Genomic DNA, 57,671 nt, shown 5'->3' with positions numbered 1-57,671 from the left:
TCATCCAGCAATGGTTAAATAATGGACAAAAAGAAACACCTGAGGAGATTGCTCGCTTTTTATCAACTATTGCAGTTCATGGACCTTTTTATGCAGCTGGCTTAAAAAAATAAGCCAGCTTGCTTAGTAATTTCTATTATTTTATTAATAACTTGAAATTTATATTTCTGTAAAAAAAGCTGTTGAAAGGACTCCCCTTCAACAGCTTTTACATTATTAACGATATAAACGAACTGCACCTGCAGAATTATCATCTGCTTGTCCAACTACTTCAAATTTCAATCCAAATTTCGGTAATTTACGTCCTGCATCTGGGATTAAATCATTTATATACAATTTAGAATCATCAAACTTCGTTACACCTGGTAATCCTTTGTAATCATATGTTCCACGTGTTGGAGATACGACTTTCCATGCTGGCGTTTGGTTAAGGGAGAACGCAGCATCTGCGATTTGGAATCGTGTACTATTTTTAACAGTTGGTTTTCCGTTTAGCGTTCCAACAATTGCCTCTGGGTGAGAGTCAACAACTCCTAAGAAACCTTCACCTGGATGTAAACCAACCCAATTATCTGTAAAGCTAGAGTCTGCATACCATACTAGAAGACCTGTATTATACGGTACACCACTGCTATATTTTAACGCTTGATCAGCACCAGCATAGTTTCTCCACTCTAAATAGTAGTTATGCTTCTTTTTATCAAAACCGTCTGATACAACGAAACCATTTAATTTAAATTTCGTTTCTCCTTCTGCATCATCAGAGAACACAACATTTCCATTTACAGTTAATGTAGCATTATCAAAAGTAAAACCAGTCGGTGCTAAACCACCATCTGTAATATATTCAAATACTAATTTTACTTTTTGGCCTTTGAATTTGCTTAAGTCATAAGACTTATCTACCCATTTACCATCTGTTGTGTCTAGACCATTTTTTACATTCTTTTCACCAATTCGATCCACTAACGTTTTTGTACCATCTTCTTTCACTGCATGTACTTCAAGGAAGTCATAATCCGTTTCGATTTCATACATTGATTTGTAATCAAACTTCGCATTTGTTGCATTTGTTAAATCAAACACTGGCGTTTCTAATGTTGTATGAAGGTTATCACCTTTTGTACTATAGTAGTACTTCTTACCGAATGCAGGCTGAATACCTTTCACCTCTTTATCTGGTAAGTTAACACGAATCAGACCAGGACGATTTGATTTCGTTACACTTTGATCTAAATACGTCGCATAGCCAATACCACGATTTAATTTATTATAGTCAACCTCTACAATATTGGCCCAGTTTCCACCTATGTTCTTTTGAAAGAACTCTTTGTTTTGCGGAGAGAAACTCGGTGGCGTTGTTCCTGCAATCTTACCAGCCCAGCTACCGCCACTCATAACAGACCAGGAGTTAATTGGCTCACCTGCTCCTGTGTACTTCGTATCATACTCATCTGGAAGACCTAAATCATGACCAAATTCATGTGCGAATACACCAACCGCTCCGTCTTCTGGCTCAATTGTGTAGTCGTATGCTGCCATCTTACCGCCCCAGTTATCAACTTTTGCTTTTGTTCCTTCAATTGGATATGGTGTTCCAAGGTGCCAACGATGTGACCAAATTGCATCATCACCTAGTCTACCACCACCTCCATCTTGCCCAACTCCAGCGTGAATGACCATTAAGTGATCGATTAGACCATCTGGTTCATTTTTATTGCCATTACCATTATTGTCATATTGATCGTATTCGTCAAATTCAGATAAATCAATACCGCTTTCTACAGCCGCATTTAATGCCTCTTTTACAAAATCACGAGGTCCTTTCGGTCCCATATTATCATGACCGCCATCTCCTGCATCTGCGCCATAATCTGCCGCATTACCAGGAACTGTCAACCACTTTGTTACTGTGCCATCTACTGTATAACTACCACCAGATTGCTCTTCATAATATTGTTTAAATGTTGGTACTTTTGAACCATCAAAAAGTGTAAATGGCTCATTACCAAATAACATTTTTTGATAATGTTCTGGATTAAAATCATTTGAATACATATAACCTGGTACTTGATCAATATTGTTATGCTTAAAGTCAGCAAACTCTACTAGCAATACGAGGACTTTATCTTTACGAACATCACCGTTATATTGTTTTTGCTTCGCTGAAGTAGTTGGTACTTTGCCGTTTAATCCCCCTTTAACCGGCTCTTGTCCCGCTACTGGACCACTAGCAGGTTGATCTGCTTTTTCTTTCTCATCTGCTTTTGCATCTTTAACTTTTTTCAAAAAGTCAGCAGCTTCTCTCGTAACACTATCCCCTGCTGCTGGTTCTTTTCCCGCATTTTCTCCTTTTTTCTTCTCTACGTATTTTTCAACAGCTTTTAATGTGTCTTCTTTCGACGTAGATTCACTAATTACACCGCGTTTCTTGAGCGCATCTGCTAAACGCTCCTCTTGAATTAAATTTTCATCAATCGGACTTAAAGTTCCTCCATTAGACGGCGTTGCCGCATAAACAGATTGACCCCCATACCCAAATGTGCAACTAAGCACAGCTGCCGCCGCAAGCGTAGACAGCACTTTAAAAGGCTTTTTCTTCATCCCTATTCCTCCCCAATATAAAATACGATACAACGTTTATATAATAATGAAAATTCAGACAATTCACAAGATGTTGTCTGAATTTGTAATATTTTTGAAAATATTCTTTAGTTCAAATTGATATACATTCTGATTCAACAATGTTCCGTGTTAGTAATATCTGGATGAAAAATAAAGAGATCATCCACTATAATTAGTGATTGATCCCTTTATTATCTAAGGTGCAACTATAACACTTCAATATACCCTTCTGTTCCATGCACCCGAATTCGTTGCCCATCTTTTATTAATTTCGTAGCATTCTCTACTCCAACGACTGCTGGTAATCCATACTCACGTGCAATCACTGCTCCGTGCGTCATAAGCCCGCCGACTTCAGTGACTAACCCTTTTATAGAAACAAACAAAGGTGTCCAGCCAGGATCGGTAAATGCCGTAACTAATATATCTCCATCTTCCAAATTCGCGTCTTCCATATTTAAAATAACGCGTGCTCTCCCCTCAACCACTCCAGAAGAAACAGGCAAACCTACTATTGCTTCAGCTGGGAGATTTTCTCGGTTGTACTTACCTGTAATGATTTCTCCATCAGACGTGATAACACGCGGGGGTGTTAGTTTTCCATATAATTTGTACTCATTTTTTTGTTTATGAATAATCTTGTAATCTAGTTTATTTGTGCGGACGACTTCGTAAAGTTCTTCAAAAGTTAGATAGTATATATCTTCTATTTCATCCAGAACATTATTTTGCTCAAGTTTCTCTGCTTCTTTCAGTAATGCCTGCTTATATATGAAATAACGATGAATCATGCCGTATTTCGGATATTCACGATAACCGATGAAATTGCGGATGTTACGAATCATTCTCTTCGTCTCTTCTACTTTTTGTTCCCCATCCGGCAAGTGCTGCAATCGCTCTAACAACTCTTCTTCTTTTTTCAAAGCTTCCTGCAGCCCTTCTGCAAACTTCCGTTTACTAGCACCATATTCAAAGTCTCTTATATGATTTAAAATCATCGGTATAATTGTAGCTGGCTGTTCACTCCAGCGCGTTTTCGTAATATCAATTTCCCCACTGCATCTCATTCCATATTTATTTAGAAAAGCATCGATTGCATCTCGAGCTTTCTCCCCGCCTTTAAACTGAACTAATTCATCTAAAAAGCTATCATCTTCTACATGCTGTAAATACGCAATGACTTCTGGATACGGCCGAATCACATCTGCCACATCCAATAACGCTAGCCCCATTTCTGACGTAATATTATTTTGTACGGATTGAGAAAGTGTGTCTGCTGCGTTTTTTTCACCTAACCATTGCTCCATTTTTTCATTCATCCATGTTAAAGCATTCATGCCTGCCATAATGACAGCCGTACTTTGCGGACTAAATAATATCTTTTGTAATTGCTGCTTCATATCTTCTAAAATAAAATCAAATACCGCTGATCCTGATTTCGTTTGAATGTTTCGTTTTAACTCTTCAATCGATGCTTGATTATTCTTTATTAGATCCATCACAAGTGCCGGGTCTTTTTCGATTTCTGGTTGCGGACTTACAGGTAGCACACTTTTACTACCACTCTTTCCTTTTTCATCATCTGGTAACAATGTAATAAAATTATCTCGCTCGATTACAGTCGTTAATGCATCTCTTACGAGTGGATCCGATTTTCCTAACGTGTTTATTAAGAAATTTCTGCTAGCAGGTGAAGCTAATTTTTGTGTAGCATCAACAAACAGCCTTCCTCCTGCTTTACGCATAGGCGCATGCGTCGTTAATAGGAAAAAGGACAATCCTAGCGGCTTCATCGCATCCGTCATCATTTGTTGATGACCAACCGATATATACACGTGATTTTCCTTATCATTTGCTTCTGGAATTGGATATAAAGTCGTAATTGGGCGACTTTGGACAATATAAAATGTATCATTAGCTAAACACCATTCGATATCTTGCGGACAACCAAAATAAGCTTCGATCTGTCTTCCGATACGTGCTAGTTGTAATATTTGTTGTTCTGTAAGTGTTTGAACGTTTTGCTGATTAGAAGCAATTTGCTTCGTCTCTATTCCGCCTTCTTTCCGTCCATACATAGCTATTTTTTTAGTTGCGATTATCTTTCCAGCGATTTCGCCCTCTTTTACTTTATAATTATCAGCAGAGACGAGTCCTGATACTAACGCTTCACCCAGTCCAAAACTGGCATCAATCGATAACAACTTTCGGTTAGAAGTAATCGGATCAGCAGTAAACAAAATGCCCGATGCCTCCGGGAATATCATCCTTTGAACGACAACACTTATAGAAACTTGCTTATGATCAAAGCCGTTTTGCATGCGGTATATAACCGCTCGATCTGTAAATAAAGAAGCCCAACATTTCTTAATATGCTGCAAAATAGCTTCTTTTCCAATCACATTTAAGTACGTATCTTGTTGACCTGCAAACGAGGCATGTGGTAAATCTTCAGCAGTCGCACTCGAACGTACTGCATAAGCATGCTCATCGCCAAAACGTGAGAGATCATGAGTAACTGCTTTCTCAACATCAAAAGGAATGTCTACTGCCATAATGACTTCTCTAATCTGCCTGCTAATTTCACCAACTTGAGCTCGGTCTTCACTTTTCAACTTTGTTAGCTGCTGCAACAAAGTTTGGACTGTTTCATTTTGTTCGATAACCTTTTCATACCCTACCGTTGTAACACAAAATCCTTCTGGCACTTGTATCCCTTGAATATTGGATAACTCCCCTAAATTCAATCCTTTTCCACCAACGAGAAAAAGCTGCGTTTTTTCTATTTCCTGAAAATCGAGAACGAAAGAACTCATTTGGCACCTCTCCTTACTATTCATGTGTTCTTGATTGTAACAGCAGTAAATGAGAAGAAACAGTCTATTTCGAACGTAAATTACATGATATAATTAAGTTAGGAAGATGTCATCACTTCTATTTCCCCCTCTAATTCACTTCAATTACATCACCAAACTTAAACAGTCTTTGATTATGAAAAGCATCTGTACAAGTAATCGTCTCATTTAATGGATTAATATCCACGACTGTTATGTAATTTTTATATAAATAGCCGTCTTTATAATATGTAAGTAAAACCTCTTCTTCACCTAAAAATGAAGTTAATAGCTTATTTTCAATCATTTCTTTTGCATCTTGCGTTACAATTGGACGCGAGGCTTTCGTTTGCTCCTTTATCATTTCTTTAATAACTGCAAATTGCTCTGGCATACTAGCAAACGGTTGCCACTTCACCATTTTATCAAGACTTTTTTTCGATTATTGTAGCGATATTAATGCCTCTATCGTTGTATACATATCTTCATACATAATTCTCTTTATAATAGATTTCTATATTTTAAAGTTTGTTAAGCAATTATTACATTTTGATAAACCTGGAAAATTAAAACACCTATGTGAGGTGTTTTTAATACACTGGGATTTTATATGCCAACTTAAGTACCTTTACAGTGGTGTTTAAATACAATGGTATGAGTAGTTACCATTGTATTTAAGTGTTCAATAAATATCAGAATAACGAAGGGGTTTGGCTGATGAAGAACAATATTAAAGGATTAATTGAATATGGCGAACGTATTCCACATTTTCATAAAGATTTCCCCATAATTTTATTTTGGAGTCACAGAAGTGGTTGCACTTCTCTGGCGAATTGGTTTTTCTTCCAAATTGGGTTATATGAGGAAGCAATGAAATATGCACCGTTCATTCATTACTATGAATCTGAAATATACAAAAATAAAGTTGATTACTACACAAATTTAGAAATGCAACTCTTGGAACTAAGTAAGGATACCATAAAACTTGTGCGCAACCCTTATAAAAGAGCTGTAAGCTCATTTTTAATACTTTATGACAACCCTTACGCCTCGAAACAATGGGAACAGATTAGAGAATATTTTTATAATGATAAAAATGAATCGAAAGGAATTTCATTTAAACAATTTTTATATTATGTAAAAGAAATAGGGGCTAAATCCATTCTGTTAGATCAACATTTTTCACAACAATATATTGAGGGAGAAGAAAAGGTCATCAAACAAAATATAAAACTAGAGAATTTTAATACAATAATTCCGCAGCTGGAGAAAGAATATGGATTACTTTCTTCTGATATATCACTCCTTACAAACTCCAATCACCATAGGGCACATCAAATGATTCATAAAGGAAATTATGCAGATGATGATATTACAAATCCACACTTCCCTTCATTACCAACCTATCGAAGTTTTTATGATGAAGAAGCTCTAAACCTTGTTTCAGAAATATTTACTGACGATTTTGAAGCATATGGATATAAGAAGAATGGAATTAATTTTTAACTAATATACCTATCACCCGACTATGTATAGAGTCTCTTTAAAAACTATAACCACTATGAAAAGCCAGCGGTATGGAAGGGGAATTATAATGAGCATTTCTATTATAATGATGGGTTTCATCATAGGGGGATTGGTTGGAGTAACAGGGATAGGTGGGGCCGCATTACTGACTCCATTTCTTCTAACATTAGGCATAAGTCCTTCTGTAGCTGTTGGAACGGATCTAGTATATAATTCTATCACTAAAATGTTTGGAATATCCCAACACTGGAAACAGAAAACCATCAATTTTAAACTAGTAAAATATCTAGCTATTGGGAGTTTACCTAGTGCAATTATCGCAGTAATAATAATTCATTTCTTGCCAATTTTTCATGATAATCGAGAGGGAATTATAAAATATATATTAGGATATGTTTTAATCCTTGCGGCAATTTCTATTTTTATAAAAACATTTTTCTATAATGAATCTACACAAAGTTTTTTTCAAAAACAGACTATGGTCCAAAAAAAGAACCTAACAATTCTTATCGGTGCAATACTCGGTTTTATCGTGGGACTTACTTCCGTTGGATCAGGCTCTTTATTTGCTATTGCAATGATATATTTATATCGACTGAAACCATCCGAATTAGTAGGCACAGATATTACACATGCGTTTTTATTAGTGACGGTTGCAAGCATACTAAATATGAATTTAGGAAACGTAGATTATCTTTTATTAATTCACTTACTCATTGGTTCTATCCCAGGTGTCATACTTGGTAGTAAATTCTCCACTAAGATTCCCGTTAAACCTCTTCAAATATTTTTAGCTATCATTATTGGTGTTAGTGGACTAAAGTTAGTTATCGCTTATTAAAAATATTTCATGTTTTGCTATATAAGAATGGAGGTTCAAAATGGATCATATAGAACTATATAATTTTATATACAAGCAAGGGCGTGTCCCTCATTTTCATAAAGATTTTCCCCTCATCTTGTTTTGGAGTCAAAAAAGCGGATGTACTTCGCTAGCCCACTGGTTTTTTTATCAAATTAATTTATTTAAAGAAGCGATAAAGTACAATCCGTTCATTCACAACTATGAGTATGAAGTATATAAGAACTCTACACATTATTTAGCACAATTAGCTAATGGATTACAAACTAAAGAGAAGAAGACGTATAAACTAGTAAGAAATCCTTATAGAAGGGCAGTAAGTTCTTTTGTTGCTCTGGTTCCACCACCAAATATTGAAAATCCCGTATGGAAACCCATTCGGCAATTTCTGTATGGTGATGAAACTTGCAATAAACCCATTTCCTTTAAACTATTTTTGTATTACTTAAAAGCACACATGACAAAATTAGATCAAGTAGATCCTCACTTTACACAACAATATATACAAGGAGAAGAAGAATTTGTTACAAACTATATCCATCTAGAAAATTTTAACACAGGTATTTCGAAGCTAGAAGAGGTATATAAATTAAAAAAATCACCATTAGATCTATTATCAAAATCTTGGCATTATCAAGGGAGTAAGATGATTTACAAAGGAGTTTATGCAGACGCTGATATTACAACCCCTGTTTTTCCACGATTACCTACTTATGATAGTTTTTATGACGCAGAAACAATTCAGTTGGTTCAAGAGGTATTTGCAAAAGATTTTAATATGTATCATTATGATTTAAATTCTATTTCTTAAAATAAAAATGTTCAAATCCTGCTTTATTAAGGGTGTTATTTTACAACTGATAGGACGATATCACATATTTATAAATTTTCATAAACCTTTCCTAAATCTTTTTTCAGTTGTGTTTTTAAGTGCTCATTTTCACTTTCTAATAGCTTGTTCTTATATTTTAAAAGATTGAGCTTATTCTTTAAAGTTTCTATGATTACATCCTTGGAGGCATCCGATGTCCTTCTTTTTATATTCTTAAAATCATGTATGCCTTCTTGCTGTTGACGTAAGTCTTCAATCGTTTTTCTGATTAAGGGTTCTCTATATAAATATGCTTTTGAAACCTGTGCTTTTTCTGAAACTGAATTAAAATTAATTTTTTGTCCTTCTTTAACCATTAACTGTATTACTTCATTCACTCTATATTGTGTTTCCCTCTTTTTTTTAGAGGCATGATTCAATAACCCCGTTGTATTCGGATGTTTGTTAACCATCAATTTTTCTTTCCTCTCCTATATATTCTCGTTTATGTTTCGGCATACCGAAAATTCCAATTTCATTTTTCAATGAATCCCTAATTTCCTTATACTTATTAAGTTTTGGTTGAATCAATTCAATAGAACGAATACGACCGCTAGTTTGATACTTTATAATATCTTCTTCCATCTTTGATATCTGCGCATTATAGTAATCTAAAAATGTTGTATCTACATGAAAACTCCTACAATTATTTTTAATACAAGGGGTTTCTAAAGAATAATCTAAGAATTCACAGCTAACCTTAGGACTCTTTATGCATAATCCATGATCCAAACGAATAGAGTCCATGTTATGGCGAATCCATTCTAGTTCCAAACCGTTTTCTTCTGCCTGCTCAGGGAGACTGGCTTGTATTAATTCTCCAGTTGTGTCAATACGCACTGAGTTTTGAACTTTTTCCCATTCCCTACGAAGAGTGTTATCTGAAATTTTTGCATAAGTTAATGTCATTTCAGGACTAGTATGTGCCATTAACTTTTGTACATGAAGAATATTCATACCATTATTAATTAGATTGACCCCATATCTATGTCGAAAAGCATGGTTCTTAAATAGAAATATTTCTCCATTTTTATCAAGGATTTTATATTTTTCGGCTAGTTGATTTAATGCATAGGTAACCGATTTTTGTGAAAAGGCCATCCCTCTATTTTTTCCAGTAAGAACAGGGAACAAAAATTGATTTAAGTTGTTATGATTCTTTTCATGATTGTTAATATATTCTTGTTGTATTTTAACGATTTCCACAATTTCTTCTGAAATAGGAACAATATGTTCTTTTACATTTACTTTTCGTTGATCTCCTACCAACCACCAACCATCTTGCTTATATGTTAGACAATTTAATTGTAACTGACATACATCTGAGACTCTAAATCCTGTTGCTTCCATAATGACTATTAATCGTGCAATTTCCGAATCTAAATCATGTAGATTTTCCAACACTTGCTCCCATATAAAATCTGGCACATGTTTAACATGTTCGTGATAGTTTTTCTTTTCTCTTCGAGGAAAGTCTTCGGGAAATATTAATCTGTTAACAGGGGTTTTAGGTGCTTCTTTCCATTCAAAACCTTGCATATATTCAATTATTCTTCTGACATTTGAAAGGCACTCTATTACATGACGATTACTAGGAACACGATTTTTCGTATAACTCTTTCCTCCCATTTCACGATTTCTAACATAAAATAAAAAATCTTCAATGTCCTGTCTTTGTAGATTCTGTAAATCTATCCACTTTGGATACGTTTCTACAATGTAATCAAAAAACAAATACATTTTCTTTAAAATATTTTGGGCGGTGGCAAAGGTAATTTGTTGGTGTATAAGTAATGTTTGATTTACATACTTTTTAACTAATTCCCGAAAGGGAAATTTTATACTGGTGAAATTAAGAAATCTGTCTCTTCGAGACATATTATATGGAATCCCTAGTCTTTTTATATTCCATTTATCTTTTTGATGTTCAGGTCGTTCGTCATAATAATTAGAGAAAAAATCATATAAACTTTTACATACTCCAAGATAAGGTGAAATAAATTCTCCTCCACGATGATGGGGGTATTTTAACGGCTTATTATTTTCAGTTAGATATAATTTGTATTCATCTAATAATGTAGTGTAAGGAATATCAATTATCGATGTGACTTGAGGAAATTTTTCGACTAAAAATTTTGAAAGAAAGTACATTTTATAAAAATGTTTCTCCATAAAGCTGGATAAAAGCCAAATTTCATTGGTTAAAGAATAAAAAGAATAGTACTTTATCTCCAGTTTAATATATTCATTACTAATTTTATTGAAATCAACAATTTTTTTTGTTTCTTTAATTTTTCCTCTTCTATCTGGCAGGGGAAACTCTTCGATTTTCCATTCATCTAAAGCCCAATAACCTTTAAGGTCGTTCATAACTTTACGTTGTATTTTATTGGAATTAATAGCTACGATATTCATTTTCTCATTCTCCTATGCTGCTGGGCTTCATCCCAGTGCTTTCTTATAGTTTCTTCTGAAGGATGAATATACATATTTAAAGTAGTTTGTACCTGGGCATGTCCTAATAATTTTTGAATGATACCAGCGTCCATGCCTAGATCATAAAGTTGTGTTGCACATGTATGTCTAAGTGTATGAGCGGTAAAGTTTATTTTCGTTTTTTTAGACAATATACGTATAACAGCTTGCAAAGCCCAATATTGCATTGGTTGCCCTTTATTTTTCCCTTTTAAATTAATAAACACATGGTTAGAATCTACATCATTAGTATGGTAATCGATAATATAATCTTGGAATAAATTCATTGTTTCATTTGATACATATACTTTTCTTTTTTCTCCAGCTTGTGTTTTAGATTCTCTAACAGTGATACTACCATCATTGATATTGAAGTCCTCTATCCATAAACTTAATAACTCAGAAGCTCTTAATCCTCCTTCATATAAAATACGAATTATTAACTCATCTCTTATGTTATTACATGCTATATGAATTAATTCGGCCTGCTTAGTAGTAATGGTTTTTATTTTTCTTTTAGGTTCCTTAAGTTTTAAGATATTAATTTTGGTTGTTGGGGTATGTGTTATATGATCTAAAAATTTACGATACTTCCGCCTTGTATTATGGACTTCTTTTGTAACTTTGGATTTTACATTAAATAAAATTTGACCACTACGCCATTGGTAGTCCAAAAATTCAATAACACAATTAGCGATTAAGTTAACGGAAGATTCAGTTCTTTTAGCGTGCGCTAACTTCTTTGTGTCATTTAAATAGATAGTATTCATATCATCTGTTGATTTTCTTAACCAATGAATAAATTCTGTTAATAAACTTATATCCACTTCTCTGTAATCTTTATTCTTTTCGTTTAGAAAACACCAGAATATTTTCAAATGATAACAGTATGTTTTAAGTGTATTAGGTGCTTTTCCTAAAGAATCCTTATGTTTTATAAATTTCATGATTGGGATAACTGGTTCACCCTTGTTATGTAAAACCATCCAACGTTCTTCCCCAAACGATGTAATAATACTTTGTACTTTAAACATTTTTCCACCTCCAACTGTTCAATCTATCTATACTATAAATACTATCTCTTTTTTACTATTATTATAGCTTCTACAAAGAGACAAAAAAAGAGAACTACCTATCGTTGTATACGTTATCTCTACTCATATATTATACTATTGTTAACACCATTCCTCTTCCTTTTGGCATGTTAGCATTCTTCACGATTTATGCCCTCCTAATAATGTGTTTCTATATCTTGCTGTTGCGACGCTTGTGTAGGAAATCCCTCGTAAAATACTGTTCTTACCAAACCGTGTTCGAATTTCGTCCATAACTTTCGTTAATCTCATTTCTTTTTCTCTTTGTACAATATTATCGAAAAGCGAAATTTGCTCTTCCCCTTCATTTATTAAATTGGTTAGCGAGATACTTATTGATCGAATTGGTTCTCCTGTATGTCTCTCGTATAAAAAATATGTACAAACATTATATATATCCATTGTTAAATTTGTTGCTCTATTTAACGTATGTGCCTTTTTTATTCCCCCGCCGTATTCCTTGCTATATCCAACCGAAAAATGAATTGTTTGCGCGCATTTCTTTTCTCGTCTCAACCTGTAACAAATTTCTTCTATGTGCTCTAGTAAAATAACGATGAACTCTTCTATCGAATAATCACGTAATAATATTTGGCTTTTCGCTATAGATGTTGTTGCAGGAACGTATTTTTCTGCTATTCTGCTAAAATCAATCCCGTTACTGTGTAAATGTAATTCTTCTCCTATTACACCGAACGACTGCTTTAAATATTTCAAAGGGTACTGCGCTAACTCCCCTATTGTATGTATACCTTTTCGGTTCAATTTCATTTCCGTTTTATACGATATACCCCAAAATTTACTAAGCGGTCTAATGCCCCATAACTTCTCGGGTATATCGTCATACGTCCACTGCGCTATTCCATCTTTATTCTTTTTTGCTTCCACATCCATCGCAAAGATTACTAAAAAATGTACATTATGTTGTGTACATAACTATTGTATAAGGTTAAAATTAGATTATCTGAAAATTCGAAATATATATTTCGATTAATAATCTAAAACAAGGGGAGAAAACTTTGAGCAGTATTCTGGTTAACAAATATAAGACGTTATCTAATCAAGAATATCAGTTTTGTGTGGATACAGCACTAGTAGAAATTAAAGGGACTGATAAGGAGTCATTCTATCGCAAACATGCTTTAATTATGCTTAAACACAAGACATTGAAAATCTCTATTGTTCATCCACTAAGTGCTTTTATTTTTCAAAATTGGAAGTATAAAAGTTATAATACACAAAGATTGCACGCGATACACTTATGTCAATTTTTAAATTATATACTTATTGATAAAAGAAATGACTTTTGTCTTACGTCACTAGCAGAATTAAAATTCGAACATGGTAGTACATTTTTAAATGAATTATTATGGAAAAGAAAGACTAATTCTAGTGTTAAAAATATAGAAAGATCACTCGTATATTTTTATGAGTTTTTAGCACAAAAAAAATGTTCTAAGTACTATACGATCAAAGATTTTACTGAAGCTGTTACACCCAATAACCCTAAGCAAAAATATAAATTATCTCCATTCCAAGTAAAGTATTCTAACGAAGCGGCTAATGTAAAATATACTGATTTAAAAGCGATAGAACACACTTTGCCACCTAAACATATTTTATCTTTTATTAGAATGGCTATACATGTTGCTCCACCTATAGCATTAGCTATCTACTTATCCATATTTGGGGGATTGAGAATTGGGGAAATTGCTAATATTACATTAAAAGATATTACACCTTATAGTGATTCATACGGAAAAGGTGGAATGAAAATAGCTTTAACTTCACAAACACTTCGACCAGATATTAAAGATACGAATGGAACTAGCTATGTTAAAAAGCCGCGCCTACAATTTGTTTATAATATAAAAAATATACTCCCTCATCTTTATAAAGATCATCTTAGATTACTGAAGGGAATCTATGATTCCTCTGATTTACCTTTAACAACTCCCCTTTTTGTAAACAGAGACGGTAAAGCAATGACAGGAAAATCTATTAGATATCACTTTGAAAAAGTGAAAAAATGTTTTATAGAGGAATTATCAAAGTCATTAAATATAGACGATGTTATTATGTCCATCAATTTAAAAAATACCAAATGGTCATTTCACATTGGAAGAGGAACTTTTACAAACCTAATCGCTAAGGTTGCAAATAACCCTTATGAAGTAGCTTTGTCTAGGGGCGATACAAGTATTTTCTCAGCTCTGACTTATATGGCTGATACTGTAGAGTTAAAGAATGAAATTGAAAAATTATTGGATGAATTGTTTAAAGATTATTAACTAGTTTAAGGGGAGGAAAAGATGAAGTTATTAACAATAAACGAAGCTGCCAATATACTTTCTATAAATGCAAAATCACTTAGGGGTTGGTTTTATCGAAAAGCTAATCCTTTAGAAGTCGTTGCCAATCTCAAAATTGAAATGGTACGTGGTAAAAAATTCATTCCAGAAAAAGCTGTCAATGATTTTTTATACTTCCAGTCTAATTACTTATCTTCTAAAGAAATAGCAACCATGCTACATTTAAGCGTACAGGATGTTCAAAATCGAATTAAAAAAAAGAGATTTAAAGACATAATTGTAATAGGTAACCGCACGTACGTACATAGACAGGAGATAATCACTTTAGTTACTCAACCGTTTAATCCATCAAATTACTACACAGTGAATTTTTTAATAAAAGACTTGCAATTAGATCGTAGTACAATTATTGAATATATACATAATAATTCATTCCCAGACTCTATAAAAATAAAGTCTACATGGTACGTTCCAAAAGATTCTGTTGAAAAATTTAAAGAACAGAGACAAAAATTCTTTAATGTAAACAACATCAATGATTATTATTCACTTTCACAAGCTGCAAAAATTTTAGGTTTAAAAAATCGGCGCTCACTTTATAAGCTTTTAGATAATCAACATATTAATTTTGAATCTGTGAATTATGGTACTAAAAAACAGATAATGCTCCTTAAAGAACAGGTAGATTCGTATCAAAGATTTATGACAACTATTCCGGATTATTATTATACAATTCAAGAGATACAAAATCTCCTTTTTTTAAACGAGACACAAATACAAAGATTCTCTACAATTTGGGAAGGATGTATCTGGGTAATATACCAAGGGAAATGTCAAAAAGTAATATCAAAAGAAGCCATTAATAACTATTTAAATTCTCCGGATTCATACCGTTTATTAAAGCTTGAAAAACCAGAAGATGTGTTTTATCATACCGTTCGCTCTATATTCAATACCCCTTCTTTAGCAGATACTATCTCTATAATGGAAGAGTTCTTTTTAAGTAAAATGAATTCCTCACAAGCCAATATGCATATACAACGTATGCAAGCGCGTGAATATGGTTTATTTTGCAAAGAATTATTAGAATTATTAACTAAAGATATTATGTATTGTAGCGATGCTACTTTAAAAATGCTTTTCAATAACCTTTCTTCTGGAAATTACAAAAAGCATTTTGTTCACTTTTTAGACTATTGTAAAGAGAACTTAAGTGATTGTATTTTTTCTAATACATACAAAATTTCGGCTAAACCTTCCTCTTCAGGTAATGATAAAGAAATTTATCCTCTAGAAGATTTTATTTATTTCCAAAAATACGTGAAGAATATAGAAAAACACTTCTTACAAGCTATAGAAGATCGAAGATACGCGGGTACATGGTTGTATGTTTCTCTTCATTTTACTAACGCTTGGCGTTCTCGGGATTTTCTTGAACTGCCTTTTATTAATATAAAATTAGCTGGAGATTTTTCTTTCGAATGGCTTAAAAATGGAAACAGATTAAATACTACACAAGCTCAAAAAATTATTAATCAATATGCTTCACAAAGACTAGTTGTTTCCAAAACTGGCGCTTTGAATCGTTTTTTAGTTAACTTTGATATGTTAATTCCAATTGCTACAATGATTGTCATTTGTGATTTACATAGACAAGGAGTAGACGATAGTAAATTAATAAACCTAGGTAATAGAAGAGGAGCAATTCACAAACTTTTTTTTGAGGATTACAAATTTAATTTTCAAAGTCGAAAAATGAATCGAAGTTTTATGACTTATCTATTTCATAAAGCTGTACAAAGCTCAGAATATAAAGCAACCGCATTAGCCCTACCTCAAAGAGCACGCTCTCATACTAATCAAGAATCTACTTCTATTTATATTCAAACAACAAACAAAGATGGACCTATCAGTAATGTCACAGAGCATTTATTTAATCGTGGTCACTTTGGGTATCTATACAATTTATTAATTCAAGCTATACAGATAAAAAAAGAGAATAATATTAGTTTAGATGAAGAAACGGCACGTATTTTAGAGATACAAAAAATCTTTCAGACCCCTTTAAGTTTTGAGGATTTCGGTTATTTTTTACAAACACAACATCAAGAACGCGAGTCCATGGCTCTTCAAATTCTTAGTATGCCTTTAAAGACATTAGAAGACAAGTTAGAAAAGTTATATAAAGACTTATCTCCTTCTCATACAGAACATATTCAATGTTTTAATTATCCTAATTGTATAACTCCAAATAGTTCTTCTTGCGTGGGATGTATATATTCGATTCCAAAAGTTTATTTATTAATTAGTATTCAAGAGGAAATTTCAAAAAGAATAATTGTTTTAAAAAGTGCAACCCTCATATCTGTAGCAGAGAGAGAGAAATCATGGATTTTAAGATTGCTTCATCTATTACAAGAAGCTGTTGATACATTTGGCAAGGATTATATAAATTCTTTTGTTGACTTAAATACTTTGTTTCAAGAAATAAAGACAGCATTCATTCATTTTGATCATTATTTTATATCTAATTAGGTCTATATGATAACCCAGAGGTGTTGAAAAAGTGTTAAAAAATCTAGAAATATATAATAAAGAGTTTATATCTGATGTAGGAATAAAATCGTATATCGAATCTTTAAGTAAAGTCTTTTTCTCTCACGATAAACAAACTAAGTTTACTCAAATGTTTGATGAATTTAAAAAAATAGGTGTAATTATTAATGACAGATTCGAAGACACTATTTGGCTACTTGCTGATAAAGATAAGCGAATTACTAAAATTCTTTTCAATATATACTCTCTTCCTATATATAAAGAATCTCTACGTTACTACGTGCTATTAGAGTTAAGACAAGAGAATTCATTAAAAACTATACAGGGGAAAATACAATTTATAAAACAAGCAATTTTAGTAACTAAAGGCTTTGAAGATAGCCAGTGTTACTCCCAATTAGAATCCTTTCTCAACAATAAATCAGCAAGTGTAATTTTCAAATACGCTACATCGTTAGCAAAATACTTACTTTTTATTGGTTACGAGGAACAAGATGATTTAATCATTCTATGTAAACAATTCGCTTATGGTTATACGAACACCGTCAGAAATTTGCCTGATTTTAAGGATGTACTAACTTTCGATTGGATTATACGTGATTTCCAAAAAAATTGGACAGATACAGAAAAAGAAATTTATTTCCCTATTATTTTATGGTGGAATATTACATTGATCATTCCCATGCGGATAAAAGAATTCATTTTATTATCTAGAGAATGTGCACAAGAGAATAATGGAAAGTATACACTAACAGTTCCAAGAACAAAAAAGCAAGCAAGAAAAATACACAGTATAGATGTAACTGATACACTAACTATTAGTAAACGTATATATGATTTAATTCAAGAGTATATCTTTATTACAAATGAAAACTCAAATAATGAGTATCTATTATCTTATTATCATTACTGCAAATCTCAACGATATCAAAAGACCCATGGTAATGCTTTTAAGAATAAGAAAGATAAAACTAGATTTGAAGAAGGACAACTATATACATTACTAAAAAATTTTTATGAGGAAATAGTTACGAAAAAGTATGGTCTATCGCTTCAATATATCAAACCTTTAGATACAAGGCATTTTGCTTTCTGTAATATGATGTTTCAAGGGTTTAATATGCTCACTATAGCTAGAATAGGAGGACATAGTTCTTTAGATGCACAAATGCATTATTTTAATCATCTAGAATACTTTAGCCAATCATCGATTCAATATTTGTCAGATCAGTACAGGAAAATGCCGTATGTTTCTTTACATACAGAAGGAATATCAAATGACGATAATATAAAAAAATTGTTTTCTAAATCTTTTCTTAATCAATTGTCAAAAGCAGATTTAAAAAAATTATCACGAATGGAACATGGTTATTGTCTTCATAATCCAAAAGATTGTCCCGTAGGAGATTGTAGATATTGTGAGTATTTTTTTATTCCTAACGATGAATTTAATCTTGATTTATATAGATGGTTGAGTGACGAATCTGAAATATTATGGAGACGCATTAAAGAACAACTTCTTTTGTTTCAAACTATTACCAAAAATATGAATTACAACTTTATTACCTTGGAATATGATGAACTTTCACAAGCAGAATTAAACTATATTTCTCGGAACTTTAAAAAAATGCAGGAACAAAAAGCTAGAGTAGATGTACAGTTAGACGCAGTAGCAAACTCTTTATTTGGGGGCATAAACGATGAAGAATAAAGTAGGAAAACCAAAGAAGTATCCATTACAAGAGCTTCGACAACAGTTACTTAATTATGTTCAGAAACATCCCAATAAAGTTATATCTTACATAGATCTTGAAAGAGAAACTGGTATAAGTCGGAATACTTGGTCTCGGAATTTAAAAGACGAGATTGCTAAATTAAATGAACCAATACCGTTCACAACTAAAATAGATTTTGATACAGGAATTCCCCTTCCTAATATTTTTGATATAGTTGAAAAAAATTATAATAATAAGCAAAAATTAATTTCTTCACTAACACATTTAAATGCATGTATTAATTCGCTATACGCGATTGCTAAAAAAGAACAAGCATTTGAAATGGAAAATACTACGTTAAAAATAAAAATAAAAGAATTAGAGCAAATGTTGCATGAAAAAGAATGTGAAATAAGAGAATTAAAACAACAGATATCCCATTATAGCCAAGCTTATCGTAATATTTGCGCCTCCTCTACATACAGAGAAAAAGGAATACAAAATGTTTTAGAATTTAAAACAGGTAGTAAAGAAAATGAAGAAAAAATATCGGCAGATTTATCTAAGCAATTTAAAATGTTTGATTTTGAATAAAATTAATATATCCTGATTAACATCTATAGAACGAATCAATTTCATAGAAAACGCCATTCTTTCCTATGATTCTACAAAAAGAATAGCGTATTTTTTCACTTTATAACAAGTTTATTAGTTATTAACATCAAATAGTGTCAATAGTATTTTATTATTATAAAGGAGGCATCGTATCAAAAAATAAAATTGTACGTTTAGACGTAATTTGGACATATTTTAAGATATTTGCTGTATGTTAAGACAATTTATAAATGTAAAATCTTATGTTTATACTGTAAAAAAACTAGCCCCTCAGAAGAGAGGCTAGTTGACGTGAAATTCGTTCTCGAGAGTTAAATAATCTAGAATTATTTATATTTTAAGATTATTTCATATCTTTTGTCCTATCCATGCAAAAGCATACATAACAGCTGTTATAACAAATACTATCACTGGTCCTACGATAAACAAACCAAATAGTAAAGATATTACAGCTTCTGTAAAAGTACGAACAGGTCCTACCTTTTTAGCTGTGTTTATTGTCTCATATTTTTTTTCTTTAAGTATTTTTTCAAGATGAGACACTTTTTGATTTAATTCCCGTAACTCTTTAATTAACTCCGTATCCTTTTCCATATACATCCGCCTTTCAAAATGACATTACCATATATAGGTACTGTATACTCTATACAAGTTAATTTACATAAGATAACATAATCGTTAGCAACCAAATACCAGAAATCCATTCATATCAAGAACCTTTTAGTTTTCCATTCCCTTTCTGGATGCAATATTCCATCCATTCTTTTCACAACAGCATTTGGAAGTTCAACATGTTCTCGTAGACAGCATATTCTTTGTGTATATAATCCATTTCCTAAAAAGTTGGATTATCTTTTAAAACATAAAGACTTGCAAAGTTTTTGTTAATTTCTTTTATTATTAGCATTATAAGGATCCGTTATTTTTTCACAATAAAGGGACATATAATTATTTTGTTTTTTTATAAAGCAGATTTTGTTTGATGAAAATCTCTTCCTACTTAATATAGCTTTAGGAGTTTGTGATTGTAGATATTTTTGTGATTTTTATAGATTATACTATTTAATATTGACTCATTTTGTATGTTATAAGTTTGTTATTTGTTTTATCCATTGCTCTAACATATTTTCATTCATTTCACCAGCATGTTTTTTTATGATTTTTCCTCTTGAATCTATTAAATAAGTTGCCGGTAGCGTAGTTACTTGATACTTATTACCTATTTGACCATTCGTGTCTATAACGACTGGAAATGACAAATTTTTTTCTTTAATAAAGTTTTTTACAGCTATTTCTGATTCTTGTGAGTTAATAGATATTATTTCTATGTCTTTTTCTTTGTATACTTTGTAAATATTTTGAAATGCTGACATTTCTCTTTGACATGGTTCACACCATGTTCCCCAAAAATTAATTATTATTCCATCTTTTTTCATTTTACTCAGTTGAATTTTTTCTTTGTTAATTGTGTTTAGTATAAAATCAGGAGCTAACTCATTTTCTGCAATATTATTTTTGTCTTCTTTTTTTACAACTCCTTCATACACCGCGTATGTAACAGCTGCGAATAGTGTAATAAGAATGAGCATTCTAGTAATAAATCTTCTTTCATTTCGCATTTATTTTCACACCTCCTATATTATAAATTTTATCAGAATTTTAGTAATATATAAGGAAAAATTTTGTATTTTTTGAGATAATTAGATTAACAAGAATTTTTCGTTGATTTTAATTTATTCTGTTATAAGGGGGTTTGGCTTAATGGATAATGTTACTTGGTGGTTAGCTTTAAGCGCTGGATTTTTAGCTTTTATTTCACCATGTTGTTTACCTTTATATCCGTCTTTTATATCTTATATAACGGGTATATCAATAAAGGAATTAAATGACAAAAATTCTGTTTCAAAGAATAAAAAGATACTTGTTCATGCCAGTTTATTTTTGGTAGGTTTTTCTTGTATTTTTTATGTACTTGGTTTTTCAGCAAGTTGGGTTGGGAAAATATTTATTGATTATAAAGATTTAATTAGAATGTTAGGTGCTATATTTATTGGATTTATGGGATTATTTTTATTAGGTATAGTCAAACCAACATTCATGTTACAAGAACACAGGTTCAGTTTAAAAACTAAGGATGTAAGTGTAATTAATTCTTTCATTATTGGTGTAATTTTCTCTGCAGGATGGACTCCGTGTATTGGTCCTATATTTGGTTCTATAATGTATGCTAGTGTTATGGATCCAACGAAAACATTTATAAATGTGACAGCCTATTCTTTAGGTTTTTCCATCCCTTTTTTATTAATGGCTTTTTTCATTGGGAAGACTCGATTTATCACTAGATATTCATCTATTTTCATGAAAATAGGAGGAGTATTAATGGTTGTCATTGCTGTACTTTTATATACTAATAAAATGACATATATCAGTATGATGCTTTCTGATTTATTTTAATTGAGTTTCATTATTTATGAAACTCAATCCATTGTGATTAAACTAGGTAGGGGAGAAGTAGTCCAAAACAAGCAAGTTATTATTTTACAGTTATTTATGAGAATTTAACTCGTTTTTTTCGTTTTGGAGGTATCTACTTTTTTTAGATTGATGGCGATGTGGCTGAACCCCAAGTAAAAAAGAAAGTCACACATTAAGTATACAAAGCATAAATTTTCTACAATTTCAAAAAAGAATGTACATATATAATGTACATTCCGTATCAATAGATAAATAGCGCTAATATATGTTTTTTATTTATGTACAAAGTAATTTTTGGTAGTCTCAAAGCCACTTTACTCAATAATAAATTAGGCCCTATACCAATCGTACTTTCAATCCGTGTGCGTTCATATATTTCTCGCTTGAACTTTAATGCGAACTCGCGCGGATTACTGGCAAACAAATGAATGCTTGCAGTCATATCCATAAAAAATTCATCGATACTATATTGATGAAAATCTTCCGGCGCGACATACTGCAAAGCTAAACCCGTTATGAAAGTTGAACACTTCATATACGTATGCATAATTGGATTCACAATAATAATATCTGGTCGCTTCGGTATTTCGTACAAACGAGCCATCTTCTTTATTCCTAACGCTTTTAATGGCGGTGTTGCCGCTAATACAATTGATCCGCTCTGATTCACATCCCCTACGACAGCCAATTTTGTATATCTTGGATCAAGTCCTTTTTTAATACATGATACACTCGCATAAAAGCTACGAAGATCTACACAAAGAATAATACGATTCGGTAAAAGAAAATAATCATACAAGGTAATCACTCCTAAATAAAGAACGTTTGTTCTCATTATATACGAACTCTTGTTCTTTTTGAAGGTATTTCTATGAAAATTTTGGTTAAAATAACCTTTACTAAATTCTAAGAAAACCTTAAAGAATTTCCCTCTGTATTCATAGGAATTGTTTTCTATACCGAAAAATATAAATAGATACAGGGAGAAACAACTAAATTCTTCGTGAATAGGTACGGTATTTTAGAACTCATTTTTTAGTAGTGTTTTTTTATAGAAAACAAAATATTATTGGTTATTTTCTCAACGTTGTTTTTCTAGTTTTATCATTCAAATTTAAATACATATTTATTTAATCTACATAAACTAAAAATATATAAGTGCATACTTTATGAATTTTTTATAATAACATCTCGAACAGACTATCATAAATCGTAAGTTTAATAACTCGGATACATTAATCACCTCCAATAAAGTTCCGAATAGCCAAGTACTATAGCTTGTATTTCTTTTAAAATAAACATTCAAATCTCTAATTATATAATTTTGTACGAGAAAGGGATTGAATTTATGCACAATCTTAATTTCATTTGTGAACAATTTGCTACAATACTTAAAGGAAAAAGTAAAATAAGTCAAGGTGGTTGTTCGGTGTCTTTTCACCGCGATTTTAGCGTGCTTGTTCAAGGAAAACGGAGTACCAATGTAGTACCCGTCGGAGTAAGTTTTGAATCGTTGGATCAAAATAGTAATGCATTAAATTTAGGCGAAATCGCTGTTCTACAAGAAGAGATTCCTGCATTTATGCAATCAATTATACAACAAGGAATTATTGTCAGTGCTTTACATAATCACTGGCTGTACATGAATTCCTTAATTATGTATATTCATGTCCAATCGGTAGAGCCCCCATTACATTTTGCACAAAAGTTGGCGAATTCTTTTTTACCCTTAAGTAGCTATCCTATTGCTAATAATGAAGGGCAATGATTGGTGTTTGGAATAATTACATTTTCTATATGTGTAAACATAATAAAATCATTTCACTTTTTGCCAAAAAGTAAAAAAACTGCCTATCAAATTTTTAGATAGGCAGTTTTTGAATCTATTAAAATAAAGTACCCTACTATTTTATAAAATATTATTGCCTAAACAAAAAATACAGATTTTCAATTCACTGTGGCTTTCTTATCTCATATATTCCTCTAAAGTTAGTTTTTCCTTATATATTTTTTAGCAATTTCTCCTACATAGCGAATATACCAAGGCTCATACGCATAAACAGTCATATTTCTCTATTCTTTTGGATAACAAATGATATATCCTGCACGATGCGTATTTTCTTTCGGCCACTTCCCTTCCTTCGTCTTAGCACACCATAACTCTAATTCATTATTTGTATCTTTAACATCCATCGTTAAGCCTAGTTGATGTTCGATATGTCCCGTTTTTTCAAAAAAGCCCCCCTATACGTTCAGGATATCGACTTTTGTTTACTTCACTTTTTTTCGGCACTCTGCATCTATACAGTATATCCATTGACCACGGTAAGATTTATTTCAAACCCACAAAAAATAGATTACCTGCACATTAAGAAGTATAGCGTACAGGTAATCTATTTGTTTTTGAGATTAATAAAAAACTAATTTATTTTTTGAATTCTTCCATCAATAATAGACTGAATTGGTTCTTTTGATTTTTTTATATAATCTACTAATGCTTCAAAATCAGTTGGTCCTGTTTCAGCATCTTTACCGTTTCTAAAGGATACAAATCCATCTCCACCTGAAGCTAGAAATGCGTTCGCAACGACGCTGTAAGTTTTAGAAGGAATAATTTCTTCTCCATTTGTTAAGCGAATACTTGTTACTTTTTCTCCATTAGGCTTGTTCGCATCCCAAGTATATTGGATCCCCGAAATTTGAAGCATTCTTGTTATATCTTTTTGCCATTGTTGATTTAAAATATCACGAATGTCTTGACCTGTTAAATTTACTTTTATTAATTGATTTCCGAATGGTTGAATACCATATATCTCTCCCCATGTAATATCACCAGCATCTAAGTCATTACGAATACCACCAGGATTCATAAGTGCAATTTGAGATTGCATTGTTGCACGCTGGGCATCAGCAACTAAATTTCCAAGAATAGATTCACCAGCCGTATTTAGTTTACGATCTAGTGGAGCAATAGACTTACCTACAACTTCATTAACAAGAGGTGCGATTTTTGCTTGATATTTCTCCATCTTCTTCTTTATTTTTTTATCAGGCTCCATGCCTTCATGGTAAGTTGTAACAATTTCTGCTTTTTTCTCAACAATATCTTGTGTTTTACGATCAATCTTTACATCAACATCAGCAAAAGCCATACCATAAGAATTTGCTTGTACGACAAGTTTATTATTAACAGTTCCATTTACATAAGTGTGGCTATGCCCACCAAAAATAACATCGACTTCTGGATCAGTCTCATTTGCTAATCGGACGATATCACCATTTGTTACGCCATTTCCATCTGTTGTCCCCCCGTTATGCGCAAGAACAACGATAGATTTAACACCTAGTTTTTTTAATTGCTTTACAGATTTGTTAATAGCTTCAACTTCATCTGTAATTTCTACATTCTTTAGCATAGTAGGCATAACAAGGTTAGGAACATCCGTTGTTACAACTCCGATAAATCCAACAGGAACTCCTTGTACCTTTTTTATAGTGAATGGTGGTAAAAATAAACGCCCGGTGGACTTATTATAGAAATTTGCAGCAACATATGGGAATTTTGCTCCTTTAAAATTTCCTGTTTTCTCATGGTATCCACCATAAATAAGGCGGTTCATTTCTTCAACACCTTCATCAAATTCATGATTTCCTATAGTTCCAACATCGAATTTCAAATCATTTAGAAATTCAATGGTAGGTTCGTCTTGTAATAATGCTGAAACAGGAGTACTTGCTCCAACAACATCGCCAGCATGTACTTTTAATGTATTCGGATTTTGTTTTTCACGATCACGTAAATAAGCCCCTAAGTACTCGATTCCCCCTGCATCTTTATTGTTAATTTTTTTTACTGTGTCTAGTTGCCCATGAAAATCGTTAATACCGAGCATTTGTACATCTATGTAGCGGTTTGGTTCTGTACTTGCTTGGGCTGAAGGCATAGCAAATACACTAGTAAAAGTAACTGTACTTAATGCTAAAGCAACTGGAATGATTTTTTTCAACATAAAATTTCTCTCCCCTAATTAAAATCTTACATAATACAATGTTATTTTAATATATCAAGAGAATTATTTCTATAAAAATTCAACTAATTATAAAAATTAATAAGATTTTATCATTTCCAAACAAAACACTCCTTCTTCAAAAATTTGAAGATGTAAAACAACAATTTCAAGAGGAAGATGATTATTTGTAGGCTGTAGTCTACACTTTTGGATTAGGATATAAAGGCCCCCTCTCAACTTAAGAAACTTCACTACACAAACAAGAAAATGTGCATTTCTTTGTTTTGAGGATTATTCAAAATATTATCTTGATAGTAATATAGCAATCCATCTAAAAGACCTAAAAAAACTCTAATCAATAAATTTTTGCTGTTAAGAAGAATATTCAATTCGAAACTAATGGCGATTTATAAACCTAACTCAATATCACCATTTAAAAATGAATAAAAATTTCGTTATGGAAGATTTCGATTTTTTAAATTGATTACAGTGGTGCACTACGCCGCATTTAAAAAGATGCTCCTGGATTTATCCAAGAGCATCTTTTATAAAGCTTTCTTTTTACTTGTTTATAATTTATTATTTAACAATTATATAGTTGTAATCAGCCCTTTAAAAATAATAGGAGTGCTTCATTAAATTCTTTAGCATGCGTTGCATTTAGCCCATGTGGACCACCCTTTATTAAGGCTACTTTAGAATTAGGAATTGCTTCATGTGTTAATTTCCCACTATATTCATATGGTACAGTTGCATCTGAATCACCATGAATAACAAGGGTAGGTATATTAATCTTGGCTAAATCGCCTCTGAAGTCTGTTTTGCTGAAAGCAGCGATACAATCTAGTGTTCCTTTAGGTGATGCACCCGCAGCGATATCCCTATTGTAAAGTCGAAATGGTTCACTAACTAAGTCAGTTCGATCTCCAGCAGCAAAAAATCCTTTCGTAAACTCATCAAGGAATGCTAGGCGATCATTTTTTACTCCATTTTCAAATCCTTGAATTGCTACATCATCTAATACACCCTCAGGATGATCTGCTGACTTGTAAAGGAATGGTGGTACAGCTCCTGCAAATACAGCCTTCTCTACTCTATTGGTTCCATATTTCCCAATATACCGGGCTACCTCGCCTCCCCCCATAGAAAAACCAACAAGTGTGACATTTTGAAGCTCTAAATGTTCTAATAGTTGATGTAAATCAGAAGTAAAGGTATCATATTCATACCCTTCCCACGGCTGAGATGATTTTCCAAATCCTCGTCGATCATACGTTATAACTCTATATCCAGCCTCAACAAGAGCTGGAACTTGGTATTCCCAAGATCGACCACTTAACGGCCAACCATGAATTAGTACAACTGGTTTTCCTGTGCCATGATCCTCAAAATATATCTCAATTGGTGCTTGATTTTCGGTTCCTACAGTAATTTTCGCCATGCTTCTACCTCCAAAAAATATTCTAATATGTATCCTTTTCTTCAATACTCCGGATGAATGTCATAACCTATTCATGCACGTTTATGTTGTGAAATCTAAGTATGAAACTCTATTGTTCCAACGCATTCATTTTCTCCTTTTGGAACAATCCCCCCTCTAATACCTTTTTCATCATAAAATAATTACTGAACATTACTCATATTCAATTGTAATAACAAAAATAGGTGACTATCAATATTGTTCTATCTATAGGATGTATAGGTAAAACCAATCTATTTTATAGTGAAAACAACTATAGTTACGACCTATACGAATTATAGATAATTTAGAATTGATTAACGAATCAGTTTTAAAATACTATAAATTTGTATAGCACTTCATGTTCTGTGAATGCTGCTATAACCAATATTATTGGTCAGCTTAGTTATAAACGAAGAAACTTATGATAGTATTCGACTATTTAAACTTTCTTCGATTACTTAATTTTTAGGAGGAATACATAATGACTGATCTCTATTCTCGTATTAACAAAGATGATGCTGTCGTTCTTTTAGTAGATCATCAAACTGGTCTTATGTCCGGACTAGTACGTGACTATGGTGTTGATGAATTCAAGAACAATGTTTTAGCTCTTGCTCATACTGCTAAGTTTTTTGATTTACCAGTTATTTTAACAACAAGTTTTGAAAACGGGCCTAATGGACCTTTAATGCAAGAATTGGTTGATCTCTTTCCTCATGCACCAAAAATAGCTCGACCTGGACAAATTAACGCATGGGATAATGATGATTTTGTAAAAGCAATCGAAGAAACTGGAAAAAAGCAACTTATCATCGCGGGCGTAGTTACGGACGTTTGTGTTGCTTTCCCTGCACTTTCCGCTATAAAAGCTGGATATGAAGTATTTGCTGTTACTGATGCTTCAGGAACTTTCAGTAAACAAGTTGCAGATGCTGCAAATACTCGTATGGCACATAGTGGTGTGCAACTTATGAACTGGTTTAGCGTAGCTTGCGAATTACAACGCGATTGGCGCAACGATGTCGAAGGTTTTGGCAATTTGCTTGCTAGCAATCTTCCAGGCTATCAAAATATAATTGGAAGCTATAGGGGAGCTCAGCGAGATCTTAGTAAACAAAATGCATAATAGCTTTTCTTTCAAAAAACTAGATAGTATACATTTAGTGCTGATTAAATCAGCACTCTCTTTTAAATTAAAAGGTATAGCAAATATTTTATTTTTACGATTACAGGTTTAATTAACAGAAAATATATTTTTTCAATAATATTAATTTTAAACAATTAAAAAAGGAGCTGTTTATTATGAGTAATTTAGAATTGTTAAATCCGGAGAACAGTGCATTAATTTTAATTGATTTTCAACCTCAAATGACTTTTGGAGTTGCAAGTATTGATAGACAAACATTGATTAATAACGTTATGCTGCTTGCTAAATCAGCAAAAACTTTTAACGTACCTACTATTCTTACTACAGTTGAAACACGCAGCTTTTCTGGTTATTTTTGGCCACAAATTCTTGATATATTCCCAAACCATGAAATTATAGAACGTAGTTCAATGAACTCTTGGGAAGATCCGAAATTTGTTGAGGCAGTTAAAGCAACCGGTAGAAAGAAATTAATATTTGCAGCACTTTGGACTGAAGTTTGCCTTGCATTCCCTGTGCTTGAAGCAATTAAAGCTGGCTATGAGGTGTATGCAGTTGATGATGCTTCAGGTGGTACTAGTTTGACAGCACATAACGCTGCTATGCGTCGTGTAGAACAAGCTGGTGCAATTCCAGTGACAGCAATTCAAGTTTTACTTGAATACCAACGTGACTGGGCACACAAAGACACTTATGATGCTGTAATGGAGATTGTAAAGGAACACACTGGTGCTTATGGTCAAGGTGTAGAATACGCATATACTATGGTGCATGGCGCGCTTCCAAGCAGGAAAATATGAAACAAGAAGGAGTAGCTGTCGAAGAGACTTATACAGGGAACACGATGGATGCTGGCAATCCAGTAACAACGATTGTTACATGGGAAATTCAAGAAGGTAGAGAAAAACAGTTTGAAACATGGAGACATGAAATTGAGGCTGCGGCTACTAAATTCCCAGGACATTTAGGTGTAAATCTAATAGTCCCAAGTAACGAATCCAGAGAGTATACTGTTATTTTTCGCTTTGATACGTATGAGCATCTACGTGCTTGGCAAGAATCAGATGTTCGCCGGGATTTGTTAAAAACGGCCGAGCAATTTCAAGCCACTAATCCAACTTATAAAACTGAAAGCAGTTTGGCTTATTGGTTTGTTACTCCGAAAACGCCAGTTCCACCTCCAAAATGGAAAATGTCTATCGTTACCCTTCTGGGTGTATGGCCTCTTAGCATGTTAGTTCCTAAAGTGATAGGACCTATTATAAAACATATGAATCCTATTATGTCAGCTTTTTTTGTTTCTGTATGTATAGTGTCCTTGCTATCATGGGTAGTCATGCCGATTTTCGGTAAATTATTTCATCCATGGTTACAAAATAATAGAAAGTAGACGAGGTGTGAACATGAATTTACCGGATATGATCTTATATAACGGAAAAATTACTACCCTTGACCCTTCTCAGCCTGAGGTATCTGCTATCGCCATAACTGATGGTTTAGTCACTGCAGTAGGTGGAGATGAGATTCTTAATAGTGCCACGGAAAAAACAAAAAAAATAGACCTAAAAAGAAAGAGAGCTATTCCAGGCCTGAATGACTCTCATATACACGTTATTCGTGGTGGTCTGCATTATAATATGGAATTACGTTGGGAAGGCGTGCCATCACTTTTTATTGCTCTAGAAATGCTCAAAGAACAGGCAAGGCGTACACCTGCTCCTCAGTGGGTAAGAGTAGTTGGAGGTTGGTCTGAATTTCAATTTAAAGAGAGACGGATGCCAACATTAGAAGAGATTAATGCTGTTTCTGAAGACACGCCTGTCTTTGTGCTACATCTTTACGATAGAGCACTTGTAAATCGTGCAGGGCTACGTGCACTGGGATACACGAAAGATACCCCAGACCCTCCAGGCTGTTTAATTCAGCGGGATAAAAGAGGTAATCCAACGGGCCTTTTAATTGCTAACCCTAACGCTTCTATTCTTTATTCAAGTTTGGGTAAAGCTCCAGTACTTAATCTTGACGACCAGATTAACTCAACTCGTCATTTTATGCGTGAATTAAATAGATTAGGTATTACAAGCGCCATCGACGCAGGTGGTGGCTTCCAAAATTACCCTGATGACTACAAAGTTGTTGAACATTTAGCCGAGAAGGAACAATTAACTTTGCGTATTGCTTATAATCTATTTACGCAAAATCCTAATCATGAATATGAAGACTTTGCTTCATGGGCAAAAATTGTTTCTCCTGGTCAAGGAAATGATAAGTATAAAATGAATGGTGCCGGAGAAATGTTAGTATTCTCGGCAGCCGATTTTGAAAAATTTCAAATGCCACGGCCCGAACTAGCTACAGTAATGGAAGCCGACTTAAAGAAAGTAATTTCTCTATTGGTGGAAAACCGTTGGCCATTCCGTTTACATGCAACTTATGACGAGTCAATCACACGTTTCTTAAATGTATTTGAGGAAGTTAACAGAGAAATTCCTTTTAATGGGCTACGCTGGTGGTTTGATCATGCAGAAACAATCTCAGATCGTAGTATGGAACGTGTTAAGGCTTTAAATGGCGGTATTGCCATCCAAGACCGCATGGCTTTTCAAGGTGAATACTTTGTTGACTTATACGGAAAGGAAGCTGCAAAGCATACTCCTCCGATTTATCGTATGTTAGACCTTGGTATACCTGTTGGCGCCGGTAGTGATGCAACCAGGGTTTCCAGCTATAACCCTTGGGTCGCCCTTTACTGGATGGTTGCCGGAAAAACCATTGGTGGGCTTTCCATATACGATGAAAAAAATAAACTTGATAGAAAAGTAGCCCTGGAATTATATTCAAAAGGAAGTGCGTGGTTCTCTGGTGATGAAAGTAAAAAGGGAACCCTGGCAGTAGGTCAGTTTGCTGATATTGCTGTATTGTCTGCTGACTACTTTACTGTGCCAGAAGAAGAAATCAAAGACCTTGAATCATTACTCACCATTATGGGTGGGCAGGTTGTTTATGGAAATGATGAATTTAAAAACTTATCACCTGAATTGCCGCCAGCATCACCTGATTGGTCACCGACGGGCGTTTATGGTTATGGTGGTGCTAACCTAGCTAACACTATACTTTCTCACGATTCCCATGATAACAAGTTACATAGTTGTAGTAACCCTCTCCATCAACACACTCATACCGTAATAGGAAAAGATGGAACGAAATGGGGGATTGGTTGTACTTGCTTTGCTTTCTAAATCAAAACCACCGGTATAATGCCGGTGGTTTTCTTTCTACAATAAGGATATGTAGATTCAAAATAGCAATGTATATCCATAATGGGACTATACGATAAGAGCGAAGAGTTGATTGATTAACTTGACTTGTTTTTGACAGCCTTCTCTTCTTGTAAAGTCCGTCCTTTTTTCCTTAATTAAAAGTCAGCGGTATCCCCTTTTGATCGACTACACCATACATATAAATCCACTACCCTTTGACTTTAATATAGGTCTCATCTCAAGACGTATAGATTTTTTCAATTGTTACACTAAAATCATTATTATACTAATACCTTTTGAGGATTATTTAACTTCTGCATAAAGATACGTGCTGCAAAACTTAAAAATTTATCATCAAAATGAATAAGATTAATATCTTGCCTTGGTGTTGGATCAGTAATACGAACTATGCTCAAAGTATCATTATTAACAAAATCAACTAGTGAAAGAGGTATTATGGCAACCCCATGACCATTGTATACAAGACTCAATAGAGAAATAGAAGATTTTGTTTCTATATTTGCTTCAGATAAAGATAACCCTAAACTCTCACAATATATTTTAATAGATTCACGACAACTACATGAAACCATTATTCTACTCAGTCCTACTAATTCTCGAAAAGAAACAAATGGTTTTTCATCCAAAGGATGGTTTTTTGGAATGACAAGGACAAGCTCTTCGCTATACAAAAGGGTGCTTGTTAATGTGTCTGGAATTTGAGCACTACGTGTAATCCCTATATCAATATTTTTGTTAACGATTTGATTTACAGCAACTTCGGACTCTATAATTTTTACAACGATGTTAGGATACTGTTGTTGAAACTTCATAATATAAGGTGTTAAATAAGTGAGATCCTCTAATAAACCTCCTATAGTAATCACACCTCTTTTTACACCCTTTAATTCAAAAATTTCATTATAAACGTCATCAAATTGTTGCATGATAAATTTTCCTTTATCAAATAGCAGCTTACCCGCTTCTGTCATTTTGATACCTCTTCCAACTCGATGAAACAATGGTGTATCAAGTTCACCTTCTAACACACGGATTTGTTGGCTTAAAGTCGGCTGTGAAATACCTAGAACTTCCGCAGCTTTAGTAAAACTATTATTATTACAAACTTGAATAAAATACTCTAAATGACGTAATTCCATTCTTGATACCCACTCTCCGCTTTATGAAAGATTTATAATGAAAAGGACAATATGTATACGTTAACAGAACAACTATCTTTCCTACTATATCAATTGCAATTACATAATTTCTTTATTTTGTACTACAATACATTTACTACTATTTATTGATTTTCCCTCCTATTTATTTAATTTATATTTAATTAGGATATTACTAAACAGAAATAACCTCTAAAAACTTACAATTTCTGTGCATAATATCCTAACTTTTTCAACTGTTTAATTATCATTTTTTCTCAATATAGTCCAAACTACCAAATATTTTCCGAATCCCCTCTTTATGCTGAGGAAAAATTAGTGTCACCAATTCAATACTTTCTGAAGTAATTGATGCATACGTGATACTACTACTTGCAAGTAATATTTTGGTCTCCAATTTTTTTATAGGCTGATCAGCTTTACTGTATTGTATAGTAGCTCAAGCACTGCAAATTCAGTTGAATTAAGTCCATAAATTTTTATATCCTTTTCAATACGTTTAGTGATTAACTGTAATTCCCTTGATAATATAACAAATAACTTTAAAGATAAGCTCTCATCGTTAATCACGCTCATAATTACCAATCCTTTACAACTTATCTTGAATTCGAGATTCATTATATTATCGTCAAAATATTATGTCAATCATTCATTTTAGCTTTATCAAGCCACTTATAATTTATTTCTCAACATAAGATATATGGAATTAGAAGAGAACAATTGTTACTATATAATCTTCATGGTATCTTTCCTCCTTTAGATTTTTTATTTAGTTGTTATGTAATATGTAATACACCTATTTTAAAGATGTTAAATCTAAATTTTCAAAATTTTAACACAATAAGTTATTCATGTTTTTAATATCAAAGAAATGTCACAAGAACTTTGCTTTGATAAAAGCGCTACAAATAACGATTTGTTTGGGAGGCAAGCCCATTGTTTTATAGAAATCATAGAAAAATAAAAAAGCACTCCTTTTCAAAGAGTGCTTTAAAAAAACATATAACCTAATAAAAATATTTCTATTTTGATTACGGAAAGAAAGTCTTTATTAAAACATATGGTTGCTAATTTAATTGCGATTTGCCTTGCACCCAAGCAGCAATATCATTTATAACATACTCAGGGATATTAGCAGGACTATAATATTCATCTGGCTTACTTATTTCCCCATCACCCTCTGTAAAGAAATGATTTAACTTTGGATATAGTCGATAATCTACGTTATCTCGTTCTTTTAATTGTTCTTTCCAAAGAGGAATTTCGATTTTTGATTGAACTTGATAGTCTCTTTCTCCTTGAATAATAAGAAGCGGTATCTTTTGTTCTTTTGACATTTCTGCCGCTTTAATTTTACGGATAGAATCCCAAAATACTGCTGATCCTAAGTAAAAATCTTTTGGGGGATTCTGACCAGAGAAATTGGGATCATTTAATAATTCAAATTGCGATTTGTAGAATTTATATTGATCCAGGTTCATTGCTCCAATAGAGAAAAGGTACTCAAATTGATCTAAAACAACGTCTTGGATCGTACGAGCTGGCCCTCCCATTACAATTGCCCCAGCAATATTTTTATTTTGGTCTTTTTCAATCATTTTCGGAAGCATCATTCCACCTTGACTATGACCAAGAATATATATTTGATTCTTATTTATTAAAGGCTCATTTTTAAGAAATTGAGTTACAAGAAGAGCATCATCTGTTGTCTCTTTATCAACTGTATAAAAGGGACTGAATTGTGTTTTTAACCCATGTTCATAAGTTCTTTTATTATAGCGAAGGACAGCAATTCCCTTCGATGCAAGACCTTCAGCTAAATCGCGAAATGGTTTTAAAGCAAACGCTGTTTCATCCTGATCAGTTGCTCCTGATCCTTGAACAAGAATAACCGCTGGAAAAGGACCCTTTCCTTTTGGAACCGACAATGTTCCTGGTAATGGAAATGCACCACTTCCAACTACTACTTCTTTATCAATAAATGATTCAGGCTTACTATATGATGGACGCTCTGCAACAGGACTAAACGACATGCTGAGTTGAAAATCGTCTATTTTTCCAGATGGATCTAGTTTAATTAGTAAAGGTACAGTCATTTTTTCAAAAACTAATTGAATCTCCACATTTGTATGAACAGGATTTGTCTCTTTTTGTGTAACCTCTCCAATTTCTATAAAAGAACCTGCTTGTAATTGCACTGGGAGTCCCTCCCAATAGCTCTTCAGCCATTCTTCGGATATTATTTTCTGTAATGACCTTGAGGTTAAATCAAATGCAGATTTATAATCTTCACTATTCATATGGCGAATAAATGAAAGAGTAGTAGATATAATAGGATTTTCCTCATCACTATTGTCTACTTTTTTTATAGTTGTGTTTGCTTCCTTTAATTTCGAAATAAATTGATGGTTAAACGGATAATTATATGTATCAGGATATAAGCTTGTTTTCAATACTTCCGTATTCCGTCCCTCATACAAACTTGAAGAACTCGTAAAATTTTCAGGTAAAATTACTTCCTCCGCATATGAGACTGAGGGAATTGTTATTGAAAAAATTGCACTAACAAGTAATAACTTATTACTTGTTCTTCTTTTCTTACCCATAATTATTGATTCTCCCTTCAAAATTAAAAATTTCTAATACAATATGCCAACTATAAGGAAAATAAAAATTATCAAAGAGATTAATAATCTATTTTACGATCCCCCCTAACTAGTTAAAAATCTATCATTAACAAACTTCAATAAAAAATGCCTTCCCCCTCTTTTTTTATCATTGGATTTTTCAGTGCCATAGAAGCACAGCCCTGCATTGCATGTAACTGCCCCATGGGATTCTCTATTCCAAAAGAAAGCAGCCCCCCACAAGATACTTTATTTAATTGTTATCACTCTAATTTATTTAGATAATTCTCTTATTACTGTAAGATACATTTATTCTAAATCCTAAAACACACTTATTTCTTGATAGGTTCTTAAGAAATATCAAAAAAGAAAGAAAAAAGTTATTTGGTTATTCATTCCGTAAGCTTAATGCTCAAGTTAGTTTTTTTCACACGGTTAAACTTTATTAAGATAACTTTAAGGAATTTCCCTCTATATTCATAAGAATTTTTTTCTATACTGAAGCATGTAAATGAACAAGAGGAGAAACGATAATGAGAAAATTTGTAATTTGCATATTAGGAATAGGCCTTCCTATATACTTACTACCTTTCATATTACGCGGGGATTTAGACAGATTTAATCCGATTGCTGAAGAAAAAAATGTATACGCCGTCGCGAAAGGATATGGCGTTCCGGATTACCATCATAAAGGAAGAGCTATGTACTCACTAAAAGGTGTTGATGAATTAAGCAATGAGAAAGAATATAAAGTTGGAACGAACACACCTAATGATTTTATAAGAAAAACTTACTTAAAAATTCATGTGAAAGGAAAGTATGTGTATTCTTACGATATTATTTCTAAAAAGGATATTCCAGAGAAAATAAGGGGACAATTGGAGCTAGCAGATAAATAAAAGAGCCAATTCATACGATTTGGCTCTTTATTACCTCTCCCACCTACCGCTCGGAGAATTTTTTCGGTAGATTTATTAAATTCGTTATCATTGTTTTAATAACCATTCTTCAATTACTTTCACGGTTTCATCACGTTGTGCTTTTGGCGTAATCAAGCTCGCATTATCACCTTTTTGCTCACCATACATGCCAAAATTAGCATGATTTCCCCCTTTTATCATGTGCATAGTAGTATTCTTTGACATTAACTTTTTATTGTTCTCTATTTTTTCGACAGTTGCTAAAGCATCTACTTCCCCGTAAATTGATAACATTGGAATCGACTTAGTAGAGAAGTCATCTGCAGGATAAGAACCTAAGAAAATAATCCCGTCTACCTTTTCTTCATGCTGAAAGGCATACTTAGAAATCATAGCTCCGCCCATTGAATGCCCAGCAACATACCATTTTTGAACTTCAGGATACTGTTCAATTACACTATCTACCTCATTTATTCCAAATATCGCTAAGTTTAATGGTAACTTAGGCATTACTACAAAATGCCCATCTTTTGCAAGAGCTTCTCCTAAGTAACTATAAGCCTCCGCTTCTACTTTAGCTCCTTGATAAAAAATGACTCCTATTTTTGCATCTTTCTCTCCAAAAACTATATAATTTTCATCTTTTTTATCATCTACTAACGACAAAGCCTCTTTCGTCGGTTTATAAGTAAACTGAGACCAAGTCAAAAACGTAATACTTCCTATAATTAAAATACCAAGTAAAGAGTACAGAGTAATTTCTATCCATTTCTTCACATATATGCCCTCCCTAAGATGTGTATGTTCTATACTTTAATTATTATTTATATGATTGTCGAATAATCTTAACTAATAAGTTTAAAGAAAATAATACGAGTCCTCAAATTCTGTTTTAAAATAAATTCAATATATTCATCCTAAAACAAGGACTTCATACGCAAAGTACAATTTTATAAAAAAAGCCGATTTCTTTATAAAATAAGAAATCGACTTTTGGCTTAGTTATTGATTTAGTAATGGAAAACACCTTTTTAAGATAATTATGTTTATACTATAGACGTTGATCTTTCTGAAAGTTTAGTTGAAAATGATCCGCTTCATTGTATACCCCAAATTCATATCCTTTTTCCTTATAAAATTTAATAATTTCCGGAAGCGCTTGTAATGTCTGTGGTTTTTCATGCATTAGAACTACTTCCACATCTTCTGTTGTTGTACGCTTTACATTCTCTATAATTTGCTGCGGGTTACCTTTTAATTTCCAATCATTTGAATCTATCGTCCAATCCCAAACTTTTATTCCTGCTTCTACAATTTGATTACGAATTTCCTGCCCCTTTAATCCTGGTGCAGATCCATATGGAGGACGGACTAATTTAGGAGTTGTACCCGTAATATTATGAATAAGAGCTAACGTTTCTTTCATCTCCGGTACAAATTGTCCTTTTTTGTATAGCTTATCACTATTATGCGTCATACTATGTGCACCAATATAATGGCCTTCTTTTACTGCTCGTTTTACATTTTCCTGAAAACTTGTATTTTGCAAATTGCTACCTTGCATAAAAAATGTCGAAACAACATTTTGCTCTTTTAGTACGTCTAAAAATTCCCCAGTTAATTCGCTAGGACCGTCATCAAATGTTAAATAAACAACCTTTCCTACTGGTTTTCCATCAGGTCTTTTCTGTTTTGCCAGTGATGTGTCCTCTTTCTTTTCTTGTTGTTGCGTATTAGCTAGCTTAATACTTTCATTAGCTACCCCTTTCGCTGGGATAGCGTTCCATTTCCCTATTAAAAAGAACATGAAAAAGGTCGTTGCTAAAACAACTCCTAGAGATAGTATTGCCTTAGTTACTACATTTGTTTTTTTCTTATTTTGTGATTCTTTCATTATGTTTTAATCCTTTCCCTACTAATTTTCATACTCGTTATTTATACAGCCAAGCATTAACTCCAGCTGATATTTACAATAAATAGACTAATAGAGGAAGGTGAAGATAAAATGCAGATAATGTCGAAATTAGTTAAAGAATAGCGTATTGCATCCACTCTTTAAAAAAATATTTGTTTCTCTACTACAGTTAAATTTGAAAACTGCATATACATCCAAAATAAAAAATACTACTCTTTCTAAATAACATTTTTACATCAAGATAATAGCATAACGGTATAAAGATAAAATACAGAGATGGCCATACTATTGAAATTCTATTATAATTTTGTAATTGGAATTCATTTGAACCAAATGAAGAACTAGAAGAAATATTATTATGTGGAGGTACTCCGATGAACCTTGTAATTAGAGAGTTAGAAACAAATGATTTAGATAATCTCCCGGAGATTGATGACAGTTTTATAGTGAATGCTCGGTTAATTCTTTCTTTTTCAAAAGTAAATAGACATATAGCATATACAGTAGAAGACGTTCCTAGTTATGAAAAAAGTTATTTACAAAATCAAGATGATAATGAAGAACTCGCTTACAATGAATATATAAATAAACCTAATCAAGTCATTTACATAGCACTGTTACATAACCAAATCATTGGATTAATGGTATTGAAAAAGAATTGGAATCACTATGCTTACATAGAAGATATAACGGTAGATAAAAAATATCGTACAATCGGAGTTGGTAAAAGATTAGTTGATCAAGCAAAGCAGTGGGCAAAAAACGGCAATATGCCAGGTATCATGCTTGAAACGCAAAATAATAATGTCGCAGCATGTAAATTTTATGAAAAATGTGGATTTGTAATTGGTGGGTTTGATTTTCTTGTTTATAAAGGTTTGGATATTGAAAATGATGAAGTTGCGATTTATTGGTATTTGCATTTCAAATGAAACTGTTTTTAACATGAAACAAAGGCAAAATAAAAACCCCAATCTCTCTATATTAAAATTGAGAAACTGGGGTTAAGTTACTTAACAATATTTTTCATTTAAAACAGATAACTAATTAATAATCCTGCTGATAATAAGAAGCCAAAAATCGTATTTGTCATCGCTGTTGATTTCATTGCGATGCGCATATATCCAGGATCCTTTGCCCCTTTTTGGAAACTTTGAATTGCAGAAATTGGCTTTCTCAAACCTAGGAACATAACTAATGCCCAAGGGCTTATATAACCCATTAATACAATTACGGCAATCCATAAATACGCAATGAAAAAGGCTACCGCTAGTGTTACCACAGCTTTCTCTCTCCCAAGGAGGATTACTAATGTCTTTCTTCCACCTTTAATATCTTCTTCGATATCTCGGATGTTATTCGACATATTGATTGCACCTACTAAAATTCCAATTGGAATGGAAATCAATACACTTTCAATCGTTACAGTATTCGTTTGAATATAGAAAGCAATGAGTACAAAACATGTCCCCATTAACAATCCAGAAACTAATTCTCCAAACGGGGTGTACGCAATTGGTAATGGACCGCCTGTATATAAATAGCCAACCGCCATCCCAATTAAACCAATAACTACTAACCACCAGCTACTATTCATACAAATATAAATGCCAATAAAAGCTGCTACGACATACAATAAAAGCGCAACTGTTAATACATTTTTTGGCTTCAATCCATGACGGACAATCCCGCCACCAATGCCAACAGAATCAGCGGTATCTAATCCACGTTTGAAATCATAGTACTCATTAAATAAGTTCGTTGCTATTTGCAGCGCTAAACATGCAAGCATCATCGCAATAAATAAAAGCCAATCAATTTTGGCAACATAAAGTGATGCCACTGTCCCTAAAATTACAGGAGAAAACGTCGCCGTTAACGTATGTGGGCGCGTCATCTTCCATATTAATTTAGCGGAACTAATTTCCTTTTCATTCCCCATAACTCTGTTCAATCTCCCTACATTTTAAGTATAAAATCGCTAGAAGTATCTTTCTATCTATTGTCTACCTCACATCCATTCATTATATCAATAAATGATTATCCTTTCTAACAAATCTACTTTTAATAAAGTAAAAAATTATAAAATGAAACTTTAATCAGGGAGGGCCCATCCCGACACTCCCTCACATTCGCCGAATTTTTAAAGAGGGAGTCTTACCCGCCCGCAAATATTGGGATAAATAAAAGAGCCAACTCATATGAGCTAGCTCTTTCATTTCTTATTTTATAAAAATTCAATAGTTACGCTACATTGAAAAACAGATAGATCCTACTTTTGTAGCCCATTAATAATGGTATCTATATTCCATTTCATCATTTTCAAGTAAGTATCTCCATCCTCACCTGATTTACCTAGTGAGTCTGTAAAAATTGTCCCTGTAATCGGTACGTTTGTTTCTTTTGAAACAGTTTCCATGCTACGTCGATCTACACTTGTTTCAACAAATAAAGCTGGCACTTTGTTTGTTTGAATTACACTTACAACATCTCTAATTTGATCTGGCGTACCTTGATTTTCTGAGTTAATTTCCCAAATGTATCCCGTCTTAATGTCATATGCTTTTCCAAAGTATTTAAAAGCACCTTCGCTAGAGATTAAGAAACGTTTTTCTTCAGGGATTTGATGAATTCTATTCACTGTCTCATCGTGTAATTTTTGAAGTTCTGCTACATACTTATCGGCATTTTTAGTATAGAACTCTTTATTTTTAGGATCTTCTTTAATTAATGCCTTCTTCACATTTTCAGCGTATAAAATACCATTTTTAATATTCATCCAAGCATGTGGGTCTGGTTCTTTTTCTAATCCTTTTGTTTCTAAGTAAATAGCTTCTACACCTTCACTTACTTTATAAACCGGTGCATCTTCCGCTGATTTATTTGCCGTTTTTAATAGCTTTTTAAACCATGCTCCACCTTCTTCTAGGTTTAATCCATTGTAAAATATCATATCTGCATCTGTCATTTTCATAACATCTTTTGGTAGTGGATCATATTCATGCGGGTTAGCTCCGATTGGAACAAGACTATGAATCTCAACTTTATCTTCACCAATTTGCTTCACCATATCATATATAATAGAGTATGTAGTTACAACTTTTAATTTTCCATTACCCTCTTCTTTTCCATTTGTGTTACTAGAACACGCTGTTAATGCAAATACGAAAATACAAAGTATTGATAATAAAACATTTTTAAATTTCATCTTTATCCTCCAATCAATTATGACAACTCTGCTCTATTTTTTCTAATTTTGATAGCTCTCCAAAACAAACCTTGTGACGGTGAGAAAAAGAATGCCAATGCGAACAAGAATGTTGCGACAAGAACAATTGTTGCACCTGAAGCGAGATTATAAGAGAAACTAAAATATAGCCCTACTACAGATGAAAGTGCACCAATACCTGCCGCTAAATAAATCATGACCCATAAACGGTTTGTTAATAAATAAGCTGTAGCCGCCGGTGTGATAAGCATCGCAACAACTAGAATAATTCCTACAGTTTGAAGTGATGCTACTGTAACCATTGTAAGTAGGATCATTAAGCCATAATGAATCCATTTATTCGGTAATCCATAGCTTTGCGCCATCGTTGGATCAAAAGTAGATACGAGTAATTCTTTGTAAAATAAAATTACAAGACTAATAATGACCACTCCGATGATAAGTGTCATCCACATATCAGAAGAACGAACTGATAGAACATTCCCGAATAAAATATGGTACAAATCAGAACTACTCTTCATAAAGGTAATTAAAATAATTCCTATCGCGAAAACAGATGTAAACATAATCCCTATCGCCATATCATGTTTAATTCGACTATTTTGACTTACAAATCCGATTCCAACTGCAGTAATAACACCTGTTAAAACCGCCCCTATAAAATAGTTCATACCAATCATATAAGAAAGGGCTACGCCTGGAAGAACAGCATGTGAAATGGCATCTCCCATTAAAGCCATACCTCGTAAAATAATAAAACAGCCTATTACCCCGCAAATCACTCCTACCATAACGGAAGTTAATAACGCTTTCTGCAGAAAACCGTACTGCATTAATGCATCTATAAATTCTACAATCTTCATGATGAATGTACCTCCGCTGCATTATTAAACAATATGCCGTGATTCACATACGCTTTTGACATAATAGTTGGTTCTAATACTTGCCTTACTTCTCCGTAATGAATTAAGCTCTTATTCAATAATAGTAATTTATCAAAATAAGATTCTGCTTTACTTAGGTCGTGATGTACTACGACAATTGTTTTCCCTTCTTTACGTAACTCCCTAAGAATTTTAATAATTGTCTCTTCACTTGTTACATCAATTCCAACAAACGGTTCATCTAAGAAGAAGATTTCTGCCTTTTGTGCTAATGCTCTCGCTAAAAAGACACGTTGTTGTTGTCCACCTGAAAGCTCACCGATTTGACGATTCTTAAATTCCTCCATACCGACTTTTTTTAGACATTCAAAAGCCCAATCTCGATGCTCTTTCTTCGGTCTTTTCATCATCCCTAAAGATGGATACGTTCCGATTAGAACAACATCTAAAACTGTAATCGGGAAATCCCAATCTATATCACTCCTTTGTGGTACATAAGCAACATGCTTTCTAGCACTTCGAATATCCTCTCCAAGAACTTGAACATATCCCTTATCACTTGGAATTAGATTTAAAACAGCTTTCATTAAAGTAGATTTCCCCGCACCGTTTGGACCAATAATTCCAACGAGCTTTCCTTTTTCAATATCGAAGGAAACATTTTGAACTACTTGATTCCCTTGATAGGATACAAATAAATCTTTGACAATTATAGCCTTAGTCATTTTCCATGCATTCTCCCTTCTTTTTTTCGTCCGTATAATTATTTTGCACAAAGGCAACTTTTAAACAAAAAAATATAATACGAATGTAAATTCGCACCTAAGTTTCCTTAGGGAAACTTTTTTATATGAGTCAAATTATATAAGTTTGATGCAAATTTGTAAACTATTTTTTATGAATTTATGAATATATAATAAAAATCATTATCATTACTATATAAAATACATTATTCATTTTATGATTTTTTTAAAATGATATTACGGTAAAAAATTAGCACTATAGTATATAAACGAAAGAGCCTACTCATGTAAGTTGGCTCTTTCTCTTTGAAAATATCCAATATGCTCTACAGTAAAAACTATGATTAAACTAATAAAAACTCACCTCCAAACAACACCTCGCCTCTCATATTCCATTCTATATTCAACAGCAGCTGCAATTTGTGGGCTTGCGAACCTTTCCGTGATCCAAAGGCCTAAATCAGTTCCTGAAGTAACTCCTCTTGCAGTAATAATATCGCCTTGATCTACAATTCGGTAATGAAGAAGTTCTGCCCCATATTTACTCATTTCACTCTGCGCCAAATGATGCATTGTTGCCTTTTTATCATTCAATATACCGGATACAGCTAGTAGCATACCTCCTGTACAAACTCCAGCAACAGTCGTTCCTGCTTTGTGCATCTCGCTAATCATTTCGGTCAAAGTACCAAGCTCTGCTTGCTTTCGTGCTCCCTGTTCAGCTTTATGATTCCAGCCACCACCAGGTACAATTAACAAATCTGGACGGTTATCCATTCGTAAAAAATCATGTAGTTTAACCGTAACTCCAAATGAAGTAGTAACTTCTTGTTTTTGTTCACTTGAAACGAATTCAACCGTAAATGGAGCCCCTTCTTCTATTGCTCTTTTGAGTACCTCAAAAGGTGCAAAGGAGACAAGTTCTCCGAAACCATCAAACAATACTATTTGTATTTTCATTTTTAGAACACCTCATATGTTTTGTTTTATAAATCCCAAAGGAAAAGAAAGATTATCTACAAATTAACAATGAAGACAACCTCTCTCCCCTTACTCTATAAACTTTCAAATGTTCCTCTAACCGCTTCGCATCTTCTAATACACTTAGCGTTTTCTTCACAAAATTCCAATTCAAACTACCGGATAGCCATAGTAATGAAGACAGTCTTTTATAATCATTTGAAGTTACAATATTACTAGCCTTATACCCTTCTAAAAATGCACTAGCAACACTTGGACTGACTTCATGTGATTGTATTCCTTCTGTTCGAGAATACCACTTTAGTAAAAAGGCTAGCCCCTCAATACGATCAACATATCCAATCGATTCAAAATCTACAATTCCTTTTACTTGTTCACTTGAGTCCCATAAAACATTCAAAGGATTTAAGTCTGTTTGTACGATAAACTCTAATTCACTCGTATATGCACACGCTATATGATATTTAGCAAGATCTATGTACTCCCGTAATTCCTTACATGCGCTTGCCTTACTTTCTAACATATTAATAAATTCAACATACCCATCCAAATGCAATTTCTTTTGAAAAGTCGAGCTTTGAAATGTACTAGAAATATCATGAATCTTTCTTACTTCCTTTCCGAAGGCTTTTGCGATAGCTTCTGTACAATGCGTAATATGTTTTCCTTCGATCCAATCAGACAATACAAATCGGTACTGTTCATCATTCCAAGTGAATAATGTAAATGACTCCCCTGACGTATTCTTATTAATTTGCATAAAAGGAATTCCATGCTCACGTAAATAATAAGTAAAGCGTACTTGCTCTTTCAATTGTTGGTTTGAAAGCGCTCCAAAAGCTGGATTGATTATTCGATTGCTATTCATAAACCGTGCGGAATATCGCTTTCCATTTACCATGATTTTATAGTGTAAATCTGTATGCCAGCTATTTTTATGTAATTTTTCTTCCACCATTAGTGTATGGATTTCTTTAAAATAATTTATTAATACGTCTTTTATTATGTGTTTCATCCTTTTTTCCTTTCATCTGAAATTTTTTTATTACACACTACTTTTATGATTACTATCTCGATTACTCTAAAGACCAAAATTTTATTCATTTTTAATGATTAGTATTGTTTTATACATATTTAATAGAGGCATACTACCATTTTAACTATATCATTCTCACATAATATTCTGCATTCGTTGAGATAGTTGTTTTAAGCCAATGCAATAGTGACTATATATAGAAAAAAGAGCCAATCCCCTATACAATAGAAGATTGACTCTTTCCCTTATTTACTCCCCTGTTTCAGAAAATCGCTTTATACGTTCACCAATTTCATCACGAACACGTTGAAATTCAGACCACTCTTTTCCTGCTGGATCATCAAATCCCCAGTGAACACGATTCACATGCGGCGGAGTAGATGGACAAACAGAATCCGCATGACTACAAAGTGTAACGACTAAGTCAGCACTATTTAAAATGTTTGCATCAATTATATCTGATGTTTGATTTGTTATATCGATATTCACTTCATTCATTGCTTTAATCGCATTTGGATTCACTCCATGTGCTTCAATACCTGCAGAATACACATTCCACTTATCCCCTAAATATTGTTTGCCCCATGCTTCTGCCATTTGGCTTCGGCATGAATTTCCTGTGCATAAAAAGTAAATTGTCTTTTTGTTTGCCATGTTGTTTTCCACCTTTGTTTTTAAGTTGATTGATCATTAAAATATTTACGTTTAAACCAAAAAGCGACATTTACAAGTGCAATCATGACAGGTACTTCGACTAACGGTCCAATGACAGCTGCGAATGCTGCGCCCGAATGAATACCAAACACACCAACCGCTACCGCAATCGCTAACTCAAAGTTATTACTACCTGCTGTAAATGCTAATGTTGTTGTTACCGGATAGTTTGCACCAATTTTTCTTCCCATAAAGAAAGAAACAAAAAACATTACAATAAAATAGATTAATAACGGAATCGCTATTCTTACTACATCAAGTGGTACACTAACAATCATCTCCCCTTTTAAAGAGAACATAACGATGATCGTAAATAGCAATGCAATTAATGTAAGTGGACTAATTTTAGGTATAAAGACCTTTTCATACCACTGTCTTCCTTTTAACTTAACTAATACAAAACGTGTTAACATACCTGCTATAAAAGGAATTCCCAAATAGATAAATACTGATTTCGCTACTTCTGCCATTGTAATATTAACGATAGCCCCTTCAATTCCTAACCATTCTGGGATTACTGTTACGAACACGTATGCATAAACCGAGAAGAACAACATTTGAAATACCGAGTTAAAAGCCACTAAACCTGCCGCATACTCTTTATCCCCATCAGCAAGGTCATTCCAAACAATTACCATTGCAATACAACGTGCTAACCCAATCATAATGAGTCCAACCATGTATTCTGGTTTATCAGGAAGAAAAATAATTGCTAAAACAAACATAAGTACAGGCCCAATAATCCAGTTTTGTACTAAAGATAAAACCAATACTTTTACATCTTTAAATACTCGGCCCATTTCCTCGTAACGAACCTTTGCTAATGGTGGATACATCATGACAATTAAACCAACAGCAAGCGGAATAGACGTCGTTCCAACCTGTAATGTATTCAGTCCGTCTACTACACTAGGGAACACAAACCCTAAACCAATCCCAACAGCCATCGCTAGAAAGATCCATAGTGTTAAATATCGGTCTAGAAAAGATAAACGTTTCATTTTATTTTCCATCTCCTATTAACAACAAGAATTTTTAGCTACCTCATTTGAAGTCGTGCAACAAGATGGATCTTCAATTTTATGAACATCACTTTGTGCTTTCGTATAAAAGAACTCCCACTCGTTCCCATCAGGATCCGTTATCCAAAACTTATCTTGCACTGCATAGCAACAAGTCGTATCCATCTCATCACGCGCAAAGAAACCTTCTTTTTCTAATCGTTCTTTATGTACTGTAATTTCTTCAGCTGTATCCACTTGAAAACCAAAATGATTTACCTGATTTCCATTCACTTCATCTCGTACGTTCAGCGTGAAATTAAGTCCTGGCGTCTCTAATAAAAATTTTGCATAATCCGTTTTCACCTTAACTGGTGATACACCAAATACCTTTTCATAAAATTCAATAGACTTCTCTAAATTCGTAACGTTTATACCAACGTGAACATATCTCATACCTTATTCCTCCTCTTTATATATCATTAATCAATTTTTTTTGATTAATAGTACAAAATTTTAACAGCAACTACCTTTTCCTGTTTTTCTAAAGATACAGCATAATTCTTCTGATAATAAATTGTTTACTTCCGCATCATTTAAATCATAATAACTCCACGTACCTTTTGTTTCTTTTACAATTAAACCTGCATCTAATAAAATCTTTAAGTGATAGGACAACTTAGATTGCGTCATTTCAAAAATCTCTGTTAAATCACATACACAAGTCTGGCCTCGCTGGCAAAGTTCATACATAATCTCTAAACGTTTTTGATCAGCTAATGCTTTAAATTTTTTCTCATATAACTGAAAATTTTGTGCCATTGTAGTTCACTCTCCTTTCATCAATTTTTTTTGATATTTATAGTATATACGCCGTTTAGTTCTTTATGCAACTAATTCATCAAGTTTTTTAATTTTTAAAAAACCTTCCTCGCATTATATCTTTACAATTAAAAAGACCCTAGTTTATTCAAAAATGAAAACTACGGTTCTTTTTACAACTTAGTAGTTAAAATATTTCTAAGGAATGGAGTTTCTATAGCTACTAAAAAATATTAATCTGATGTTTATAGGGTGCTGCCCCTATAAACAAAACCCACCAGAAACATCTAAAATCTGCCCTGTTACCCAGCGACTATCAGAAGAAGCAAGGAACGCTACTGCATCTGCGATATCTTCAACTTGCCCTATTCGTCCGAAAACAGATGAATTCGTAGCAAAATTTCGTATTTCCGGATTATCTAGCAATTTTTCATTAATATCTGTCTTCGTATATCCAGGCATAATCGTATTCACTGTTATACCTCTTTCTCCAAGATGCTTAGCTAGAGGAAGTGTCATCGTATTTAATGCACCTTTACTTAAACCGTATGCAATTGAGCCTGTAAAACCGAGTCTTACTTCAGCTGACGAAATGTTAATAATACGCCCCTCTGCTCGTAGTAACGGCAATGTTTGCTGAATTAAGAAGAACGGCGCCTTAATATTTACGGACATAATTTCATCAAAAACTTCTTCTGTCGTATTTTCAATCGTTCCTTGTGTACCTATCCCTGCATTGTTTACTAAAATATCAATCTCTGATGTACCAACTTTTATTTGTAATTCATTCTTTAACTGTTCTACTAGCTTTTTGACACCATCAATTGAATTGAGTTCAGCTTCAATTAAGAACGCTTTTCCTCCATTAGATTCAATCTCACTAATCGTTTCATCTGCAGCTGTTTTATTTCGGCCGTAGTGGATTGCAACTAATGCTCCATCTTTCGCCAATCTCATCGCAATCGCACGGCCAATTCCGCGACTCGCTCCTGTTACTAACGCTACTTTCCCATCAAGATTCTTCATTTTCTCCATCCTTCCTAAATTTCCGTTTGATGAATGCTATACTTATATTTTCATACAAACACCAATAATTTTAAATATAGATTTATAGGCAATTTAGTTCGTTCACTTATGATATTATAGTTATAATTTGTGATTTACTTAAAAAAATAAAATAAGGTGGCTACACAATGCAAAACGCAGTAAAATTGGATGAAATCGATCATAAAATTATGAACTTGTTGTATGAAAATGCGAGGATTTCTGTTTCAGAAATCGGACGAATTATATCCATGACGCAACCTGCTGTAAAAGAACGAATTAACAAGCTTGAAGATCAAGGAGTTATAGCAGCTTACCGAACGAAATTTGAGCCTTCCAAAATTAATAAAAACATTCAAGCATTCATCATGTTTAAAACGAGCCAATGCTCTGATTTTATCCAATTTTGTAATGCCGCTCCTGAAGTAACAGATTTATATCGAATTAGTGGGGAGTTTAATTATATGATGAAAGTCATGAGCGATTCGATGGATTCTCTCGCTGCATTTTTAGACTCTTTAATGCAATTTGGCTTGTCGTCTCCTTTAATTGTTTTAAAGAGTGAGTTTGAGGAGAAATTGTCGTTCTAATAAGAGGACACTAAGGTAGAAATATCAAGTGTATGTGAAAAAATTCTTTTATAATATAATAAAACCAGCCATAGGCTGGTTCTTTTTTCATTCAATTTCCTACTAAAAATCCCGGGTATAATCCCCCTTCTCACTTACCCTTGATTCCTCTGCGCCTCTTTAAACTCCTCCTTCACCTTCTCTAACAACCCTTCTTCCGTAATTAATCGATACGCCGTATTTGCTAATGCTTTTGCCGATGTAATTAATGCTTTATCTCCAAGTTCTGAACGTGCTGCTTCTCTAAATTCATTCGTATGTGCAATTAAGTCATCTGGTCCGATTTTAATGTACGGATGGATTGTCGGTACGACTTGACTTACGTTTCCTGCGTCGGTTGAACCGATCCCTACTCTTTCTTTACGATTTACATCTTCACCTAATAGTTCTAGTTCTTCCGCTACGATATCGTTATATGTTTTTGTTACGAGTAATTCATCGATTTCATTTTGGAATTGATGGATTTTTACTTTTGCACCTGTTGCTAACGCTGCTCCCTCAGCAACGTTTCTTACTTTTTCTGTTACTTCTGCACATCTTTTTCGCGTTGCTGCGCGGATGAAGAACCTAGCTGCGGCATAGTCAGGAATAATATTAGGTGCTTTTCCGCCCTCTTTAATAACGCCATGAATTCTCACGTCTGACGGAAGTTGTTGGCGAAGTGCGTTAATACCGTTATAGAGCTGAATAACCGCATCTAATGCATTAATCCCTTCTTCTGGTGAAGCTGCAGCGTGAGCTGTTTTTCCGTAAAAATGAAAATCAAGTGGATCGACTGCTAGTGAAGGACTCGTTGTCGCTGTCTTTCCGCTTGGATGAATCATAAGCGCCGCATCAATGTCTTTAAATAAACCTGCCTTTACATAACTTGATTTCGCGCTACCATTTGGCCCGCCTTCTTCTGCTGGTGTACCAAACACAACAACTTCCCCGCCAATTTCTTCAAGCGTTTCTGATAATGCAATTGCTGCTGCAACGCTAATTGTGCCAATTAAATTGTGACCACACGCATGACCGAGTCCTGGTAAAGCGTCATACTCTGCTAAAAATGCGATGACTGGTCCTTTTTTTCCTGAACTTTTTCGCGCAATAAAACCTGTTTCATGTCCAGCTATATTGTGTTGCAGCTGAAAACCAGCACTCCCTAGTAATAAACTTAACGTTCTTGATGCGTAAAACTCTTGGTTTCCGATCTCCGGATTCGCATGAATGTCATGACTTGTTTCTATGTACTTTTCCTTATTTCTTTCTATACTTTCTTCAATTGCTTTTCTTTGTGACGCTACTCCTGTCGCTCCCATTTTTCTTCCTCCTTTATTTTCACGTAAAAAAGCCTCTTTCTAAAAGATAGAAAGAGGCTTCTGTATATACAGTCAAAATGAGCTTCTTTCTTATCTTTCAAGTTACCTTGCTGGAATTGGCACAGTATTCATAACGAATCCGCTGCCGAGGTATCATAGGGCCAGTCCCTCCACCTCTCGCGATAAGAATTTTCATAAAATTATATTAAATTACATTTATTCTAAGTTCATTCCAATTAAAAGTCAAGGAATTCCTATCCGAATTTACCGAATATCTAAAAATCCTTTTAATACACCAATTGTTTCTGGTGCTTGCAGTCTTGCACATATGTACGGGAATTCCGTACTACCTTCAAACATCATTTGAGATGTGAGAGGTGCGCCTGCCCAGAAGATTTCATCATCAATTACAATAAACGGGAATGCTTTATTTTGTCTTTGTAACTTTACATTTTTCAGCGGAACTGGTCCGTCACTATAAACTGTTATTTGTGCATTTGTACGCATTAACGCTTGCCATACTCGTTTATCTACTTGTTTCGTACTTGGAAGTGAAATAATAATGTTTCGTTTTGCGGCTAAAATATCTTTTAATAGCCCTTTCGTTTCCTCAAGATTCATTTCCATAAACCAGCGTAGACGTTTCGAAATTTTCCGTTCCCACAATTGTCTTGATGTCGTGCGGTCATACACATCTCCATGACGTTCTATATGAGCTGTTAATTGTGATAACGCTTGTTTTCTCGAAAGGTTTTTACGCATATAATGGCAATCTGATAATTGAATGAACTTCCCTCTCGCCCTTGTCACTGCTACATTGACGAGCCGATGATTTTTATGGTCAAAGAATAACACGCCAGGTCGTTCTTGCGGATAACTGTCAACCGTATCAAAGATCATCATATCTCTTTCAGAACCTTGGAACTTATGAACTGTCGCCGCTAAAACTGGTATGTTTTGATATTTCGTTCTCTGCAACATTTCTCTAATACACGTCGATAAAAAACGTGACTGCGCCCTGTAAGGTGTCACAACACCAATCGACTGAACACCGTCTAACAATCCGATTAACATCATTTGCATCGCTACTAAACCAGACATAATGTTAAAACGTGAACCAGAAGCAGCATCTTTTAACGAAAAAGCTCCCATTTGGCTCGTATCAAATAAAACACTCGCTTCATTTGCGAACGGCTGCAATTGCGCAAGTTCTTTACGCTCTGAAACAGACGGATGATCATATACTCTGTTTTTATAAATAAATGAATTCGTAAACTTCGATATATCCGCATGCATACGTCTTTGTTCCTGCAACATAAATAGATTTGGATGTGCTTCTGATTTATTTACAGAATCAACAATCCCAGCGTGGTAAAACATATCTTCCCCAAGCCATTTGCGAACGAGTTCATGGTTCGCCATCGCAATTGGAGGTAATTGTAAAAAATCACCACAAACGACGATACGTTTTCCAAGTGAAGCAGCTAATGCGATTTGCGGAACGAACGCCATACTCACTTCATCTACGACAACTAAATCAAATGTACGCTCATAAATTAGCGCATCAATTGCACATTTTGATAGAGTTGCACCAATTACTTTCGCATTTTCAATATATTCTTTTTCTACTTCTTTAATTTTCGCTTTTTGCTTTCGAAGATCACTTTCAATCTCTTGTATACGCTTCTTATCAGCAGATGTTGCTTTATACGATAAGATTTTTTCACGAAGATCTTGTCGTGTCTCTTCTAAATAGAGTCTTTCCTCACCCCAAGATCCGTTCGTCGTTTCAACTAACTTAGATGCAAGTAACGTTTCATGATTTCGTATATGTTCATGTTGACTATAACCGTAACGAACAATTTCGCCAGGCGTCCATTTCTTTTTCTTTTCAATTTGCTTCGTTACTTCACTCATTAATACGTCTACTGCCGCGTTACTATGAGCTAACACAAGTACCGATTTTCCTTTTTGATAATGAGCCGAAATAATACGTGATAAATTGTAAGACTTCCCTGTTCCAGGTGGTCCCCATACGTACGTTGTCGGATTGTAAAACGAGCGATATGCCAGTTCATTTTTCGGATTTTTCATCTTCTCAATATGCTTCGGACTACTCGTCCCATCAACGAGACGCTTTATACGATTACGTTTCAACTTATCTTTACGTGCTTCTTTCAATCGCTCTTGCAGTTGCTCTAAAAGTTGCCACGGTTCACTGTATAAAACCGCTTCTCTTATTTCACCTTGTATATAATCATTTAATTTCAATTCTATTTCTAATCCATGTACAGATAATACTTCTCCTGTCGCTTCCTCACCATCGAACTCAATTCGAATTGGTGAACCTTCAGGTAAGCTTACTTCCGAAATAAGCTGAAATACATACACTGTATTCTCATAATCTGTATATAAAAAACGACCGTTCATGATAGAAATTTTACTACCACCTATCGTTTTCCAATGTTTAATTTCATATGCTAATGCATAATGCCACTCTTTCATCGTTTCCGATAATGAAGGAGTTTGAGTAGGTGTATTCATCGTATAATCTCCTTCCTTCTCCCCAAACATACTTTCTCACTATACCATACAACACGCTAAAATTTGTAAGGTTTTTATCTTGCTTATTTTCTCAATTTTCAATATTATTTTATATATAATTTTCAGAAAGAAGGAATCTACATGCCAGTTAGAAGAATCGAACACGTAGGACTTATGGTTGCAAACTTAGAAACATCTATCTCATTTTATGAAGAAGTAGTTGGCTTACAGCTCATTAAACGTATGGGACACCCGAATCCAGACTTAAAACTCGCTTTTTTAGGTGTAGAAGAATCGAAGGAAACGATACTCGAACTCATTGAAGGCTACAATTCTTCTCTTCCGGCAGAAGGAAAAGTACATCACATTTGCTTTAAAGTGGATTCATTAGAAGATGAAATCGAAAAACTAAGAAAACACGAAGTAACTTTTTTACTAGGAGATGCAATCGAAACATTACCAGATGGAACACGTTACATATTCTTCGCTGGTCCTGATGGGGAGTGGATTGAGTTTTTTGAGACGGAGAGATAGAGTGAAACTTTACATCAGAGGCCATCCCCTCTGATTATTAACCCACATCGGTCAAGCCATTTAATCGAGCTAGTTTGTGGGAGGTGGAAAAGCATGAAAAAATTTTCTCGAATAGGAAAAATATTATTAGGTTTTGGCGCGGGTCAATTGTTTTGGGGGCTTATAATGCTTAATGGAACTAATTTATTTGAGCACACGGGTAGCACTGTGAAGTATAGTATTCTAATCACCGGAACAGTTTGTTGCATTGCATCTAACTTTTTTAGAGAACCACAGAACTAACTAATAAGTGAGTTATACTTCCTGTTATAAATAACTTTATTATCAACATAAGGAGTAGAAACTGATGAATACAGTTTTTATTATCGTTTTTTGGGTACTTATACTATTTCCACTTCTTAATATAATCCTGATAAAGAAGTGGAATATAAGTCCCATTGATCTCATGGGGGTGTAACACCTTCTTTTTCAAATTCAAAGAAAAGTTTTTATTTTTCAGCATAAAGCATTATAACTCAACTGTTTTCATACAAAATTTTATGCCAAAAAAGAAAAGCGAGGATTCCTCATATCCCCGCTACATCAATGATGTATAAAATCCTACATAAGAGATACATAGACAAAAAAACAAGAACCCCTGTACATACAAGGATTCTATGAAATTATTTGCTACCGATAATGAGACGTTATGTTAACTCTCTATGAATATCATATACAACCAAAAATATACAACATACCACTTTTTCTAAATGGTACAATTAGGAAAAAGGAGAAAAAGTATGAAAAATAAAATACCTCTAATAACATTCATTTTAGCTGCTTTATTTGTAGCTGGAGGTTTTGCATTCTTCTACTGGATCAAAACATTCCCATTCAACTAAAAAAACCTAAGTGCCAATAACGAGAATTATGTAAATAAGCAGTCCATGTGGACAGCTTATTATTTTTTTGCTTAGCGTGCAAAATTCGCATCTTGTGGGTGGTACCCCATCGCTATCAAGCTAAGCTCATACAACATCAAAGTCATTACAGCTCCATGAGTGCCTAATACTACTTTCTGTCCTCGGTAGGTGTTTAATAATTCTTTTAAGACTTTTATAGCATGTTTCTGACAGTCGATATTAGACTCTCCTCACGTTAAAGGAAATTCGGGGTCTAAGTTAGGATTTTTACTTTCAAAAATATCTTAGCGTATAAGGGGATAGGAAACAATTCCCGGTATTAGGGGCCACTCTGGGATTTGATTACAAATAAAAAAGAACTTTATTCAAGTCCCTTTAATCTACGATAAAGATCGACCTAACTTACACATGTAATTTTTCATATTTGTTTAAAAATCAAATATATATTCTCTACACTCCCCAGTTATCAGTAGTTCATGTATTTAAAAATCTCAAAAGGTCCTTTTAGATTTTCTGAAGAGACTTTTTACTTAAATAAAGTATACTAAAAGCCGTAGGAGTTTAATGCCTACCACTTTGTAAAAGGATCTTGATTCACTATAAAATATCCTCTATAGGTTTATTCTTAAAATTTACTTTTAACTTGATGTTGATGTGACGTAATCTTAAATATTTAGAAATTTAAAAAGCCCCCTAATATTGTTAAAGGGGCTTTACTCATACGAATGATAATTTTTATAAATAATTGCTAAATAGTGAATTTACATAAATGCTTTTAGAAGCTCTTGAACTAATGGGATTGCTCCACCTATAAATTTTAAAACTGCCATTGCGATTTCCATATTATTTCCTCCTCTTTTGTTAGTACTGGGATGTGATTAAACTTTATACCCTTATTACAGTAAACGCTTACATTTGTAACAATACATTTCTGTATGCAATATTGCATATTTATACGTTTTGACAATATTTGACCTCTATTAGTCATTCTTTAATGGTACCATAACGAAGTGAGAGTCTTTAAGGGTTCTCCTTAATAGGAGGAAATATGGAGAAAGTGCAAGATATTTACAGTAATCTAAAATTTAAAAGTTGGTTTAAACAAGTATTAGCTGTAGGAGGAATATTAGGATTCTGCTACTTGGTGTTATATGGTTTCTGTTTTTTAGTTGATATGTAAATATTATACAACTATACTAGTGGAGTCTTGCCTACAGAGGTAAGACTCTTTTATTGTACTTGAGATGAACAAACTACATACAATAGTCTTCAGTTTCTCTTTATGGTTCCTTGTTCCTCTATGTTCTAGACCCACTATTCCCTATCATTGAAAGTAAATAAACTTCTATTTAAAAATTTCCATTTATATTAAAAAGCAAAGCATAAGTTGTATTCCATTTCGGTACAATTTTTTATCTTTGAAAAGGACTTAAATCTTATTAATAGATTTGAGTCTTTTTTGCATACGTTAATCTCTATATAACCATATAAATATAATATATTAAAAACAATTTAAATGCAAGAATACTTGTAGAGGAACCGCCAGCACTTCGGAAAAAAACAAGTTAAGCTAAAAAATACAATAAGCTGCCCATATGGACAGCTTATTTACATAATTTTCTTTATTGGAAGTACACTTAAGGCCATTTTTAACTTAATAGGAGTCTAATATCTCAAGTTTCTTAGCTAATACCCAGCTATTTAGACCTAAATATGCATAAATATTGTAATAAAAATAATTCCCGTTTCTCAATGTTCCCTATAATCCTTTAATATCTTCATAGAATATAGGCCAACCTTGCATTAAGATATTATATATATATTTCTTACTACAATTATGGACGGTATTATCCTTGTTGCAGTTTTAATTTTAATCAAGTCTATTGTAATTATACAGATTGAAATACCTATTCAATTTCAAAAATAGTAAAGGAAATGTATATAAAAAGATCACTTGTCTTAGAAACAAGTGATCTTTTCATTAGATATACTGCAACTTGCTAACAGCAGGTAATTGTTATCCTATTCATCTGTTCAATAGGTATTATAATACATTTTTTAGTTATATAGACGGAATTGTTTCTAATGAAATGAGACCAAAAATATTTCAAAAGGTACCATAAATTATTTAGTGCTTTAAAAATGCAATTTTGAACCTTTCGAAGCACTAAATCAAGTAGATTTTAATAAACTTCAAACTTTGTCTGCATCAGGATCTCACAATTGAGCCTGAGTAATTAATGCTGTCAACATAACAAAAAGAGTCCTGATTGAAACAAACTCTTTTATGAGTTTTTACAAGTATAAACTTTTAAACACATAATTACATTTCTATTATTTATTTTACCACTTGTACAGATGCTGGTTTCCACCCCTGATTCTCTACCCAATCAATATTAACCTTATATTTTTTATTACTTTGTTTATCTCGTACATTACCGTAGGCTTTATTATTACCATTATTTCCAATAAAATCGAAAATCAATTGGCTCTCAGGAACATCAACAGCATAAGAGATTGCTTTTTTCATCTCACTCCAATCTACTGTTCCTTCTTTAAATTTCATTTCAGGTTTTGCTCCTTGCTCTGTACCAATTGGCTTCCATGAAGGATTAGTTTGAGGATCCTTTTCTTGAGATACTGTTTTTTCTTCCTCTTTATTTTCATTTCCGTTCGTTTTTACCGATTTTTCTACTTTTTGTTTCCCTTCTAACTGTGCTGCTTCTTTATCTTCGCTTTTCTTTTCTTCTATCTTTGCTATTTCTTTATCTTCAGTTTTCTTCTCTTCTAACTTTATTGCTTCTTTATCTTCAGTTTTCTTCTCTTC

The 57,671-nt window shown here is 33.3% G+C and carries 48 protein-coding genes, 6 pseudogenes and 1 riboswitch (1 of these 55 running past the window's edge); of the genes and pseudogenes, 20 read left to right on the top strand and 34 right to left on the bottom strand.

All coding sequences use genetic code 11. The features are described 5' to 3' along the window. Positions 1-113, top strand: the 3' portion of a protein-coding gene (locus tag RT27_RS20025) for a TetR/AcrR family transcriptional regulator (protein WP_043937174.1). Its footprint begins 505 nt before the window's first position; the window shows 113 of its 618 coding nt (coding positions 506-618); its start codon lies off the left edge, out of view; it ends in the stop codon at positions 111-113. A gap of 103 nt (positions 114-216) precedes the next feature. Here the strand turns inward: RT27_RS20025 and RT27_RS20020 are convergent, their stop codons facing one another. The 3 genes from RT27_RS20020 to RT27_RS20010 all read right to left on the bottom strand — a co-directional run bounded on the left by RT27_RS20020 (position 217) and on the right by RT27_RS20010 (position 5,880). After that, a complete protein-coding gene (locus RT27_RS20020) occupies positions 217-2,604 on the bottom strand; it encodes an immune inhibitor A domain-containing protein (protein ID WP_043937173.1) in 2,388 nt (795 codons plus the stop codon). 227 nt (positions 2,605-2,831) lie between these two features. After that, positions 2,832-5,441, bottom strand: coding sequence for a phosphoenolpyruvate synthase (ppsA, locus tag RT27_RS20015; protein ID WP_043937171.1), 2,610 nt, complete (start codon positions 5,439-5,441; stop codon positions 2,832-2,834). 130 nt (positions 5,442-5,571) lie between these two features. Further along, positions 5,572-5,880, bottom strand: a complete 309-nt coding sequence (locus RT27_RS20010; protein ID WP_043937169.1) for a YolD-like family protein — start codon at positions 5,878-5,880, stop codon at positions 5,572-5,574. 296 nt (positions 5,881-6,176) lie between these two features. Here RT27_RS20010 and RT27_RS20005 point away from each other — a divergent pair, with 296 nt between their 5' ends. The 3 genes from RT27_RS20005 to RT27_RS19995 all read left to right on the top strand — a co-directional run bounded on the left by RT27_RS20005 (position 6,177) and on the right by RT27_RS19995 (position 8,659). After that, entirely contained in the window at positions 6,177-6,965 is a 789-nt protein-coding gene (locus RT27_RS20005) for a sulfotransferase family 2 domain-containing protein (protein WP_043937167.1), read from the top strand. An 88-nt stretch (positions 6,966-7,053) separates the two neighbouring features. Next, positions 7,054-7,827: a sulfite exporter TauE/SafE family protein gene (locus RT27_RS20000; RefSeq protein ID WP_000027993.1), complete on the top strand. Its 774-nt coding sequence runs from the start codon at positions 7,054-7,056 to the stop codon at positions 7,825-7,827. A 40-nt stretch (positions 7,828-7,867) separates the two neighbouring features. Next, positions 7,868-8,659, top strand: a complete 792-nt coding sequence (locus tag RT27_RS19995) for a sulfotransferase family 2 domain-containing protein (RefSeq protein WP_043937166.1) — start codon at positions 7,868-7,870, stop codon at positions 8,657-8,659. 68 nt (positions 8,660-8,727) lie between these two features. Here the strand turns inward: RT27_RS19995 and RT27_RS19990 are convergent, their stop codons facing one another. The 4 genes and pseudogenes from RT27_RS19990 to RT27_RS19975 form a co-directional block, all read right to left on the bottom strand. Continuing rightward, positions 8,728-9,132, bottom strand: coding sequence for a DUF6262 family protein (locus RT27_RS19990; RefSeq protein WP_000247457.1), 405 nt, complete (start codon positions 9,130-9,132; stop codon positions 8,728-8,730). Continuing rightward, positions 9,125-11,134 carry a tyrosine-type recombinase/integrase gene (locus RT27_RS19985; protein WP_043937165.1) on the bottom strand — a complete coding sequence of 670 codons (2,010 nt, stop codon included), beginning with the start codon at positions 11,132-11,134 and terminating at the stop codon, positions 9,125-9,127. The genes RT27_RS19990 and RT27_RS19985 overlap by 8 nt, the downstream gene beginning before the upstream one ends. Beyond that, on the bottom strand, positions 11,131-12,228 hold the full coding sequence (locus tag RT27_RS19980) for a tyrosine-type recombinase/integrase (RefSeq protein WP_043937164.1): 1,098 nt from the start codon (positions 12,226-12,228) through the stop codon (positions 11,131-11,133). Before RT27_RS19980 ends, RT27_RS19985 begins: the two co-directional genes overlap by 4 nt. A 180-nt stretch (positions 12,229-12,408) precedes the next feature. Next, a pseudogene (locus tag RT27_RS19975) lies at positions 12,409-13,185 on the bottom strand (DNA repair protein); the annotation flags it as partial. Positions 13,186-13,307: 122 nt separating this feature from the next. Between RT27_RS19975 and RT27_RS19970 the strand changes: the two are divergent. Genes RT27_RS19970 through RT27_RS19955 form a run of 4 tightly spaced genes read left to right on the top strand, consistent with a single transcriptional unit; the run spans position 13,308 to position 19,465 of the window. Continuing rightward, positions 13,308-14,579 (top strand): site-specific integrase, encoded by a 1,272-nt coding sequence (locus tag RT27_RS19970; protein ID WP_082044873.1) that lies wholly within the window; start codon positions 13,308-13,310, stop codon positions 14,577-14,579. A 21-nt stretch (positions 14,580-14,600) separates the two neighbouring features. Next, on the top strand, positions 14,601-17,135 hold the full coding sequence (locus tag RT27_RS19965) for a helix-turn-helix domain-containing protein (protein WP_043937163.1): 2,535 nt from the start codon (positions 14,601-14,603) through the stop codon (positions 17,133-17,135). 31 nt (positions 17,136-17,166) lie between these two features. Beyond that, entirely contained in the window at positions 17,167-18,867 is a 1,701-nt protein-coding gene (locus RT27_RS19960) for a tyrosine-type recombinase/integrase (RefSeq protein ID WP_043937161.1), read from the top strand. Continuing rightward, positions 18,857-19,465, top strand: a complete 609-nt coding sequence (locus RT27_RS19955) for a hypothetical protein (protein ID WP_043937160.1) — start codon at positions 18,857-18,859, stop codon at positions 19,463-19,465. The genes RT27_RS19960 and RT27_RS19955 overlap by 11 nt, the downstream gene beginning before the upstream one ends. A gap of 369 nt (positions 19,466-19,834) precedes the next feature. On the opposite strand, the gene RT27_RS19950 is transcribed toward RT27_RS19955, so the two are convergent. Together RT27_RS19950 and resA are read right to left on the bottom strand one after the other, a co-directional pair. Beyond that, positions 19,835-20,080 carry a hypothetical protein gene (locus tag RT27_RS19950; RefSeq protein ID WP_043937159.1) on the bottom strand — a complete coding sequence of 82 codons (246 nt, stop codon included), beginning with the start codon at positions 20,078-20,080 and terminating at the stop codon, positions 19,835-19,837. Positions 20,081-20,571: 491 nt separating this feature from the next. Beyond that, positions 20,572-21,105 (bottom strand): thiol-disulfide oxidoreductase ResA, encoded by a 534-nt coding sequence (resA, locus tag RT27_RS19945; RefSeq protein WP_043937158.1) that lies wholly within the window; start codon positions 21,103-21,105, stop codon positions 20,572-20,574. 142 nt (positions 21,106-21,247) lie between these two features. Here resA and RT27_RS19940 point away from each other — a divergent pair, with 142 nt between their 5' ends. After that, positions 21,248-21,940, top strand: a complete 693-nt coding sequence (locus tag RT27_RS19940) for a cytochrome c biogenesis protein CcdA (RefSeq protein WP_043937156.1) — start codon at positions 21,248-21,250, stop codon at positions 21,938-21,940. 325 nt (positions 21,941-22,265) lie between these two features. Here RT27_RS19940 and RT27_RS19935 read toward each other — a convergent pair. Continuing rightward, positions 22,266-22,760 (bottom strand): annotated as a pseudogene (locus RT27_RS19935) (DNA repair protein); the annotation flags it as partial. A 549-nt stretch (positions 22,761-23,309) separates the two neighbouring features. Between RT27_RS19935 and RT27_RS19930 the strand changes: the two are divergent. Then, positions 23,310-23,729 carry a DUF1259 domain-containing protein gene (locus tag RT27_RS19930; protein ID WP_043937153.1) on the top strand — a complete coding sequence of 140 codons (420 nt, stop codon included), beginning with the start codon at positions 23,310-23,312 and terminating at the stop codon, positions 23,727-23,729. A 198-nt stretch (positions 23,730-23,927) separates the two neighbouring features. Here RT27_RS19930 and RT27_RS35290 read toward each other — a convergent pair. The 3 genes and pseudogenes from RT27_RS35290 to RT27_RS19920 form a co-directional block, all read right to left on the bottom strand. Beyond that, positions 23,928-24,190, bottom strand: a pseudogene (locus tag RT27_RS35290) (D-alanyl-D-alanine carboxypeptidase family protein); the annotation flags it as partial. Between the two features lie 191 nt (positions 24,191-24,381). Beyond that, positions 24,382-25,971, bottom strand: a complete 1,590-nt coding sequence (locus tag RT27_RS19925; protein ID WP_029442719.1) for a 5'-nucleotidase C-terminal domain-containing protein — start codon at positions 25,969-25,971, stop codon at positions 24,382-24,384. A gap of 604 nt (positions 25,972-26,575) precedes the next feature. Beyond that, entirely contained in the window at positions 26,576-27,412 is an 837-nt protein-coding gene (locus tag RT27_RS19920; protein ID WP_016081054.1) for an alpha/beta hydrolase, read from the bottom strand. 502 nt (positions 27,413-27,914) lie between these two features. Here RT27_RS19920 and ycaC point away from each other — a divergent pair. The 4 genes from ycaC to RT27_RS19900 all read left to right on the top strand — a co-directional run bounded on the left by ycaC (position 27,915) and on the right by RT27_RS19900 (position 31,819). Then, complete coding sequence (gene ycaC, locus RT27_RS19915) at positions 27,915-28,559, top strand: isochorismate family cysteine hydrolase YcaC (RefSeq protein ID WP_000131214.1); 645 nt, start codon at positions 27,915-27,917, stop codon at positions 28,557-28,559. A 176-nt stretch (positions 28,560-28,735) separates the two neighbouring features. After that, positions 28,736-29,380, top strand: coding sequence for a hydrolase (locus tag RT27_RS19910; RefSeq protein WP_000067162.1), 645 nt, complete (start codon positions 28,736-28,738; stop codon positions 29,378-29,380). Further along, positions 29,377-29,970 carry an antibiotic biosynthesis monooxygenase gene (locus RT27_RS19905; RefSeq protein WP_000806856.1) on the top strand — a complete coding sequence of 198 codons (594 nt, stop codon included), beginning with the start codon at positions 29,377-29,379 and terminating at the stop codon, positions 29,968-29,970. The genes RT27_RS19910 and RT27_RS19905 overlap by 4 nt, the downstream gene beginning before the upstream one ends. Positions 29,971-29,983: 13 nt before the next feature. Further along, positions 29,984-31,819 (top strand): amidohydrolase, encoded by a 1,836-nt coding sequence (locus RT27_RS19900; RefSeq protein ID WP_043937151.1) that lies wholly within the window; start codon positions 29,984-29,986, stop codon positions 31,817-31,819. A 302-nt stretch (positions 31,820-32,121) separates the two neighbouring features. On the opposite strand, the gene RT27_RS19895 is transcribed toward RT27_RS19900, so the two are convergent. The 3 genes and pseudogenes from RT27_RS19895 to RT27_RS19890 all read right to left on the bottom strand — a co-directional run bounded on the left by RT27_RS19895 (position 32,122) and on the right by RT27_RS19890 (position 35,624). Then, positions 32,122-33,000, bottom strand: coding sequence for a LysR family transcriptional regulator (locus RT27_RS19895; protein WP_016081051.1), 879 nt, complete (start codon positions 32,998-33,000; stop codon positions 32,122-32,124). 218 nt (positions 33,001-33,218) lie between these two features. After that, positions 33,219-33,594: pseudogene (locus tag RT27_RS33760) on the bottom strand (MarR family transcriptional regulator). 491 nt (positions 33,595-34,085) lie between these two features. After that, positions 34,086-35,624: a DUF3887 domain-containing protein gene (locus tag RT27_RS19890; protein ID WP_043937149.1), complete on the bottom strand. Its 1,539-nt coding sequence runs from the start codon at positions 35,622-35,624 to the stop codon at positions 34,086-34,088. 554 nt (positions 35,625-36,178) lie between these two features. Between RT27_RS19890 and RT27_RS19885 the strand changes: the two genes are divergently transcribed. Next, entirely contained in the window at positions 36,179-36,544 is a 366-nt protein-coding gene (locus RT27_RS19885) for a YxeA family protein (protein ID WP_016081048.1), read from the top strand. 87 nt (positions 36,545-36,631) lie between these two features. Here the strand turns inward: RT27_RS19885 and RT27_RS19880 are convergent, their stop codons facing one another. Together RT27_RS19880 and RT27_RS19875 are read right to left on the bottom strand one after the other, a co-directional pair. Beyond that, entirely contained in the window at positions 36,632-37,342 is a 711-nt protein-coding gene (locus RT27_RS19880; RefSeq protein WP_029442722.1) for an alpha/beta hydrolase, read from the bottom strand. 274 nt (positions 37,343-37,616) lie between these two features. Beyond that, entirely contained in the window at positions 37,617-38,459 is an 843-nt protein-coding gene (locus RT27_RS19875) for a polysaccharide deacetylase family protein (RefSeq protein ID WP_016081046.1), read from the bottom strand. A 395-nt stretch (positions 38,460-38,854) separates the two neighbouring features. Between RT27_RS19875 and satA the strand changes: the two genes are divergently transcribed. Continuing rightward, on the top strand, positions 38,855-39,412 hold the full coding sequence (gene satA, locus RT27_RS19870) for a streptothricin N-acetyltransferase SatA (RefSeq protein ID WP_043937148.1): 558 nt from the start codon (positions 38,855-38,857) through the stop codon (positions 39,410-39,412). Positions 39,413-39,510: 98 nt separating this feature from the next. Here satA and menA read toward each other — a convergent pair whose 3' ends face one another. The 11 genes from menA to RT27_RS19815 all read right to left on the bottom strand — a co-directional run bounded on the left by menA (position 39,511) and on the right by RT27_RS19815 (position 48,916). Beyond that, positions 39,511-40,422, bottom strand: coding sequence for a 1,4-dihydroxy-2-naphthoate polyprenyltransferase (menA, locus tag RT27_RS19865; RefSeq protein ID WP_043937147.1), 912 nt, complete (start codon positions 40,420-40,422; stop codon positions 39,511-39,513). Positions 40,423-40,752: 330 nt separating this feature from the next. Further along, the gene (gene mntA / locus RT27_RS19860) at positions 40,753-41,688 is read right to left on the bottom strand and encodes a manganese ABC transporter substrate-binding protein/adhesin MntA (protein ID WP_043937145.1); all 936 of its coding nucleotides are present in this window, start codon (positions 41,686-41,688) and stop codon (positions 40,753-40,755) included. Positions 41,689-41,705: 17 nt separating this feature from the next. Next, entirely contained in the window at positions 41,706-42,572 is an 867-nt protein-coding gene (locus tag RT27_RS19855) for a metal ABC transporter permease (protein ID WP_043937143.1), read from the bottom strand. After that, positions 42,569-43,318 carry a metal ABC transporter ATP-binding protein gene (locus RT27_RS19850; RefSeq protein WP_043937142.1) on the bottom strand — a complete coding sequence of 250 codons (750 nt, stop codon included), beginning with the start codon at positions 43,316-43,318 and terminating at the stop codon, positions 42,569-42,571. Before RT27_RS19850 ends, RT27_RS19855 begins: the two co-directional genes overlap by 4 nt. Before the next feature lie 378 nt (positions 43,319-43,696). Next, the gene (locus RT27_RS19845) at positions 43,697-44,296 is read right to left on the bottom strand and encodes a DJ-1/PfpI family protein (protein WP_029442728.1); all 600 of its coding nucleotides are present in this window, start codon (positions 44,294-44,296) and stop codon (positions 43,697-43,699) included. Positions 44,297-44,348: 52 nt separating this feature from the next. Beyond that, positions 44,349-45,332, bottom strand: a complete 984-nt coding sequence (locus RT27_RS19840) for a phosphotransferase (RefSeq protein ID WP_043937140.1) — start codon at positions 45,330-45,332, stop codon at positions 44,349-44,351. A 270-nt stretch (positions 45,333-45,602) separates the two neighbouring features. Continuing rightward, entirely contained in the window at positions 45,603-46,007 is a 405-nt protein-coding gene (gene arsC / locus RT27_RS19835) for an arsenate reductase (thioredoxin) (RefSeq protein WP_043937137.1), read from the bottom strand. A 20-nt stretch (positions 46,008-46,027) separates the two neighbouring features. Beyond that, positions 46,028-47,068 (bottom strand): ACR3 family arsenite efflux transporter, encoded by a 1,041-nt coding sequence (arsB, locus tag RT27_RS19830; protein WP_016081037.1) that lies wholly within the window; start codon positions 47,066-47,068, stop codon positions 46,028-46,030. An 18-nt stretch (positions 47,069-47,086) separates the two neighbouring features. Next, a complete protein-coding gene (locus tag RT27_RS19825; protein ID WP_016081036.1) occupies positions 47,087-47,524 on the bottom strand; it encodes an ArsI/CadI family heavy metal resistance metalloenzyme in 438 nt (145 codons plus the stop codon). Between the two features lie 60 nt (positions 47,525-47,584). Next, a complete protein-coding gene (arsR, locus tag RT27_RS19820) occupies positions 47,585-47,890 on the bottom strand; it encodes an arsenical resistance operon transcriptional regulator ArsR (RefSeq protein WP_000068188.1) in 306 nt (101 codons plus the stop codon). 261 nt (positions 47,891-48,151) lie between these two features. Continuing rightward, positions 48,152-48,916 (bottom strand): SDR family oxidoreductase, encoded by a 765-nt coding sequence (locus tag RT27_RS19815; RefSeq protein WP_016081035.1) that lies wholly within the window; start codon positions 48,914-48,916, stop codon positions 48,152-48,154. A 167-nt stretch (positions 48,917-49,083) separates the two neighbouring features. On the opposite strand from RT27_RS19815, the gene RT27_RS19810 reads away from it, so the two are divergent. Beyond that, positions 49,084-49,524 carry an Lrp/AsnC family transcriptional regulator gene (locus RT27_RS19810; protein ID WP_001178565.1) on the top strand — a complete coding sequence of 147 codons (441 nt, stop codon included), beginning with the start codon at positions 49,084-49,086 and terminating at the stop codon, positions 49,522-49,524. Between the two features lie 134 nt (positions 49,525-49,658). On the opposite strand, the gene RT27_RS19805 is transcribed toward RT27_RS19810, so the two are convergent. Further along, positions 49,659-50,864, bottom strand: coding sequence for a M20 family metallopeptidase (locus RT27_RS19805; protein WP_043937135.1), 1,206 nt, complete (start codon positions 50,862-50,864; stop codon positions 49,659-49,661). Positions 50,865-50,951: 87 nt separating this feature from the next. Continuing rightward, a riboswitch (SAM riboswitch) is annotated at positions 50,952-51,053 on the bottom strand. A gap of 75 nt (positions 51,054-51,128) precedes the next feature. Next, complete coding sequence (locus RT27_RS19800) at positions 51,129-53,438, bottom strand: AAA domain-containing protein (protein WP_043937134.1); 2,310 nt, start codon at positions 53,436-53,438, stop codon at positions 51,129-51,131. Between the two features lie 111 nt (positions 53,439-53,549). Here RT27_RS19800 and RT27_RS19795 point away from each other — a divergent pair, with 111 nt between their 5' ends. Beyond that, entirely contained in the window at positions 53,550-53,942 is a 393-nt protein-coding gene (locus RT27_RS19795) for a VOC family protein (protein ID WP_043937132.1), read from the top strand. Positions 53,943-54,035: 93 nt separating this feature from the next. After that, entirely contained in the window at positions 54,036-54,224 is a 189-nt protein-coding gene (locus RT27_RS19790; RefSeq protein ID WP_016081030.1) for a hypothetical protein, read from the top strand. Between the two features lie 670 nt (positions 54,225-54,894). On the opposite strand, the pseudogene RT27_RS35825 reads toward RT27_RS19790, so the two are convergent. Together RT27_RS35825 and RT27_RS36260 are read right to left on the bottom strand one after the other, a co-directional pair. Beyond that, a pseudogene (locus RT27_RS35825) lies at positions 54,895-55,101 on the bottom strand (histidine phosphatase family protein); the annotation flags it as partial. Positions 55,102-55,605: 504 nt separating this feature from the next. Continuing rightward, positions 55,606-55,793 (bottom strand): annotated as a pseudogene (locus tag RT27_RS36260) (hypothetical protein). 99 nt (positions 55,794-55,892) lie between these two features. Here RT27_RS36260 and RT27_RS36130 point away from each other — a divergent pair. After that, the gene (locus RT27_RS36130) at positions 55,893-56,024 is read left to right on the top strand and encodes a hypothetical protein (protein ID WP_254913550.1); all 132 of its coding nucleotides are present in this window, start codon (positions 55,893-55,895) and stop codon (positions 56,022-56,024) included. Positions 56,025-57,182: 1,158 nt separating this feature from the next. Here the strand turns inward: RT27_RS36130 and RT27_RS19780 are convergent. Further along, positions 57,183-57,671, bottom strand: a 489-nt coding sequence (locus tag RT27_RS19780; protein WP_043937131.1) for a YrrS family protein, incomplete at its 5' end; no start/stop codon positions are given.

The organism is Bacillus sp. L_1B0_5, assembly GCF_000836715.1.
Lineage (GTDB): Bacteria > Bacillota > Bacilli > Bacillales > Bacillaceae_G > Bacillus_A > Bacillus_A thuringiensis_S.
The sequence above is the reverse complement of the archived record's forward strand: the minus strand, read 5'-3'. Positions and strand labels throughout refer to the sequence as shown.

Bases quoted from the DNA above. Each gene is read 5' to 3' on its own strand.
- RT27_RS20020 (WP_043937173.1), bottom strand. From the start codon at position 2,604: ATGAAGAAAAAGCCTTTTAAAGTGCTGTCTACGCTTGCGGCGGCAGCT.
- ppsA (WP_043937171.1), bottom strand. From the start codon at position 5,441: ATGAGTTCTTTCGTTCTCGATTTTCAGGAAATAGAAAAAACGCAGCTT.
- RT27_RS20010 (WP_043937169.1), bottom strand. From the start codon at position 5,880: ATGGTGAAGTGGCAACCGTTTGCTAGTATGCCAGAGCAATTTGCAGTT.
- RT27_RS20005 (WP_043937167.1), top strand. From the start codon at position 6,177: ATGAAGAACAATATTAAAGGATTAATTGAATATGGCGAACGTATTCCA.
- RT27_RS20000 (WP_000027993.1), top strand. From the start codon at position 7,054: ATGAGCATTTCTATTATAATGATGGGTTTCATCATAGGGGGATTGGTT.
- RT27_RS19995 (WP_043937166.1), top strand. From the start codon at position 7,868: ATGGATCATATAGAACTATATAATTTTATATACAAGCAAGGGCGTGTC.
- RT27_RS19990 (WP_000247457.1), bottom strand. From the start codon at position 9,132: ATGGTTAACAAACATCCGAATACAACGGGGTTATTGAATCATGCCTCT.
- RT27_RS19985 (WP_043937165.1), bottom strand. From the start codon at position 11,134: ATGAATATCGTAGCTATTAATTCCAATAAAATACAACGTAAAGTTATG.
- RT27_RS19980 (WP_043937164.1), bottom strand. From the start codon at position 12,228: ATGTTTAAAGTACAAAGTATTATTACATCGTTTGGGGAAGAACGTTGG.
- RT27_RS19965 (WP_043937163.1), top strand. From the start codon at position 14,601: ATGAAGTTATTAACAATAAACGAAGCTGCCAATATACTTTCTATAAAT.
- RT27_RS19955 (WP_043937160.1), top strand. From the start codon at position 18,857: ATGAAGAATAAAGTAGGAAAACCAAAGAAGTATCCATTACAAGAGCTT.
- RT27_RS19950 (WP_043937159.1), bottom strand. From the start codon at position 20,080: ATGGAAAAGGATACGGAGTTAATTAAAGAGTTACGGGAATTAAATCAA.
- resA (WP_043937158.1), bottom strand. From the start codon at position 21,105: ATGCGAAATGAAAGAAGATTTATTACTAGAATGCTCATTCTTATTACA.
- RT27_RS19940 (WP_043937156.1), top strand. From the start codon at position 21,248: ATGGATAATGTTACTTGGTGGTTAGCTTTAAGCGCTGGATTTTTAGCT.
- RT27_RS19930 (WP_043937153.1), top strand. From the start codon at position 23,310: ATGCACAATCTTAATTTCATTTGTGAACAATTTGCTACAATACTTAAA.
- RT27_RS19925 (WP_029442719.1), bottom strand. From the start codon at position 25,971: ATGTTGAAAAAAATCATTCCAGTTGCTTTAGCATTAAGTACAGTTACT.
- RT27_RS19920 (WP_016081054.1), bottom strand. From the start codon at position 27,412: ATGGCGAAAATTACTGTAGGAACCGAAAATCAAGCACCAATTGAGATA.
- ycaC (WP_000131214.1), top strand. From the start codon at position 27,915: ATGACTGATCTCTATTCTCGTATTAACAAAGATGATGCTGTCGTTCTT.
- RT27_RS19910 (WP_000067162.1), top strand. From the start codon at position 28,736: ATGAGTAATTTAGAATTGTTAAATCCGGAGAACAGTGCATTAATTTTA.
- RT27_RS19905 (WP_000806856.1), top strand. From the start codon at position 29,377: ATGAAACAAGAAGGAGTAGCTGTCGAAGAGACTTATACAGGGAACACG.
- RT27_RS19900 (WP_043937151.1), top strand. From the start codon at position 29,984: ATGAATTTACCGGATATGATCTTATATAACGGAAAAATTACTACCCTT.
- RT27_RS19895 (WP_016081051.1), bottom strand. From the start codon at position 33,000: ATGGAATTACGTCATTTAGAGTATTTTATTCAAGTTTGTAATAATAAT.
- RT27_RS19890 (WP_043937149.1), bottom strand. From the start codon at position 35,624: ATGGGTAAGAAAAGAAGAACAAGTAATAAGTTATTACTTGTTAGTGCA.
- RT27_RS19885 (WP_016081048.1), top strand. From the start codon at position 36,179: ATGAGAAAATTTGTAATTTGCATATTAGGAATAGGCCTTCCTATATAC.
- RT27_RS19875 (WP_016081046.1), bottom strand. From the start codon at position 38,459: ATGAAAGAATCACAAAATAAGAAAAAAACAAATGTAGTAACTAAGGCA.
- satA (WP_043937148.1), top strand. From the start codon at position 38,855: ATGAACCTTGTAATTAGAGAGTTAGAAACAAATGATTTAGATAATCTC.
- menA (WP_043937147.1), bottom strand. From the start codon at position 40,422: ATGGGGAATGAAAAGGAAATTAGTTCCGCTAAATTAATATGGAAGATG.
- mntA (WP_043937145.1), bottom strand. From the start codon at position 41,688: ATGAAATTTAAAAATGTTTTATTATCAATACTTTGTATTTTCGTATTT.
- RT27_RS19855 (WP_043937143.1), bottom strand. From the start codon at position 42,572: ATGAAGATTGTAGAATTTATAGATGCATTAATGCAGTACGGTTTTCTG.
- RT27_RS19850 (WP_043937142.1), bottom strand. From the start codon at position 43,318: ATGACTAAGGCTATAATTGTCAAAGATTTATTTGTATCCTATCAAGGG.
- RT27_RS19845 (WP_029442728.1), bottom strand. From the start codon at position 44,296: ATGAAAATACAAATAGTATTGTTTGATGGTTTCGGAGAACTTGTCTCC.
- RT27_RS19840 (WP_043937140.1), bottom strand. From the start codon at position 45,332: ATGAAACACATAATAAAAGACGTATTAATAAATTATTTTAAAGAAATC.
- arsC (WP_043937137.1), bottom strand. From the start codon at position 46,007: ATGGCAAACAAAAAGACAATTTACTTTTTATGCACAGGAAATTCATGC.
- arsB (WP_016081037.1), bottom strand. From the start codon at position 47,068: ATGAAACGTTTATCTTTTCTAGACCGATATTTAACACTATGGATCTTT.
- RT27_RS19825 (WP_016081036.1), bottom strand. From the start codon at position 47,524: ATGAGATATGTTCACGTTGGTATAAACGTTACGAATTTAGAGAAGTCT.
- arsR (WP_000068188.1), bottom strand. From the start codon at position 47,890: ATGGCACAAAATTTTCAGTTATATGAGAAAAAATTTAAAGCATTAGCT.
- RT27_RS19815 (WP_016081035.1), bottom strand. From the start codon at position 48,916: ATGAAGAATCTTGATGGGAAAGTAGCGTTAGTAACAGGAGCGAGTCGC.
- RT27_RS19810 (WP_001178565.1), top strand. From the start codon at position 49,084: ATGCAAAACGCAGTAAAATTGGATGAAATCGATCATAAAATTATGAAC.
- RT27_RS19805 (WP_043937135.1), bottom strand. From the start codon at position 50,864: ATGGGAGCGACAGGAGTAGCGTCACAAAGAAAAGCAATTGAAGAAAGT.
- RT27_RS19800 (WP_043937134.1), bottom strand. From the start codon at position 53,438: ATGTTTGGGGAGAAGGAAGGAGATTATACGATGAATACACCTACTCAA.
- RT27_RS19795 (WP_043937132.1), top strand. From the start codon at position 53,550: ATGCCAGTTAGAAGAATCGAACACGTAGGACTTATGGTTGCAAACTTA.
- RT27_RS19790 (WP_016081030.1), top strand. From the start codon at position 54,036: ATGAAAAAATTTTCTCGAATAGGAAAAATATTATTAGGTTTTGGCGCG.
- RT27_RS36130 (WP_254913550.1), top strand. From the start codon at position 55,893: ATGGAGAAAGTGCAAGATATTTACAGTAATCTAAAATTTAAAAGTTGG.